Annotated in this window: 42 protein-coding genes (1 of these 42 running past the window's edge); 18 read left to right on the top strand and 24 right to left on the bottom strand. The window is 71.6% G+C overall.

The features are described from left to right. A protein-coding gene (locus ACWV17_RS08635; RefSeq protein ID WP_455359181.1) for a nucleobase:cation symporter-2 family protein crosses the window boundary here: on the top strand, positions 1-485 show its 3' portion. Its footprint begins 958 nt before the window's first position; 485 of the gene's 1,443 nt are visible here — the last part of the coding sequence; its start codon lies beyond the left edge, outside the window; the stop codon is at positions 483-485. A gap of 116 nt (positions 486-601) precedes the next feature. Here ACWV17_RS08635 and ACWV17_RS08640 read toward each other — a convergent pair whose 3' ends face one another. From ACWV17_RS08640 to ACWV17_RS08650, 3 genes are all read right to left on the bottom strand, one after another. Next, a complete protein-coding gene (locus ACWV17_RS08640; RefSeq protein ID WP_455359182.1) occupies positions 602-1,267 on the bottom strand; it encodes a transcriptional regulator in 666 nt (221 codons plus the stop codon). Between the two features lie 155 nt (positions 1,268-1,422). Beyond that, the gene (locus ACWV17_RS08645; RefSeq protein ID WP_455359183.1) at positions 1,423-2,505 is read right to left on the bottom strand and encodes an NADH:flavin oxidoreductase/NADH oxidase; all 1,083 of its coding nucleotides are present in this window, start codon (positions 2,503-2,505) and stop codon (positions 1,423-1,425) included. 163 nt (positions 2,506-2,668) lie between these two features. Continuing rightward, the gene (locus tag ACWV17_RS08650; protein ID WP_455359184.1) at positions 2,669-4,051 is read right to left on the bottom strand and encodes a wax ester/triacylglycerol synthase family O-acyltransferase; all 1,383 of its coding nucleotides are present in this window, start codon (positions 4,049-4,051) and stop codon (positions 2,669-2,671) included. Between the two features lie 204 nt (positions 4,052-4,255). Here ACWV17_RS08650 and ACWV17_RS08655 point away from each other — a divergent pair, with 204 nt between their 5' ends. The 4 genes from ACWV17_RS08655 (at position 4,256) to ACWV17_RS08670 (ending at position 8,058) form a co-directional block, all read left to right on the top strand. Beyond that, positions 4,256-5,344, top strand: coding sequence for a WD40/YVTN/BNR-like repeat-containing protein (locus ACWV17_RS08655; protein WP_455359185.1), 1,089 nt, complete (start codon positions 4,256-4,258; stop codon positions 5,342-5,344). A gap of 48 nt (positions 5,345-5,392) precedes the next feature. After that, entirely contained in the window at positions 5,393-6,070 is a 678-nt protein-coding gene (locus ACWV17_RS08660) for a uracil-DNA glycosylase (RefSeq protein WP_455353979.1), read from the top strand. After that, a complete protein-coding gene (locus tag ACWV17_RS08665; protein ID WP_455359186.1) occupies positions 6,067-7,038 on the top strand; it encodes an N-acetylglucosamine kinase in 972 nt (323 codons plus the stop codon). The genes ACWV17_RS08660 and ACWV17_RS08665 overlap by 4 nt, the downstream gene beginning before the upstream one ends. Before the next feature lie 96 nt (positions 7,039-7,134). Continuing rightward, entirely contained in the window at positions 7,135-8,058 is a 924-nt protein-coding gene (locus tag ACWV17_RS08670) for a sirohydrochlorin chelatase (protein WP_455359187.1), read from the top strand. Between the two features lie 43 nt (positions 8,059-8,101). On the opposite strand, the gene ACWV17_RS08675 is transcribed toward ACWV17_RS08670, so the two are convergent. The 3 genes from ACWV17_RS08675 to ACWV17_RS08685 all read right to left on the bottom strand — a co-directional run bounded on the left by ACWV17_RS08675 (position 8,102) and on the right by ACWV17_RS08685 (position 12,165). Beyond that, positions 8,102-9,178 (bottom strand): lactonase family protein, encoded by a 1,077-nt coding sequence (locus ACWV17_RS08675; protein ID WP_455359188.1) that lies wholly within the window; start codon positions 9,176-9,178, stop codon positions 8,102-8,104. A gap of 68 nt (positions 9,179-9,246) precedes the next feature. After that, positions 9,247-10,494 carry a nitric oxide synthase oxygenase gene (locus ACWV17_RS08680; protein WP_455353983.1) on the bottom strand — a complete coding sequence of 416 codons (1,248 nt, stop codon included), beginning with the start codon at positions 10,492-10,494 and terminating at the stop codon, positions 9,247-9,249. Between the two features lie 177 nt (positions 10,495-10,671). Further along, positions 10,672-12,165 carry an FUSC family protein gene (locus ACWV17_RS08685; RefSeq protein ID WP_455359216.1) on the bottom strand — a complete coding sequence of 498 codons (1,494 nt, stop codon included), beginning with the start codon at positions 12,163-12,165 and terminating at the stop codon, positions 10,672-10,674. A gap of 428 nt (positions 12,166-12,593) precedes the next feature. Here ACWV17_RS08685 and ACWV17_RS08690 point away from each other — a divergent pair, with 428 nt between their 5' ends. Continuing rightward, positions 12,594-13,022: a hypothetical protein gene (locus tag ACWV17_RS08690; RefSeq protein WP_455359189.1), complete on the top strand. Its 429-nt coding sequence runs from the start codon at positions 12,594-12,596 to the stop codon at positions 13,020-13,022. A 248-nt stretch (positions 13,023-13,270) separates the two neighbouring features. Then, a complete protein-coding gene (locus ACWV17_RS08695; RefSeq protein WP_455353985.1) occupies positions 13,271-13,750 on the top strand; it encodes an Lrp/AsnC family transcriptional regulator in 480 nt (159 codons plus the stop codon). 82 nt (positions 13,751-13,832) lie between these two features. Here the strand turns inward: ACWV17_RS08695 and ACWV17_RS08700 are convergent, their stop codons facing one another. From ACWV17_RS08700 to ACWV17_RS08770, 15 genes are all read right to left on the bottom strand, one after another. Further along, entirely contained in the window at positions 13,833-16,052 is a 2,220-nt protein-coding gene (locus ACWV17_RS08700; RefSeq protein ID WP_455359190.1) for an NADP-dependent isocitrate dehydrogenase, read from the bottom strand. A gap of 120 nt (positions 16,053-16,172) precedes the next feature. After that, complete coding sequence (locus ACWV17_RS08705; protein ID WP_455359191.1) at positions 16,173-17,783, bottom strand: serine hydrolase; 1,611 nt, start codon at positions 17,781-17,783, stop codon at positions 16,173-16,175. Between the two features lie 97 nt (positions 17,784-17,880). Then, positions 17,881-18,357: a DUF3574 domain-containing protein gene (locus tag ACWV17_RS08710; RefSeq protein WP_455359192.1), complete on the bottom strand. Its 477-nt coding sequence runs from the start codon at positions 18,355-18,357 to the stop codon at positions 17,881-17,883. A gap of 7 nt (positions 18,358-18,364) precedes the next feature. Further along, complete coding sequence (locus ACWV17_RS08715) at positions 18,365-19,282, bottom strand: DNA-binding protein (protein ID WP_455359193.1); 918 nt, start codon at positions 19,280-19,282, stop codon at positions 18,365-18,367. Continuing rightward, positions 19,276-20,472 carry an MAB_1171c family putative transporter gene (locus tag ACWV17_RS08720; RefSeq protein ID WP_455359194.1) on the bottom strand — a complete coding sequence of 399 codons (1,197 nt, stop codon included), beginning with the start codon at positions 20,470-20,472 and terminating at the stop codon, positions 19,276-19,278. The genes ACWV17_RS08715 and ACWV17_RS08720 overlap by 7 nt, the downstream gene beginning before the upstream one ends. Beyond that, a complete protein-coding gene (locus tag ACWV17_RS08725; RefSeq protein ID WP_455359195.1) occupies positions 20,469-20,939 on the bottom strand; it encodes a hypothetical protein in 471 nt (156 codons plus the stop codon). The genes ACWV17_RS08720 and ACWV17_RS08725 overlap by 4 nt, the downstream gene beginning before the upstream one ends. Positions 20,940-21,013: 74 nt before the next feature. Continuing rightward, positions 21,014-21,982, bottom strand: a complete 969-nt coding sequence (locus ACWV17_RS08730) for a polyprenyl synthetase family protein (RefSeq protein ID WP_455359196.1) — start codon at positions 21,980-21,982, stop codon at positions 21,014-21,016. A gap of 119 nt (positions 21,983-22,101) precedes the next feature. Then, on the bottom strand, positions 22,102-22,299 hold the full coding sequence (locus ACWV17_RS08735) for a Trm112 family protein (protein ID WP_455353992.1): 198 nt from the start codon (positions 22,297-22,299) through the stop codon (positions 22,102-22,104). Continuing rightward, a complete protein-coding gene (locus tag ACWV17_RS08740) occupies positions 22,296-23,201 on the bottom strand; it encodes a DMT family transporter (protein WP_455359197.1) in 906 nt (301 codons plus the stop codon). Before ACWV17_RS08740 ends, ACWV17_RS08735 begins: the two co-directional genes overlap by 4 nt. A 3-nt stretch (positions 23,202-23,204) precedes the next feature. Then, the gene (locus ACWV17_RS08745) at positions 23,205-23,999 is read right to left on the bottom strand and encodes a class I SAM-dependent methyltransferase (RefSeq protein ID WP_455359198.1); all 795 of its coding nucleotides are present in this window, start codon (positions 23,997-23,999) and stop codon (positions 23,205-23,207) included. Beyond that, positions 23,996-25,612: a condensation protein gene (locus ACWV17_RS08750; RefSeq protein ID WP_455359199.1), complete on the bottom strand. Its 1,617-nt coding sequence runs from the start codon at positions 25,610-25,612 to the stop codon at positions 23,996-23,998. Before ACWV17_RS08750 ends, ACWV17_RS08745 begins: the two co-directional genes overlap by 4 nt. Further along, positions 25,609-29,877 carry an alpha-(1->3)-arabinofuranosyltransferase domain-containing protein gene (locus ACWV17_RS08755; RefSeq protein ID WP_455359200.1) on the bottom strand — a complete coding sequence of 1,423 codons (4,269 nt, stop codon included), beginning with the start codon at positions 29,875-29,877 and terminating at the stop codon, positions 25,609-25,611. The genes ACWV17_RS08750 and ACWV17_RS08755 overlap by 4 nt, the downstream gene beginning before the upstream one ends. 22 nt (positions 29,878-29,899) lie before the next feature. Continuing rightward, positions 29,900-30,649 carry a class I SAM-dependent methyltransferase gene (locus tag ACWV17_RS08760; RefSeq protein WP_455359201.1) on the bottom strand — a complete coding sequence of 250 codons (750 nt, stop codon included), beginning with the start codon at positions 30,647-30,649 and terminating at the stop codon, positions 29,900-29,902. A 6-nt stretch (positions 30,650-30,655) separates the two neighbouring features. Further along, positions 30,656-31,861: a glycosyltransferase family 4 protein gene (locus ACWV17_RS08765; protein WP_455359202.1), complete on the bottom strand. Its 1,206-nt coding sequence runs from the start codon at positions 31,859-31,861 to the stop codon at positions 30,656-30,658. Positions 31,862-32,185: 324 nt separating this feature from the next. Next, positions 32,186-33,139 carry a DUF3068 domain-containing protein gene (locus tag ACWV17_RS08770; RefSeq protein WP_455359203.1) on the bottom strand — a complete coding sequence of 318 codons (954 nt, stop codon included), beginning with the start codon at positions 33,137-33,139 and terminating at the stop codon, positions 32,186-32,188. Between the two features lie 241 nt (positions 33,140-33,380). Between ACWV17_RS08770 and ACWV17_RS08775 the strand changes: the two genes are divergently transcribed. Both ACWV17_RS08775 and ACWV17_RS08780 read left to right on the top strand, forming a co-directional pair. Beyond that, the gene (locus tag ACWV17_RS08775; RefSeq protein ID WP_455359204.1) at positions 33,381-33,566 is read left to right on the top strand and encodes a hypothetical protein; all 186 of its coding nucleotides are present in this window, start codon (positions 33,381-33,383) and stop codon (positions 33,564-33,566) included. Positions 33,567-33,592: 26 nt separating this feature from the next. Then, positions 33,593-34,840, top strand: a complete 1,248-nt coding sequence (locus ACWV17_RS08780; protein WP_455354001.1) for a PucR family transcriptional regulator — start codon at positions 33,593-33,595, stop codon at positions 34,838-34,840. Positions 34,841-35,305: 465 nt separating this feature from the next. Here the strand turns inward: ACWV17_RS08780 and ACWV17_RS08785 are convergent, their stop codons facing one another. After that, positions 35,306-36,496 (bottom strand): Ig-like domain-containing protein, encoded by a 1,191-nt coding sequence (locus ACWV17_RS08785; RefSeq protein ID WP_455359205.1) that lies wholly within the window; start codon positions 36,494-36,496, stop codon positions 35,306-35,308. Between the two features lie 188 nt (positions 36,497-36,684). On the opposite strand from ACWV17_RS08785, the gene ACWV17_RS08790 reads away from it, so the two are divergent. The 5 genes from ACWV17_RS08790 to ACWV17_RS08810 are packed head-to-tail and all read left to right on the top strand — an operon-like array spanning position 36,685 to position 42,348. Further along, positions 36,685-37,869, top strand: coding sequence for a lipid II:glycine glycyltransferase FemX (locus ACWV17_RS08790; protein WP_455359206.1), 1,185 nt, complete (start codon positions 36,685-36,687; stop codon positions 37,867-37,869). Beyond that, positions 37,866-39,518, top strand: a complete 1,653-nt coding sequence (gene murJ / locus ACWV17_RS08795) for a murein biosynthesis integral membrane protein MurJ (RefSeq protein ID WP_455359207.1) — start codon at positions 37,866-37,868, stop codon at positions 39,516-39,518. Before ACWV17_RS08790 ends, murJ begins: the two co-directional genes overlap by 4 nt. Positions 39,519-39,548: 30 nt before the next feature. Beyond that, a complete protein-coding gene (locus ACWV17_RS08800; RefSeq protein ID WP_455359208.1) occupies positions 39,549-40,232 on the top strand; it encodes a response regulator in 684 nt (227 codons plus the stop codon). Positions 40,233-40,258: 26 nt separating this feature from the next. Continuing rightward, the gene (locus ACWV17_RS08805; protein ID WP_455359217.1) at positions 40,259-41,755 is read left to right on the top strand and encodes an ATP-binding protein; all 1,497 of its coding nucleotides are present in this window, start codon (positions 40,259-40,261) and stop codon (positions 41,753-41,755) included. Beyond that, complete coding sequence (locus ACWV17_RS08810) at positions 41,752-42,348, top strand: hypothetical protein (RefSeq protein WP_455354007.1); 597 nt, start codon at positions 41,752-41,754, stop codon at positions 42,346-42,348. Before ACWV17_RS08805 ends, ACWV17_RS08810 begins: the two co-directional genes overlap by 4 nt. A gap of 99 nt (positions 42,349-42,447) precedes the next feature. Here the strand turns inward: ACWV17_RS08810 and ACWV17_RS08815 are convergent, their stop codons facing one another. Next, entirely contained in the window at positions 42,448-42,873 is a 426-nt protein-coding gene (locus ACWV17_RS08815) for a YjbQ family protein (protein WP_455354008.1), read from the bottom strand. Between the two features lie 133 nt (positions 42,874-43,006). On the opposite strand from ACWV17_RS08815, the gene amaB reads away from it, so the two are divergent. Together amaB and ACWV17_RS08825 are read left to right on the top strand one after the other, a co-directional pair. Next, on the top strand, positions 43,007-44,554 hold the full coding sequence (gene amaB / locus ACWV17_RS08820; protein ID WP_455359209.1) for an L-piperidine-6-carboxylate dehydrogenase: 1,548 nt from the start codon (positions 43,007-43,009) through the stop codon (positions 44,552-44,554). A 65-nt stretch (positions 44,555-44,619) separates the two neighbouring features. Continuing rightward, positions 44,620-45,720, top strand: coding sequence for an NAD(P)-binding domain-containing protein (locus ACWV17_RS08825; protein WP_455359210.1), 1,101 nt, complete (start codon positions 44,620-44,622; stop codon positions 45,718-45,720). A gap of 37 nt (positions 45,721-45,757) precedes the next feature. Here the strand turns inward: ACWV17_RS08825 and ACWV17_RS08830 are convergent, their stop codons facing one another. Then, positions 45,758-47,593, bottom strand: coding sequence for an ABC transporter ATP-binding protein (locus tag ACWV17_RS08830; protein WP_455354011.1), 1,836 nt, complete (start codon positions 47,591-47,593; stop codon positions 45,758-45,760). Positions 47,594-47,702: 109 nt separating this feature from the next. Between ACWV17_RS08830 and ACWV17_RS08835 the strand changes: the two genes are divergently transcribed. After that, a complete protein-coding gene (locus ACWV17_RS08835; protein ID WP_455354012.1) occupies positions 47,703-48,146 on the top strand; it encodes a MarR family winged helix-turn-helix transcriptional regulator in 444 nt (147 codons plus the stop codon). A gap of 120 nt (positions 48,147-48,266) precedes the next feature. Next, on the top strand, positions 48,267-48,563 hold the full coding sequence (locus ACWV17_RS08840; protein ID WP_455354013.1) for a hypothetical protein: 297 nt from the start codon (positions 48,267-48,269) through the stop codon (positions 48,561-48,563). Positions 48,564-48,659: the final 96 nt, after the last annotated feature.

Raw genomic sequence — 48,659 nt, forward strand, 5'->3', positions numbered from 1 at the left:
CCTATGTGGCGTTCGCCGAGAACATCGGCCTGGTGCGGATGTCCAGAATCATGAGCCGGTACGTGGTGGTCGCGGCCGGCGTCCTGATGGTCGTGCTGGGGCTGCTGCCCAAGGCGGGCAGCCTGGTCGCCGCGATTCCGCACCCGGTGCTCGGCGGGGCGGCGATCTCGATGTTCGGCATGGTCGCCGCGGTCGGCATCCAGATCCTGGGCAAGGTCGATCTGCGCGCCGAGCGCAACGCGCTGATCCTGGCGGTCAGTCTGGGCGCCGCGCTGCTGCCCACCACGGTCGCGCCGTTCTTCGACCGGATGCCCGACGACCTACAGGCAGTCCTCGACAGCGGGATCACGCTGGGCGGCGTCACCGCCATCACGCTCAACCTGTTCTTCAACGTCTTCACCCGCCGCAAGGCGATGGAGATCGACTGGGACGACATCGAACAGGGCGGCCCGGCGGAGCCGTCCTTCGGCGCCGCCGCGCGCTGAGCCGCGCCACGCTCCGGATCGGCGTGGCGGGCCCGGGAACTGCCGGGAAGGGCGCCGGGAAAGGGCCAGGAAGGGCGTCCGGCCCTTCCGGGCCCGAAACCGGCTACCGCCTCGGATCAGCGGCCCACCGCGGGGAACGGCGGCGCCTCACCCGCCTCGCCGACCAGCTCCCAGAAGTGGTCGACCAGCCGGCGCAGATACGCGGAGCGCTCGGCCGCGACCTCCTTGAGCCGGGCGTCGTCGTTCCGGGCCACCAGGTGCCCCATGTAGCGCTCGGAGAACTCCGCGAACTCCGCGTGCATCGCGCGCAGCGCGTCGCCCACCCGGGTCTCGTTCACGGTGACGATCTCCGCCACGGGCGCGACATGTACCTTCCATCGCCCCTCGATCGCCGACCGCAGGTGCTCGGCCAGCTCATCGACCCGGCCCATGATTCCGATCAGCTTCCGCAGGGAGAGTCCGAGCGCCTCCACCAGAGCCCTGGTCTGCCAGGAGTCCCCGTCCCAGCGCTGTGCCGACTCCGCCGCCCGGTACTCGGCGGCGTCCATGCCGATCCGGTACGCCAGCCGCTCCACGCTCAGTTGCCGGGCCAGGCGGTGCTCGGCCAGCGTGCGTGGTTCGACCCCCATCAGGTCGACCGGCGAGCACCACAGGACATCGGCGAGCACGAAGAACTGCGGTTCCGACGGCACATGGGACCCCCGCTCCCATGCGTCGACCAGCTCGGGGCGGACCGGGGCACCGCACGCCGCCATCGCGTGCGCGACCTGAGCGGTGGTCATGCCTACCCGAGTCCGCGCGGAACTGGCCTCTGCGGGGGAGAACGGAGTGCTGTGCACGGGACGAGACACCTCGCTGAACATCCGGGAGCGGGCAGGTTAACAGATGTTCCGGTGGCGCCCAGGGCCAACTGCCCTTCGATCCGAAGGTTCCGGGGTCAGACCGCGCGGTGGTACTGGTCCGGCGCGTGCACCTGGCCGCCGAGTTCGCGCGCCGCGTGGCGGGCGAAGGAAGGGTTGCGCAGCAACTCCCGCCCGAGCAGTACGGCGTCCGCCTGGCCGTCGGCCAGAATCTTCTCGGCCTGCACCGGGTCGGTGATCAGACCGACCGCGGCGACGGGCAGCCCGGTCTCGGTGCGGACCCGCTCGGCGAACGGCACCTGGTAGCCGGGACCGGTGGGGATCCGCACGCGGGGCGCGAGCCCGCCCGTCGAGACGTCCAGCAAGTCCACTCCGTGGGCGAGCAGTTCGCGGGCGAAGCGGATGGTGTCGTCCGCCGTCCAGCCGCCCTCGTCGAGCCAGTCGGTGGCGGAGATGCGGAAGAACAGCGGCAGTTCCTCCGGCCACACCGCCCGTACGGCGTCGACGACTTCGAGCGCGAACCGGATCCGGTTCTCGAACGGGCCGCCGTACTCGTCGGTGCGGTGGTTGGAGTGCGGGGAGAGGAACTCGCCGATGAGATAGCCGTGCGCGCCATGGACCTCGGCGACCCGGAAGCCGGCCGCGAGGGCCCGCCGCGCGGCGTCCGCGAACTGTCCCACGATCTCCTTGATCCGACCGGTGGACAGCTCGGTGGGCACGGTGTGGCCGGCGTCGTACGCGACCGGGCTCGGCCCCACCGGCTCCCACCCCTCCGCGTCGTTGATGCCGAGCGGCCCACCGCCGAGCCACGGGCGGTCGGTGGACGCCTTCCGTCCGGCGTGCGCCAGCTGAATGCCCGGGACCGTTCCGTGCCGTTCGAGGAAGCCGGCGATCCGGCGCAGCGCCGCCACCTGCCGGTCGTTCCAGATGCCGAGGTCGGCCGGGCTGATCCGGCCCTCGGAGCTGACCGCCGTGGCCTCCAGCAGGATCAGGCCGGTGCCACCGGTCGCCCGGGCGGCGTAGTGGGCGAAGTGCCAGTCGTTCGCGACCCCGGCGTCCGGCCCGGACACCTCCGCGCTGTACTGGCACATGGGTGCCATCCAGAGGCGGTTGGGGACGGTCAGCGACCGCAGGGTGAAGGGCTCGAACAGGGCGCTCATGAATGCCTCCGCTACGGGGGATCGGTTCCTTAGTACGATACACGCCGTACTACGGCGTTCGTCAAATTACGATAACCCTCGTACTACTCACGAGACCGACTGCACGACAAGGGACGCGGGCATCCGGGCCCGCGCCCCTGGCGCTGTCACATCACACGACACGTCACGGCATAGCTTCCGCCGCCTCGATCAGGGCCGCGAGCTCCGCGGTGATCCCGGCCGCGAGGTCGTCCAGGTCCGGCACGGCCTCCCCGTCCGCGATCAGTCCGTAGTGGACCGTCCCCCGGTACGTCGAGACGGCCACCGCCAGCGACTGGCCGCGGGCCAGCGGCGCCAGCGGGTAGACCTCGCGCAGTGTGCTGCCTCCCAGCGACAGGTTGACGCCGGGCAGCGGCACGCTCGTGACCAGGATGTCGTAGAGCAGCCGGGCCGCCTGGGCGACGACCGGACCGCCCAGCCGGTGACCCAGCGACGGCACATGGTCGGCGAGCAGCGCCACCGCCCCGGCGCCCCGGGACGGGCCAGCGTCCTTGTTGCGGTCCATGGCCGCCCGTACGGTGGCCAGCCGGCTCAGCGGCTCGGGGTCGCCCACCGGCAGCCGGACCAGGTAGCCGGACAGCCGGTTGCCTGCCCCTGGCGCGCTGCCGGGCCTGCGGCGGGAGACCGGGATCAGTGCCCGCGGAGCCAGCGCCCGGCTGCTCTCGCCGCGGCCCTCCAGCCAGCGGCGCAGGGCGCCCGCCACGACGGCAATCAGGACGTCGTTCACGGTTCCGCCGCAGACCTTCCGTACCCGGTGCACGTCGTCGAGATCGAAGGCGACGGCGGCCATCCGGCGGGTGCCGCCGGCCGGGGCGGTCAGGGCGCCGGTGCCGCGCACCGGCCAGTTGGCCCGGGCGACGGCCGCGCCGATGTCGAGCGCCTGTCCGACGTCACCCACGACGCCACCCATGCGGTCGCGGATCATGCCCGGCAGCCGTCGCGGATCGAGCAGCGGGAGAGCGAATGCCGGAGCGGCGACGGCCGGCCGGGGCTGTGGCTGGGGCGGACGCGGCGCCCGCGGCCGTTCGGCCGGTGGCGCCCCGTCGAACAGCGCCGCCGCGAGGGCGAGCGCCCGCAGGCCGTCCGCGAGCGCGTGATGGAACTTGAAGAGCACGGCGAACGAGGTGGCGTCCGGCCCGGCGATGACATGGGCCTCCCATGGGGGCCGCGCCCGGTCCAGCGGACGCTGCATGAGCCGGCCGGCCACGGTGTGCGGGTCGGCGCCGGCCGCCTGTACGAGATGCACGTGGTGCTGCGGAGAGAAGCCCGGGTCGGGCTTCCACGCCGCGCCCCCCACCGGCAGCAGCACGTCCCGGATACGCCTGCGCAGCTGGGGCACCCCGGCCGACCGGGCTGCCAGCAGGTCCGCGGCCAGATCGGCGGCGGCCGGCGAGTGTGCGGTGAAGACACCCAGCGCACCGAGGTGCATCGGGTGTCCGTCGGACTCGATGTGCCAGAAGGCCAGGTCGAGCGGGGAAAGGAGATCGGTCGTCTCGGTCGTCGTCAACGAGGTGCCTCTCGCGTCGAGGGCAAGAAACTGCAGTCAAGCGCCCTTGGTCGATTACGGTCAAGTAAGTCCCGTATACGCACGGTTAACTATCGGTATCGATCACGCGGTTCTCGCGGTGCGGCGCGCTCCGCGAGACGTTGTCAGTGGGCGGGTGCAGACTGGCCCCAGTCTTCAGACAACGGCGTCCAGGAGGTCTCGGTCATGACCGACGTACTGCTCACCGTAGGCACCCGCAAGGGCCTCTTCACCGGCCGCAGGCGCGGCGGGGGACCGTGGGAATTCGACGGACCCCAGTTCAACGCCCAGGCCGTCTACTCGATCGCCATCGACAAGCGCGGGTCCGTGCCCCGGCTGCTGGTCGGAGGGGACAGCGCGCACTGGGGGCCGTCCGTGTTCCACTCGGACGACCTCGGAGCGACCTGGACCGAGCCGCAGAAGGCGGCGGTGAAGTTCCCCCAGGACACGGGAGCCTCCCTCGAGCGGGTCTGGCAGCTCCATCCGGCGGGCCCCGCCGCTCCGGACGTGGTCTACGCGGGCACCGAGCCGGCGGCCCTGTTCCGCTCGGAGGACGGCGGCGTCACCTTCGACATGGTCCGGCCGCTGTGGGAGCACCCGACCCGGTCGCAGTGGATGCCGGGCGGCGGCGGAGAGGCCGTGCACACGGTGATCACGGACCCGCGGGACGCCGATGCGGTGACGGTGGCGGTCTCCACCGCGGGCGTTTTCCGCTCCCGGGACGGCGGGGGGAGCTGGGCCCCGTCCAACAGCGGGGTCTCCGCGGTCTTCCTGCCAGACCCGAACCCGGAGTTCGGCCAGTGCGTGCACAAGATCGCGCAGGACGCCGGCGACCTGGACCGGCTGTACCTGCAGAATCACTGGGGCGTCTACCGCAGCGACGACGCGGGCGCCAAGTGGACCGACATCGGCGGCGGCCTCCCCTCGGACTTCGGCTTCGCGGTGGCCGCCCACCCCCACCGGGCGGACGTGGCCTACGTGTTCCCGATCAACGCCGACTCCGACCGGGTGCCCGCCGGACGCAGGTGCCGTGTGTACCGCACGAGCGACGCGGGAGGAAGCTGGGAGGCGTTGTCCGCCGGACTGCCCGACGGCGACCACTACGGCACGGTGCTGCGGGACGCCATGTGCACGGACGACGCCGACCCGGCGGGCGTGTACTTCGGCAACCGCAACGGCGAGGTGTACGCGAGCGCGGACGATGGGGACAGCTGGCAGCAGCTCGCCTCCCATCTGCCGGATGTGCTGTGCGTGAGGGCGGCCGTCATCGGTTGATACGGGTGACGCCCCCGTGCGGTGGCGGCACCAGTAGAGTGACGCCCCGTGGCAGCACGACCGTTGAACGAAATCGTCGAGCCGGGCTGGGCGCGTGCCCTCGCGCCGGTGGCTCAGCAGATCGCCGCGATGGGGGACTTCCTGCGCGCCGAGATCGCCGCGGGGCGTACCTACCTGCCGGCCGGTGCTCATGTGCTCCGGGCGTTCCAGCAGCCGTTCGACGAGGTGAGAGTCCTGATCGTTGGTCAGGACCCCTACCCCACCCCGGGGCACGCGGTCGGGCTCTCCTTCTCCGTCGCGCCCGAGGTGCGGCCGGTGCCGGGCAGCCTGGAGAACATCTTCCGGGAACTGCACACCGACCTCGGCCTGCCCCGGCCGTCCAGCGGTGATCTGACGCCATGGACCCGACAGGGGGTGCTGCTGCTCAACCGGGCCCTCACGACGGCCCCGCGCAAACCCGCGGCACACCGGGGCAAGGGCTGGGAGGAGGTCACCGAGCAGGCCATCCGGGCGCTCGCGGCGCGCGGCAAGCCGCTGGTGTCCGTGCTGTGGGGGCGCGACGCGCGCAATCTGCGGCCCCTGCTCGGCCGCCTGCCGGCCGTGGAGTCCGCCCACCCCTCCCCCATGTCGGCGGACCGGGGCTTCTTCGGCTCGCGTCCGTTCAGCAGGGCCAACGAGCTGCTGATCCAGCAGGGCGGGCAGCCGGTGGACTGGCGACTGCCGTGAGCTGGGTCCTCGGGGTCGACTCCGGCGGCTCCGGGCTGCGGATCGCGCTGGGCCGCACGGACGCGGACGGGCCGGCGGAGGTGGTGACCGCGCCCGGCCCGGTGCGCACCGGGGCCGGCGGGATCGACGCCGGCCATCTGCTGGAGCTGCTCCTGCCCGCCGCGGCCGGTCTGCTGGAGCGGGCCGGCGCCGAGGAGCTCGACGCGGTCGCCGTGGGGGCCGCCGGTCTGGCCACGCTCGGCGACGACCTGCGCGCCGCGCTGCCCGCGGCGCTGGAGCGTTCCCTCGGCGTACGGCGCCTGGCGCTGGCCGCCGACGCCGTGACGGCGTACGTCGGCGCGCTCGGCCGGCGGCCCGGCGTGGTGGTCGCCGCCGGTACCGGAATGATCGCGCTGGGCACGGACCTGACCGGCTGGCGCCGGGCGGACGGCTGGGGACATCTGCTCGGCGACTGCGGGGGCGGGGCGTGGATCGGCCGCGCCGGTCTGGAAGCGGCGATGCGTGCCCACGACGGCCGGCGCGGCGGTTCGGCCGCCCTGCTGGCCCGTACGGAAGCGGTGTTCGGGCCCGCGCCCCGACTGCCGGGGCTGCTCTATCCGCGTACCGACCGGCCCGCCGTGCTCGCCTCGTTCGCGCCCGAGGTGGCGCGGTGCGCGGATACCGATCCGGTGGCGGCCGGCATCCTGCGCGAGGCCGCCCGCCAGATCGCCGAGACCGCCGCCGCGGCCTGCCCGACGTGCGGGGACTGCGAAGTCGCCCTCACCGGAGGTCTGTTCAGGATGGGCGACCCACTCCTCGTGCCGCTCCGGGCCGAGTTGGGGCGACTGCTGCCGCACGCCCGGCAGGTGCCGGCCGCGGGCGATCCGCTGGACGGAGCGGTGCGTATCGCGTCGGCGCTCGCGACCGGGGACCTGGGACTGCCGTGTGACGGGCGGCTGCTCTCCGTCTCGGCGGACCCGGGCAGTTGACCGCGTTTGTCATTCATTGGATAAATATGGACAGATGCCGCCCGGCCGCCCCCTCGCCGAACAGCCGAGCACACAAAACCAGTAGCATGCGACGCCATGAGCTCCCCCACTGGGCCCGCATCCGGCCTGCCTGTACGAATGCCGCGACCTCGCCAGCCCGGACGGCACCGCCGCCCGGAACCCGTGGTGGCTCCTGAGGGCGCGCCCGCTCTGGTCCTCGCCGTCCCCGGCACGCCGGGCACCGCCACGCGCTGCCTGGCGGAGGAAGCCATCAGCATCGCGCGCTCCGAGCTGCCCGGCCTCGACGCCCGTATCGGTTACCTGGAGGGCGACGACACCGAGTACCCCACGCTCCAGACCGTCCTCGCGCACGCCGCCGCCGAGCGCGCCGCCCGCGTCGAGCGGGCCCGCGCCGCCGGCCAGGAGGTGGCCGACCCCGAGGGTCCGGTGGGCGTCGTGGTGCCGCTGCTCGCCGGCCCGGACAACGCGCTGATGCGCCGTATACGCCAGGCGGTCATGGACAGCCAGGCCCCGGTCGAGCTGTCCGACGTGCTCGGTCCGCACCCGCTGCTCGCCGAGGCTCTGCACGTCCGCCTCTCCGAGGCCGGTCTGGCCCGCGCCGACCGTGCCCGGCTGTTCACCGTCGCGACGGCGGCCGACGGCATCATCCTGGCCACGGTGGGCGGCGAGGAGGCCGTCCAGGCGGCCGGGATCACCGGGATGCTGCTGGCCGCGCGCCTGGCCGTGCCGGTCATGGCCGCGGCGCTGGACCAGGAGGGCTCGGTGGCGGCGATCGCCGATCAGCTGCGGGGCTCCGGTTCGGTGCAGCTCGCGCTCGCGCCGTATGTGATCGGTCCCGAGGTGACGGAGGGGCTGCTCGACAGCGCCGTCAAGGAGGCGGACTGCGCCTCGGCGGACGTGCTGGGCGCCTACCCGGCGATCGGCAAGCTCGCGCTCGCGCAGTACACGACGGTCCTGGGCATCGCCCCGCAGCCGTCGGGCGGCGCGCCGGTCCGCTGACGCCCGGACAGGACCTGCGCGGCGGGCCCGCCGCGCAGGTCCGTCAGGCAAGGACGATGCAGGACGCCGCGGGCGCCTCGATCGAGCCCGCGCGCCGGGGGATGCCCGTCCGCTCCTCGATGTCGAACCAGGTGACGTCTCCGGAGCGCTCGTTGGCCGCGTACAGCCGGCGTCCGGCGGGGTCGAGGGCGAGGTCGCGCGGCCACCGGCCGCCGCAGTCCACGGTGGTGACCAGGACCGGCTTGTCCACCCTGCCGCCGCCGGCGCTGCCGTCGAGCGCGAGGACGGCGATCGAGTCGTGTCCGCGGACGGCGGCCCACAGGAACCGGCCGTCGTGCGACGCGACCAGCGCCGAGGGATAGGGCCTGCCCCGGGCCCCCTCCGCCCCCCTGGCCCCTCCGGGCAGCACCGGTGTCTCGCCCAGCGGCTCCAGGACGCCGGCCTCCGCGTCCCAGCGGCAAGCCGTCAGCGTCGGCGCCAGCTCGCCACGGACGTACGCGTGGCGCCCGTCGGGGTGGAAGGCCAGATGGCGCGGCCCGGTGCCCGGCCGCAGGGCGGTCTCGCCGTGCCGCCGCAGCACGCCGGTGTCCGGGTCGAGTACGCAGATCCGTACCGAGTCGGTGCCGAGGTCCACCCCGAGCACCCAGCGTCCGGAGGGGTCGGACACCACCTGGTGCGCGTGCGGTCCGCGCTGTCGCTCCGGGTCGGGGCCGGAGCCCTGGTGCGGCAGGACGGAGCCGGCCTCGCCGAGGCCGCCGTCCGGATGGACCGGCAGCACGGAGACGCTTCCCGAACCGTAGTTGGCGGTCAGCAGGTGCCGTCCGATCCGTACCAGGTGGGCGGGGGCGGAGCCTCCCACCGGTACGGGCGGACCGAGCGGGTCGGCCCGGTCCCCGGCCACGCGGAAGGCGGCGGCCGCACCGTCGGCGGTCTCACTCACCGCGTAGAGCACCGCCCCGCCGGGCGCGAGCGCCAGGAACGACGGGTCCGCCACGGCATCGGTCGCCGTGAGCGGGGTCAGCGCTCCCGTCCGCGGGTCGACGGCGGCGGTGATGACGCCCCGCCCGCCCGCCGAGGTGTACGACCCGATGAATGCCCGCGTGGCGTCCTCGCTGCTCACCGCACTGCCCCTCTCCGCCGGCTGATGGCCTCCGGATCATGTCCGTCGGGCCGACGGTAGCAGGCGGTCTAGACCAACTCCCCGCCCTGGGCACGCAGGTGTGCCTCGGGATGGTGGACGTACGCGGGATGCCGCTCGACCGTGTCGTACGTCCGGTGGAAGACGGGTGTCGCCGAGCCCGATATCGGCGGCACGATCCACGACCAGTCGGCGCTCGCCTCCCGGCCGGCCCGCCGCTCCCGGTCCAGATGGGTGAGGAAGCGCTCCGACTCGGTGTGGTGGTCGGTGACGGTGACTCCGGCCCGGTCGAAGGAGTGCAGCACCGCCCGGTTCAGCTCGACCAGGGCCCGGTCCTTCCACAGCGAGCGGTCACTGGAGGTGTCGAGCCCCAGGTGCTCGGCGATCCGCGGCAGCAGGTTGTAACGGTCGGTGTCGGCCAGATTGCGGGCGCCTATCTCGGTGCCCATGTACCAGCCGTTGAACGGCGCGGCCGGGTAGCAGATGCCGCCGATCTCCAGGCACATGTTCGCGATCGCCGGGACGGCGTGCCAGCGAAGCCCCCACTCGGCGCACCAGCGGTCCTCCGGGTGGTCGAGGTCCACCTCCAGTACGGCGTCGGGCGGGAGCTCGAACCAGCGTGGCTTGTCGTTGCTGCCCTGCACGATGAGCGGCAGTACGTCGAAGGGAGTGCCGGGGCCGCCCGGCCAGCCGAGCCGCTGCGCGGCCGCCGTGATCCCGGCGTTGCGCGGGTCGCCGACGACGCTGCCCGTGCCGGTGTCGTAGCCGGCGTAGCGGACCAGTTGCTCGTTCCAGATGTACGGAGCCGGGCGGCCGGGGGTGGCCGGCGCGAACACGGTGATCAGCGGTCTGATCCGGCCGCCGTTGGTGGCCTCGCGCAGATGCGCCGCGCACTCCCGGGCGATGTCCTCCGCGTCGGTGAGGTCCCGGCAGTCGCGTACCCGCAGCGAGTGCCAGTACAGCCGGCCTATGCAGCGGTTGCTGTTTCGCCAGGCCACCCGGGCGCCGTGCGCCAGCTCCCCGGGCGTGTGCCGGTACGTACCGGTGGCCGCGATCTCGGCGCGGATCGCGGCGAGCCTGCGGGCGGGGTCGCCCGCGCCGGGCTCCTCGCGGTGGTACAGCGTGATGAACTCCTCTGCGGCCCGGATCATGTCCTTCGGGCCGCGGCCGCCGGCGGCCTCCTCGGCGCGTGGCTGTCCATGGCCCGCCGGGCAGTGCGCCGGGACCGGTGGCGGTACCGGTGCCGGGATCTCCGAGAGTCTGGGCACCCGGCCGGCTCGGCGCAGGAACTTCCGCATCGCACACCCCCAAATTGAGCGGGCCTTTCGACGACGCGCTGCCCGCTCCCCCACGGCCCGCGGGAAACACCCCTGTGTTTCCGCCGGGTTACCCCGTGTGCGCGCCCACTGAACCTGTAGTTGCCGGATGAAAGTGCCTCATTCAAGCACCTGCTGTCCATGCCGCAGGTCAGGAGCTCACAGTCGCGAGCGGGGAGACGTCCTCAGAGGCTCGTCCAATTCGGCGAGCAGCCTCTCCAGCCCGTGCACATGGACCAGCGCGGGCGCGCCGGCGGGCGGAACGGCGCTCGGCACGGCAGCCCCCTCTCGTGCCCTCATCCAGTCACCGCTGGGGGCAGTCAGGGCTTCGACCGCGGCCTCGACACGCCAGCACGCGGCCGCGAGCCGAGCGTCGTGGCCGGCCTCCGGGTCCGAAGCCACGGAGACGAGCCCGCGCACTTCCTGGGCGCACTCGTCGAGCAGGGCAAGCACCCGGCGGGCGCGTGCCTTACGTGCACGGTACGGGCTGAGCGGGTGGACCAGAGGCGTCAAGGACAGCTTCACGCGTCCGAGCAGCACCTCCAGTTCGACAGCGTGGGGCGTCGGGTCCGCGCCGGCCACGCCCGCCAGGCGGGCGGCAGCCTCGGACGTGCACGCGTGAACGCACCGGAGGGCTCGCTGGATCCATTCATGGTTGGTGGCATGGGTGGTCACCGGCAGGACAATGATCACGGCGAGCCCGGCGCACACCGCACCCACGGCCGTCTCGGCCAGACGGAGTACGAGCAGATTCGCGTCCAGTACGCCCAGCAGGCCGTAGAGCAGGCCCGCCATCACGGTCACCGCCAGCATCATCCAGCTGTACGACACGGCGGCGGTGTAGAAGATGCCGAAGACGCAGAGGGCGACCAGTACGGCTGTCGGCACCGTCGCCCCCTGAAGTGGCACGGCGACCAGCAGGCCCACGACGATCCCGATGACCGTCCCAAGTACCCGCCGGAAGCCTCTGACCAGGGTTTCGCCTCGCGATGTCGTGTTGACGAAGATCCACCAGGCGGTGCCGACGGCCCAGTACCAGCGGTCGTGCGAGATGAACTGACCGACGGCGAGCGCAACCGCGCACGCGGCAGCGGCCTGGAACGCCTGCCGGGTGGTGGGCCGGGCCAGTCCCGTCCCGGGCAGCCCCGCCGGCGCGGCAGGGGGAGGCGTGTGGCGCTCGATGGGCCACAGTACGAAGCGCACCAGGCCGGCAGCGGCCAGAGCGAGGCCGACGGCTCCGTACAACTCCGGCAGTTGTCCCGGCACGGCGTGCAGGAACTGCGTGACGAAGAAGTTCATGAACGCGAAGATCCCGAGCGCGTGTCCGCGCGGACCCCAGCGGCGTGCGTAGACCCCGCAGAAGACGACGGCGATGAAGGCCGCGTCACGGGCGAGGTTGAGGCCGTGGAGGGTGGTCGCGAGGGCAAGAACCGGGAATCCGGCCATCGGCAGCAGGGCAGTGGTCACGCGCTGGGCGCGCACGCCCCCGTCCGTGACGGTGAAGAGGGCGAGCAGGGCCGCCAGGCCGCCCGTGATCGAGGCGGTGAGCGAGAGTCCGCACAGCTCGGCCACCGCAACGGCGAGCCCGACGCCGATGACGGCGCGCAGCGAGTTCCTGAGCCTCAGGTACCCCGGATCAGGAGCCACGAGCATCCTCTTCACGGCGGTGTGCCGCCCCCCTCGCAGTGGTGCGTGCGCCGGCCGCTCACCGCCCCGGGTGGGGGACGGGATTTGCAGGCACGGCGAAGGCGCCGCCGTCCGGATCCGGCTTCGTTGCCGTCCGGCGCTGCGCGGCGCCGTTTGTACATGGATACAGCCAGGGAAGCATCAAGTGACACTGTGGTTCAACTCGGCGCCTCATAGGTGAGCCATTGGTCCAGCAATAACGGCTATGGATCAACCAGGACGATGCCAACGGACCATCAGCACGACGTCGCCGGGCTGCCTGATGGTCGCGCCCTCGCGCGTCGACAAGACTGAGACGTATGCAAACGCCCTGGTATGCCCGACAGGTTCCACCAGGCCGACTCCGCCGCTTCGCAGCCTGGGGCCCTCGCAGCGTCGCCGGTCAGGTGTTCCTGTTGCAGGCGGCCGCAGCGCTGGTTCTGGCGGCGGCGACACTCGCGGTACTGGTGGTCCAGGCACAGCGCCGGTCTACGGAGGAGGCGCTGGACCGGTCGCTGTCGGTCGCTGTCGCCTTCAGGGACGCCCCGGGCACCGCCGCGGCCATGCGGTCCGCCGATCCCAGCGCGGTGCTGCAGCCCAGCGCGGAGCGGATGCGCAAGGACGCGGACGTCGGCTACGTCGTCGCGTTCGATCCGAAGGGCATCCGCTGGTCCCATCCGGACCCGAGCCGTATCGGCGGCCATGTCACCGGGGCCTTCGCTCCCGCCCTTACGGGTGAGCCGTTCCAGGAGACCTTCGACAGCGCGCTCGGGCGCGCCGTCGACACGACGGTGGCCGTCTTCGACGAACAGAGGACCAGCAGGAGCGTCCGCCTGCGGACGTGACCCGAACCCCCCGGGGAGAGGCCGGGGCGGGGGTCCTCCTCGCCGCTCCGTTGGTCTGCCATGCGCCCAACCTCCGTGCAGCCGCTCCCGCGCGCGGGCAGGGGTGGGCCGAAGGAGATGTTCACGCACCCGTCTGCAGTATCCGCGAGATCCCCTGTCGCAGCGAGACGGCGATCGTCACGATGGCCCGTCACCATGGCCGACGATGGTGGCTCCACCTCACCACGACCAGAAGGGGCCGGCGGATCATGGCGGTCGATGAGCTCGACACCCGGATTCTGCGGCTGCTCATCGAGCGGCCGCGCACCAGCGTGCGGGAGTACGCGCGGTTGCTCGGCATCGCCCGCGGCACTCTGCAGGCCCGCCTCGACCGGCTGGAACGGGACGGTGTGATCACCGGCACCGGCCCGGCTCTGTCGCCGGCCGCGCTCGGCCATCCGGTGCTGGCGTTCGTCCATATCGAGGTCACCCAGGGGCACCTGGACGAGGTGGGTGATGCCCTCGCGGAGGTTCCGGAGATCATCGAGGCGTTCTCGATCACCGGCGGCGGGGACCTGCTGACGCGGGTGGCGGCGCGCGACAACGGCCATCTCGAGGACGTCATCCAGCGGCTGATCCAGCTCCCGGGGGTGGTCCGGACCCGTACCGAGGTGGCCCTGCGTGAGCGGGTGCCGCACCGGTTGCTGCCGCTGGTGGAGGCGGTCGGCCGGGCGGCACGCAAGCAGTGACGGTCGGCCGAAGACCGGGGACGGGACCGCCCCGGCCGGCGTGGGTGCCGGTCGGGGCGGAACGGGGGCGGACGGACTTCGGTCAGCCGAGGGTCGCGATGGCCTGGTTGAAGGTCTTCGACGGACGCATGACGGCCGAGGCCTTGGCAGCGTCGGGCTGGTAGTAGCCGCCGATGTCGGCCGGCGAGCCCTGCACCGCGATCAGCTCGTCGAGGATTGTCTGCTCCTGCTCGGACAGCGTCTTGGCGAGAGCGGCGAACGCCTCCGCGAGCTGCGTGTCCTGCGTCTGCTTCGCCAGCTCCTGGGCCCAGAAGAGCGCCAGGTGGAAGTGGCTGCCGCGGTTGTCGATGCCACCCAGCCGTCGGCTCGGCGACTTGTCCTCGTTGAGGAACGTGCCGGTCGCGCGGTCGAGCGTGTCGGCGAGCACCTGGGCGCGCGCGTTGCCCGTGGTCTGAGCGAGGTGCTCGAAGCTGACCGCGAGGGCGAGGAACTCGCCCAGGCTGTCCCAGCGCAGGTAGTTCTCCTTGACCAGCTGCTGGACGTGCTTCGGCGCGGAGCCGCCGGCGCCGGTCTCGAACAGTCCGCCGCCGTTCATCAGCGGGACGACGGAGAGCATCTTCGCGCTGGTACCGAGCTCGAGGATCGGGAACAGGTCGGTCAGGTAGTCGCGCAGCACGTTGCCGGTGACCGAGATGGTGTTCTCGCCGCGGCGGATACGGTCGAGGGAGAACGCGATCGCGTCGACCGGCGACTTGATCTCGATCTGCAGCCCGTCGGTGTCGTGCTCGGCCAGGTACGTCCTGACCTTGGCGATCAGGTTCGCGTCGTGCGCGCGGCCCTCGTCGAGCCAGAACACGGCCGGGTCGCCGGTCGCGCGGGCGCGGGTGACGGCGAGCTTGACCCAGTCCTTGATCGGCAGGTCCTTGGTCTGGCACATGCGCCAGATGTCACCGGCGCTCACCGCGTGCTCGAGTACGACGTTGCCGCCGCCGTCGACGACCCGCACCGTGCCGGTGGTGGGGATCTCGAAGGTCTTGTCGTGGCTGCCGTACTCCTCGGCCTTCTGCGCCATCAGGCCGACGTTGGGCACCGAGCCCATTGTCGCCGGGTCGAAGGCGCCGTTCGCGCGGCAGTCGTCGATGACGACCTGGTAGATGCCGGCGTAGCTGCTGTCCGGGATGACCGCGAGGGTGTCGGCCTCCTGGCCGTCCGGGCCCCACATGTGACCGGAGGTGCGGATCATCGCCGGCATGGAGGCGTCGACGATGACATCGCTCGGTACGTGCAGGTTGGTGATGCCGCGGTCGGAGTCGACCATGGCCAGCGCGGGACCCTCGGCGAGCTCGGCGTCGAAGGACTCCTTGATCTTCGCGCCCTCGGGCAGCGACTCCAGGCCCTTGAGGATGCCGCCGAGTCCGTCGTTCGGGCTCAGGCCGGCCGCGGCGAGCGCCTCGCCGTGCTCGGCGAACGTCTTGGGGAAGAACGCGCGCACGACGTGACCGAAGACGATCGGGTCGGAGACCTTCATCATCGTGGCCTTCAGGTGCACCGAGAACAGCACGCCCTCGGCCTTGGCGCGGGCGACCTGCTCGCCGAGGAACTCACGCAGGACCGCGACGCGCATGACGGACGCGTCCACGACCTCGCCCGCGAGCACCGGAACGGACTCGCGCAGGACGGTGGTGCTGCCGTCGTCCCCGGCGAGCTCGATGCGCAGGGAGCCGGCGTCCGCGATGACGGCGGACTTCTCGGTGGAGCGGAAGTCGTCGGCGTCCATGTGCGCGACGTTCGTCTTCGACTCGGACGTCCACGCGCCCATGCGGTGCGGGTGGGCCTTGGCGTAGTTCTTCACGGACGCGGGCGCGCGGCGGTCGGAGTTGCCCTCGCGCAGCACCGGGTTGACGGCACTGCCCTTGACCTTGTCGTACCGCGCGCGGACGTCCTTGTCCTCGTCGGTCTTCGGGTCGTCCGGGTAGTCCGGCAGGTCGTAGCCCTGCTGCTGCAGTTCGGCGATCGCCGCCTTCAGCTGCGGGATCGAGGCCGAGATGTTCGGCAGCTTGATGATGTTCGCGCCGGGGGTCTTGGCCAGCTCACCCAGCTCGGCGAGCGCGTCGTCGACGCGCAGGCTCTCCTCGAGGCGCTCGGGGAAGCCGGCGATGATCCGCCCCGCCAGAGAGATGTCACGGGTCTCCACGCTGACGCCGGCCGTCGAGGCGTACGCCTGGACCACCGGCAAGAACGAATGGGTCGCCAGGGCCGGGGCCTCGTCAGTGTGCGTATAGATGATGGTCGAGTCAGTCACCGGGTGCTCCGCTCCACGTCTGCAACATTGCTCGACATCAAGATATCTCGTGACCGCCCCCCTCTCGACAGGGCCCGGTCTTTCCGCCTGCGCGAGCACGACCGGGTACGGGGCGGCGGCCTACCCGCGGGTGAAGGTGCCCAGGCCGTCCTGGTCGAGGTACTCGATACGGACCTTCTCGGCGAGCGCCCCACGCTCACCGGGAGTGAACGTGACGCCGGTGCGGCCGACCGCGTTCTCCCCCGTGGTCGCGAAGCTGAAGGTGTCGCCGTCGTAGTGGGTGAGCCGGAAGCTCATGGGTGCGGGCCCGAGCCGGAGGGTGAGCCCGTCCTTGTCCGCCGTGACCACGAGCTTGCCGTAGTAGGTGTTGTGGTACGTCCCGGTGTACACGCGGTCGGCGCGGGCGGGCCGCGGACTCGCCGGTGGATCGGCGTAGTTGGTGGGGGACTTCGCGGCCTGCTCCTCCTGCGCGTATGCCGCGCCGGCCAGGGACAGCCAGTCGGCGGTGGGCTTTCCGTTCTGGGCGGTGTCGAAGAAGTCGAGGGCGACGGCGTCGGCCACCCCGACCGGTTCGCCGTTGGTGAGGACGACGATGCCCAGCTGCTCACCGGGCAGCATCGTCACATTGGTGTTGGCGCCGAGCGCGAACGCGCCGGAGTGGCTGAGGCGGAGCCTGCCCTGGTCGTCGTAGCCGACGTTCCAGCCCAGCCCGTAGAAGCCGGTGCGGCCGGCCGGGGCCGCCGGCGGCTGGGAGACCGTCTCGGGCAGGTGGGTGTGCTCCAGACTCTCGGCATCGATGATCTGCTGGTCGCCGAGCTTGCCGTTGGCCAGCTGGAGCCGTAGCCACCGGGTCATGTCGCGGGCCGTGGAACTGACGCCGCCGGCCGGTGCCTGGGCGTCCGCGTCCCGTACGAACTTCGCCTGCCAGCCCCCGTCATCGGTCTTCACATGGGTAACGGCCTTGTCCGACGCCTTCTCGTAGTCGGCGAAGCGGGAGCTGGTGGAGTCCATCCCGGCCGGCTTGTACAGGGTGTCGTCGGAGAGCTTCTCCCAGCTGACGCCCTTGGCGCGGGCGACGGCCTCCGCGGCCGCGGTGACACCGTAGTTGGTGTAGGCGTAGCTCGCGCGGAACGGGGCCAGCGGCTCGTACTTCAGGTGGCTGAGGATGTACGTACGGTCGTAGCCGAGGTCCTCCAGCAGATCACCGGCATGGTCGGGCAGGCCGCTGCGGTGCGAGAACAGATCCGCGACGGTGACATGACCGGTCACCCAGGGGTCTTTGAGGGCGAAGCCGGGAAGGTGCTCGGCCACCCGTTCGTCCCAGCTGACCACCTTGTCCCCGACGGCGCCCGCGACGACGGTGGAGGCGAGCGGCTTGGAGAGGGACGCCAGCTGGAACACGGTGTCCGGGCCGACCTCGGCTGCCTGGCCGACCCGTCGTTCGCCGAAGCCCTTGAGGTAGACCACCCGGTCCTTGTATACGACACCCACCGCCGCCCCGGGCACGCCGGTTCGTTTCATCAGGCTCTCGACGACCCCGTCCAGCTTGCCGACGGCCCCGTCCACGTCGGCCTTGGTGAGCTGCGGCGGCGGCTGGGGCGGGGGTGCCTGCGGGGCGGAGGGCGCGGTTGCCGGGCCCGGCGCGACGGCGGCCGAACTCGGGGCCGTCGCCCCGGTCAGCAGCGCGGCCAGGCCTGTTACGGCGAGCGCGCGGCTCCGGCGGAGTCGCATGCCCTTCGCAGTATGCACAGCTTCCATTCAACGCCCGCGGCGGAACGTTGTCCTCCGCAGGAGCCCCCACGACTACGGGCCACACGCCACGGGCCGGTCAGAAGTCGGCCCGGGCCCGGACATCGGCGCGGCCCACCGACTCCAGGTCGTAGATCTCGCAGTACAGGCGGCGGATGTGCTCGATGTCGGCGTCCCGGGCCTGAGCCTCTGTCACCGGATAGAGCACGGTCAGCTCGTACGATCGCTCGCGGTTGATGTCACCGTCCTTGTCGCGCCATTGGCCGCGGCCCTCCTGAAGGGTCAGTCCGGCCGGGAAACGGGGCGTGACCACGTCGGCGACGAACTTCATGAACTCCTCGTCGGAGATGGGCGGGCTGCCGTGGTGACGGCCGGTGCCGAAATAGAGATGTGTCGACACATACGGGCTGCCCTGCTCGGCGGCGGTCTGCCGGGTCGCCACCGAGGCGGCAGGTGTGTCGAAGGCGACGTCGGACACCGGCCCGCCGGAAGCGAAGAGGAGCAGGACCGCAGCGAAGACGGCGGCCGCGGGCGTCGAGATCCGAATGTGGCGCATGGGGTCCCTATCTGTTGTTCCTGGTGGGGAGATCGGTCCGGGCCGCCGAGCTGGGCAGGGACTCCAGCAGGAAGGCTGCCGCGTCCCGCAGAGACGCCGGTGCGGCATCGGACCGGCGCAGGCCTGCCGCCGTCCTGCCGAGTGTCGCGGTCGTCCGTACGGACCCGATGCGGGCGGCGCGGGGAGCGACGTCCGCGATGAGTTCCTCCGCTTCTCTCCAGGCGCCGGCCCGTGCCAGGGCCGAGAGGAGCTCCGCGGTGAACAGGTGCCGGTAGGAAGGTCCGGGGGCGGTGGCCGCGTGGTGCAGGAGCGGGACGGCCCGGTCCCATTGGCGCAGTCTGGCCAGCACCCAGCCCTGGTGGCCGAGCAGCTCGGTCTGGTCGATCCACCAGGCCCAGTGCGGATCGTGACGCGAGATGCCGTCCAGGAACCGGCTCTGGGCGCGGGAGATCAGTTCCAGCGGCTCGCCGCGGTCGCCCAGCATGGCGATCGCGTGCGCCTGGCGGATCAGGACGAGGCTGGCGACCCTGGCGGGGAGGGCGCGCGGTCCGGTCGCGCGAAGGGCGGCCTCCAGTGCGGCCCGCGGGTGTCCGGTATGGGCCATGAGCATGCTGTGGTTCAGCAGCACCAGCCGCGCCGTCCAGCGGTCGCCGCAGAGTTCCGCCAGGGCCAGCGCCCGCGCGTTCATACGGTGGGCCCCGCGGTGGAAGCCCGCGTCGAAGAGGATCCAGCCGATGACCTCGCACAGCTCGGCCAGGACCGCGAGCAGGTCGCTGTCCTGGCCGCGCAGGCTCCTGGGATCGGCGACGAGTTCCGGGATGCGCTGTACGGCCTCGCGTACGGCGGGCACGGCGGCCGTCGCGCCGTGCGCGGCATCGAGGGCCACGAGGCGCTGGATGGTGCGCAGGGCCAGGGGGATCAGCATGCCGGCCTGCGGCCCTGGCCCAGGGCCGTGAACGAGGACGCCACCTCGGTCAGCCACTCCACCTCCTCGCGGAAGTCCTCGTACGGCGGTCGCGCGGGAATGTCCGACGCGTCGGCCTGTTCGGCTCTCTCCTCGGCCGGACGGCTTAGCACGGCACGCATCTGCAGCGCTTCACCCAGAGGTGAGGTGGGGTCCTCCGGGAGTTCCAGGGCGCGGGCCACTCGGGAGAAGTCCGCGAGGGAGAGCGAGGTGCGGAGCATCAACTGCCCGTCGCGTATCTCGATGACACGCCGGTAGAGGCGGTAGTGCGGGTCCCGGGGCGGGACGAGGTCACGCGGCCAGGACCGGGGCGGGTCCAGCGCGATGTCCGGGGAGGCCTCGTACAGCGCCCACCACAGGGGCCGCAGCCGGAGATAGGAACGGTAGCTGCGGATCCAGCCCCGCGCGCGGGTGATGTGGATTCCCCAGGACGGAATGGTCCAGCCGGTGATCTGGAGCAGGGCCCCGATGCTGCCGCTCGTCCACTGGATGGGGTCGAGGCCCGATCCGTCGAAGTGCAGCCTGGTGCCGGCGATCTGAATGCCCCGGGTGACGCAGTAGACCAGGATGAGCCCGGCGCCGACGGTCACGGTGCGCATCCCGACCGCGAGCCATTGGCGGTTGGCCATCTTGGTGAAACGCAGCGACAACCGCACGGTCTCGAACTGCCCCACGGCGCAGATCAGGAGGTAGAAGGACATGTACAGCGCGTACTCGCCGTCCTGAATGCTGAGCAGGATCGTCGACGTCGCCGTTTCGGACTTGGCCACCGGCCCGGCACGGAAGGACGCGATCACCAATACGCAGAGGGCGGCGCCGAAGAACAGCACGCGGCGGCGCGCCATGCGCCGGGCCTCGGCGGGCGGGGACGACCAGTAGACGAGGACGACCTGCTGCGCCGCGGTGAGCACGACCACCGCGACCTGGGTGATCAGTGAGGTGATGTTCGCAAGCCCGAAGAAGCCGGAGATGTGCAGCCGGAGAAGGTCCAGGTCGACCAGGAAGCTGATGCCGGAACAGAGGAAGTACGTGCACAGGGCCCATAGAGCGATGTCATGTCTTCTGCGCACCAGATCCGGAAGCCGGTAACCGAACGCCGCGAGACCGACGACGGCGCAGATCCACGCGAGGACTCCGTAGATCAGACTCACGCCTGCTCCGGTCTGCCGAGACCGTTCTCGATACGAGCGACGATTTCGGCGGCCTCTTCCGGGACTCCCCAGGCCGGTTCGGTCCATCGCTTCGTGGCCCGCGCCAGAATCAGCGAGGCCATCGTCTCGGCCTCCTGCTCCTCGTCGTCGCTGTAGCGGGAGCGCATCAGCATGCCCCGTACGGCCGCGGGGTCGACGTCCGACAGCAGCCGGCCCGAGTCACCCTGATCCAGTTGCACGGACCCGCGGTGCTCGAAGGCGATGTGGGCCAGTTCGTGGGCGATGATGTGTTCCTTGTGCGCGGGTGAGGCCGCCTTCTCGAACACGATGACGTCGTAGTCGTCCATCTTCAGCCAGATGCCGAACAGATGGGGCTCGGGGAAGGGCGTCGAAATCAGGTGGATGGGGCGCCGGCGCTGCTCGCTCAGGTAGCGGTGGAGTTCGTCGATGCCGCAACCGTGTTCCATGCCCCACTCCGCGAGCAGCGCCTCACAGGTGTGGCGAACCGCTCTGAGGCGGCGCCTCAGCCGCCTGTCCTCCCTCACGCGCCCGGCAGGAGCATCTGGGCCGACAGGTCCACGAGCTGCCGCAGCACGGGCAAGTAGTCCTCGTCACCACCCAGTTCATCCAGCACGCGGCACGCCTCGTCGCGAAAGGCGTCGACGTCTTCATGGAACTGCTGAAGGACGGCGGGCGCGAGCAGGAGTGCGGTGAGTTCCGATCTCGCGTCACCAGAATTCCTCGCGTCGGCGCACAGGCCCAGGATGCGCTCCCGGGACTGGGGTGACGCCTCCTCAATGGCGCACGCGAGCAGGTAGGTCACGGTGCCGTTCATCAGGTCTTCATTGCGGCCGGACAGGATGTCTTCCTGATCGTTGAACATCTGCCACAGGACGCCGAAGAGGTAGCCGAACTCACGCCAGAGTTCTCTTCGCTCACTCGTCGCGCCCGATAATGTCGCGGCCATTGCCGTGATCATACCGAAGGGGCCGCCGGATTTACCGCGGTATGCCGTGATCACCGATTTCCGCGTAGCGCTGCCGACGTCTCCCTGTATGTCGCTCAGTTGCCCTTCGGCGGCGGCGGTCCAGCCGTTCACGAGCTCGGCCGTCAGAGCGGCGCGCACCGGCTCCGGAACCCGTGGCGACTGAATGATATGAAAGGGCAGCATATTTCCGCTGACGACGGAGGCGAGCAGCGCCTCGTTCGCACCGAGGCCGTCAGCCCGGGGCGCACCCTGCCCGTCGGCCAGGTCGTCCAGATAACAGGCCGAAGTCCACCACAGCACGTGCACGGCGGACACCGGGACGGCCGGTCCGGGAGTGCCCGTCTCCATGGCGTGGACGAGCAGCGGCAGCACCGACAGTGGATGTTTCAATTTTTGATGCTTCAAGAGTTTGCCGACCGCGCTCCTGACCGCGTCCACCGAGGGACCGAGCCGTTCGAGAGCGGCTTCTATCTCCGCCTCGACCTCAGCGGAGACTTGCCGATGCAGGTCCAGGTACGACATGGAATTCACGTAGCAACCTCCGCCCGAGAATGAGTTCGCAATCCTTTGCGCCGACGTACGGCACAGATTCGATCATTTGGGAGGGAGCGGAGCTAGAGCGATTTTCCGCCACGGCCGGATCAGCCGAGGAAGACAGCAGGTTCCTGCTCGACAGCAGGCTCACCGGAAGTGGGCAGCAGTTGCGGGATGCCGTCGACGATCGGATAGCGGCGGCGCAGGCGCGGATTGTAGAGAGCGCCCCTGACCTCGTCGAGGATCAGCGGACCCTTGTCGAGTGGGCAGGCGAGGATCTTCAGCAGCGGGTTGTCAGGCTTCATGGCCGGGTTCCTTCGGAGGTGGGGGTGTCCGCGTCGTGTCGCGGCAGGGTGAGCAGGACCGTCAGGGCCAGCAAGGTGCCGCCGAGACGCAGTATCAGCCGCAACGGGTCGTCCGGCAGCGGCTCGTCGAACGCGATCGTGCCGCTCACGATGGTGAACACGCAGGTCACCGTCGAGCACACCGGGACGATCAGTGAGGCCCGGCAGCGCTGCAGGGCGGTCTGCGACAGCACCAGTCCGCTGACCCCGGTGAACAGCAGAAGGTACGGATAGGGGGAGGCGAACAGGGCGCGCACGGAGCCTTGGAGGTCCGAGGTGTCCAGATGCCCGGAGATGCCCTTGATGGCGAGCGAGCTGACCCCGTAGAGCAGACCGACCGCCACCGCGTAGGCCACTCCGGTGGTCGGCTGCCGGTGGCGCCGACGGGCGCGCCGTTCCGCGGCCGCGTACAGCAGCAGCCCGGCCGCGAGTGTCGGCACGCACAGTCCCAGCAGGATGCCCGCGGGCGCGCTGCGGCTGATCTCCTCGCTGGTCTCGTACAGCGAGGCCACCACCATCACCAGCGCCAGACCGATGACAGCCACCGCACGCCGCTCACGACCGGAGGGGCGCTCACCGAGTACCACCGACGAGAGCACCAGCAGGAGGACCAGCCCGGACAGAAACAGGCCCTGGGCAGCGGCGATCGGCAGTGTGCGGTAGACAGCTAGTTGGGCGGCGAACCCCAGGGCCAGCGCCATTGCCCCGCAGATCCACAAGGGCCTGCCGGCCAGCAGGAGCAGGGCTCGGCCCGGCTGTGCGGCGCTCAGCGGCGGCATGCCGGCCAGCGCCCGCTTCTCCAGAACGAAGCCGGTGCTGTACAGGACGTTCGCCACCAGTGCGGCGGCCACACCCCACACCACGGGCTACACCCTTCTCGCATGCACAAGGAGGATGGAGGCGAGGGACGGCAGTCGGCAGGCCAAGCGGTCCAGCGGACGGAGCGGGCGCGGCACTCCGTGGAACGGCGCACCGGCGACCGTCACCACGTCGAACCCGGACGCCGCCACGAACTCCCGCAGCGCGCGCGCCGTGTACAGCCGCAGATGGCCCACCACCTGGCTGCCCGGCCTGCCGTGGATGCGGCGCAGACTCACCTCGGAGAAGACCGGCTGGACTCCGGCGAGCAGCAGCCCCCGGTTGTACCAGGCGGCGAGGTTCGGCGTGGAGAGCATCAGATGCCCCCCGGGGCGCAGTACCCGGTGCAGTTCGTCCAGCGCGCTGTCGGGGTCGACGAGGTGCTCGACGACCTCGCTGAACAGCACGGCGTCGGCGCTGCCGGAGGCGAACGGCAGCCCACCACCGGTCAGCTCGCCGCGGACGACCTGGCTCAGGCGCGGCGCCGCCCGGCGCAGCGCGTCCTGCGACCAGTCGACTCCCACGATGCGGTGCCCGTTCAGTACGCGGGCGGCGGTCGCGGCCGCCGAGCCGTCACCGCAGCCCACGTCGAGCACGGTCGCGGCCGGGCGGCCGGGCCCTACGGGCCCAAGCGCATCGGCCAGCATCCGGGCCTGACGCAGACTACGGGCGTCGCCGGAGGCGACGGGGACGGTGGGGTCCTCGTAGAAATCCCGCAGCCCGGGGACGCGCCGGTTCGGCGAAGGCACCGGTGCCTCGGGCGACTTTCCGGTCGCCGCGGAGCCGTTGGGTGAGGGGGTCATGACGGCCTCCCATGGTTCTCCCGGGCAGAACGGGATCCACCCGGTGTCGGGTCCGGACGCGATGCGTCGCGGTTGTACGGCCCGCCCGGGCGGCATGCGTGATCCCGGGCTGCGGACGCCTCGGCGTCGGCAGCGGCGGTGTCCGCCTCCGGAATTCCGGCTCCCGGCCCCATCCCCAGTGCGGTCGACCCGGCCCGGGCGACCTGTGACGTCGTCGAAAGCGACTCCTCGAACAAACCCACCAGGTCCGCGCCCGCCGCGTCACCGAGCAGCGCCCGCGACCAGCGCAGCGTCACATGCAGTCGCCCGTCGGTGGAAGCCGCCGCCACGCTCAACCCGCGCGGCATCCGCGCCGGTGCGGAGAACCACACGGCTGTCGCCCGACCGGCGTCACCGAAGTCCAGCGTGTACGGCACGCGTCCGATGTTGGTGACCAGCACCGTCGACGTCCAGGGCGCCGCCGCCCGCCGCGCGCCACGGGTGAGCGCGCCCCGGATGCCGACCGGCAGCAGCGGCGCGGTCAACAGGCTCGCCCCGCGACCCAGGGGCGCGCCGTGCGCCGATTTCAGCGCGCGAGTGCGCCGAGCGGTGGTGCCCAGCAACCGGGCCACGGTCGCCAGGTCCGGCCGCTCACCGAGCAGCAGGTCCAGGTCGCGCGGGTCCTCGGGGGTCATGGCCACCTCGACGAGCCGGGTTCCGTTCCCCATCGGCATCTCCGTGCCGCGCGGACGGTCGTCGACGGGCATGGTGATCCGCACCGGACCGGCCGGACGCCCCTGCGAGACGTTCCAACGGCCCACCATCAGTGAAGCGGCGACCAGCAGTTGGTCGTTGACGGTCCAGGGCAGACGCCCGCCGGTCCGCGCCGCACGCCTCGGAACGGGCAGTTCCGCCTGCAGTATGCCGTTGCCCACGGCGCGGGCGCGCACCGGCTCGGGGCGGGAGTCCGGCGCGACCCGCACGGGCCGCGCGCATACCGCGCGGCCGGTGCCGCCGGTCGCGCTGGGGGCCGGACCCGAGCGGCCCGGCCGAACCGGCCCGGGGACCGGGAGAGCGGCCAAGCCGCTGTACCGTTCCGCGGTCGTGGCGAGCAGCCGCAGTCCAGAGGGCGCGTCGAGGGCCGTGTGATGCATCGTCAGCAGCAGCACGGTCCGGGTCGCCGACGGCACGCCCGCCGCCGACGGCCCTCCGGCGGCCGTTCCCCCGTCCACCTCGATGACTTCGAGGCGCATCGGCGGCGACAGGGTGAGCGACGGACATTCCGTGAGGGCCCGGGATCGGGCCCGCGCCAACGCGTCGGGTCCCGGCCCCGCGAAGCTCACCGGGTCGCTGTCCGGTTCGCCGGTCAGCTCCCACGCGAAGAACTGCCGGTGCCTGCGGCCGGGCACTTCCCGCATCAGCACCCGGGGGTGCGTCAGCAGCGCCCGCCGGAACGCGGTCCGCAGCCGTGCCGGGTCCAGCCGTCCGGGCAGATGGACCTCGACGTGCACGGTCTCCGGCTCGTCGTCACTGAGGCAGTGCCGCGACACCTCATCGATGGTCGGAAAGGGGATCCGGACCCCGCCGGGAGGGGTTGCGGTCCCCCACCCGGCGGCGGTCCACGACGAGGTCATGCGGGGCCACCGCCTCCCGGCTGCCGAGGGGTCGGCTCGGGCCAGTCCCCGGTGCCCGTGCTTCCCTGCCGGGCCGTGACCACCGGTCCGGCTTCCGGCGCTTCGGCACCGTCGTCGTCTTCGCGGTCGGCGGCCGCGGACGCCGGGCTTGCCGCCGTCACCAAGGCGGCAGACAGGGCCACCAGGGCCAGTACCTGCGCGAAGCCACTGAACGCGCCTTGCCCGGCGTCGACCGGCTCCCCGGCGCCGACAGCGGCGAGAATGCCCGCTCCGGCCATCGCCACCGCCGCGGTCGGCACCAGGACGGCCGGCCGGAACCGGGCCGCCACGGCGAGTACGGGCACCACCAGGGCCAGCGGACCCGCCACCACCGCGACGACGGCGGTCAGCGCCAGCGTCCCGAGCAGCATCCCAGGGGCCGCCGGTTCGGGCAGCGGCTCGTCAGTTCCACTGGCGCTGCGCCTGCGGCCCAGGAAGGCCAGGGCGACCAGTGCGACGAGCGCGATCGCACCGCCGATCAAGGCTGCCCGGTACGGCCCGGAGGGCTCGAACTCCAGGTTCACCGTGCCGGACGCCCCGGCCGGGATCAGCCAGGCCTGCTGCCAGCCGTCGAGACGCACCGACTCCAGCTCCGTGCCGTCCAGAGTGGCCTTCCAGCCGTCGTTGGCGTTCTCGTAGGTCTGCAGGTACGTGGCCTCGCCGGCGCCGGCCGACACCGAGACGGTCCGACTGTCGTCGGTCCACTTGGTGACGGTGGCCTCGCGACCCGCCGCTCCCGCCATCTCCTGCGGAGTGCCCAGGGTCAGCGTGACGTCGGTGATCGCCAGCGGGCCCGCGTCGCCCGCCTCCACCTCGTGATCGCCGGGCGGAAGTTCCAGGGTGCCGTCCTTTTCCTCCCCTGCGCAGAGTGCGACGGTGACGGGTCGCCGCTCGGTGAGGTCCCGGACGAATCCGGAGGCCTTCGTCTTGTGCAGGACACCGCCCACAGCAAGGTCCGGGCCCTCACCGCACGGCAGCGAGAAGCGCGCGGACGGCTTCGGACGCGGCACCCGCAGATCGGCCAGTGCGGGAACATGCACCTCACTCAGCCCGACCGGCAGCTGCAACTGCGCGTCCGCCACCGGATTGTGGACGGTGAGCGGGGCGACCCGGCTGATGGCGATGTCAAGCCGGTTCGTCTCGATCTCCGGGAAACGGACCCGCCCGTTCTCGTCCACGTCGGCCGTCGCGGCGCCGTGCGGGGAGCTGATCATCACCTGCTCGGGCCGGGTGGACACCCCGCCCGCCGGCGCGAGGATGATCTCGTCGATCTTCTCCTTCTTGGGCCAGCTCAGGTGGACGACCGGCCGGTCGCCCGCGATCCAGGCGGTCGTCAGATCACCGTCCACCAGGTTGCGGGCGCTCAGCGACATGCCGTTGCGGCTGGTGGAGTCCACGGAGGCCGTCACCCGGTTCTTCGATCCGGGAGCCGAACGGTCGAGCAGTTCGTCCAACGGGCCGCCGGGCACGGTGACGGCCTGCGCCGACACCTTGTACTCGCCCGCTTCCCGGGTGCTGAACTGCCGGTGCAGTCCCACCTCGGCCGATACGGGCGACAAGCCGCCCGCGTCGGTGCCGCGGTGCATGGAGTACACGGTCGCCGCCGCGTCGGTGCGCTCCGCATCGGCAGGCAGCGCCAGCATGCGCGTCACCTGCACATCCGGGATCGACACCTCGGAGAAGCCGGCCCCGGACAGGCCCGGGCGCGCCTGTTGCGCGGCAACGATGGTGATCTTCATCCAGGAGGCCTCACCGAAGGGCGCCCTGACGGTCTGCGGCAGGCCGTTCGTCTGCAGCGGGCTTTCGGCCGAACCGCGGTCGGTCTCGATCCGCACTCGCGTGGGCGCGGCGCGCATGCTGTCGCTCGGCAGGGGGGTCAGCTGGATGGAGGCCGGGATGTCGGTGGGCCCGGAGAAGTCCACCTTGAGCCACTGACCGGCCGGCCGGCCGGGGCTTCCCTCGGCCCACGCGGTGTCGGGGTTGCCGTCGAAGGCGTTCACCGGGTCGTACTGCGGCAGGTGGAACAGCCAGTTGCCACTGCTGGAAGCCGTCACGGACTCAGCGCCGCGCAGCACCGCCGTCGTCTGGTGATGGGTGCCCTTCGACGGCAGGATCTGCTTGGGCTTCTCGCCCGCGTTCTGCAGGCTGTCGGCGTGATTGCGCTCGTCCGCGGTGTACGTGTACGAGGTGTTGTTGTTGACCAGGCCGAACCGGGTGTCGGCTCGGCGCAGGCCGTCCGCCACTGCCTTCACCGGTGCGACGACGCCGTTGGGAAGACTGTCCCCGGCCAGTACGGCCGGCCGGCCGGCCATCGAGGGATCGGCCGAGAGCTGGAGCAGCGCCTCGGGTCCGCCACTGACCACGGCCGTGTCGGCCGCGGCCGACACACCGACCCGGTCGGGACGCGCGGTGCGGTCCTGCGGCTGGTAGATCTCCACGGACTGAAGCCGCGGAAACAGCCCCTGCACCTGCAGCGGGGTGGCTTCGCCGATGCGCCCGCCGGTCACGAGCGGTCCGAACCCGGCGACCTTGCGGTAGCCAGACGATTCCAGTGTCCGCTTCACCGTCTGCGGCGGGACGTAACCGATCTGGTCGGGGTCGAGGTCGTTACGTACGACCACCTCGTGCATGCCGGCCCGTGCCAGGTATGCCTGAAGGCCCGGAACCTCGGTGCCGGACAGCAGCGCCTGTTCGACGGCGTCCGTCACACGGCGTGCGCCGGGTGTACCGAAGGGGACGAAGTCACGCTGCGCCCAGGGCGTTTCGGCCAGCACGTCGAACGGCTGGTCAATGGGGGAACCCCAGGTGTAGATGCCGTGCGCCGTCGCCGGTACGACCATGGTCCGGCTGTTCGGGGCGTTGTCCTTGAGCCAGCCGGCGGCCTTCTCCCAGTGGGTGGGCAGCTTGGTAAAGGCGCCGGGCTGCAGGATCGAGCCGTTGACGTACGGCAGGGCCAGACCGGGCAGCACCAGCACCGCCACGGCCGCGGGCGCCCAGCGGCGACCGGGAAGGGGCCGAGGACTTCTGCTCACGGAGAGCACGGCCGTCAGGTGGGCCAGGCCGAGGGCGAGCGCGAGGGCCAGTCCCGGCTGGAACTTGTAGATGTTGCGGAAGGGCTTCAGCGACCCGTTGAACCAGTCCTGCACGACACCGTGGAACGGACCGCCGAAGGCGCCGCCGTACCCGGCCAGCGCGATCAGGACCACGGCCAGGACGGTCAGCAGCAGCCAGCGGCGCTCCGGCAGGTCCCGGCGCGCCAGGCCCGCCAGCCCCAGGGCCGCGGCGAACGCCGAAGCCAGGACGGTGATGACGGCGGTCGCGACGGTCCAGCCCGCCGGCAGCCATGCCTCACCGAAGTTCAGATAGGCCACCCAGTTGCCGGCGCCGCGCAGCAGCTCGGTCGCGGACATGGTGGCAGTGGTGGTGTCGGCCTGCTCGACGTACGGCATGAAGTTCTCGCCGTGGATGCCGAGCAGGAGCAGCGGCACCACCCACCACACGGTGGCCAGCACGACGCCCGGTATCCACCAGCCCAGCAGCGCGCGCCGACGCCGGCCGGCGGGGCGGCTCAGCAGGTAGAGACCCACGGGCAGCAGCGCGGCTAGCGTCGAGGCGGCGTTCACGCCACCCATGAAGGGGATCAGCAGGGCCGAACGTGCGGCGGCCATCCGGGGGCTCAGCGCCGCGGAGGTCAGCGGCAGCAGTACCCAGGGCAGCAGGGCACCGGGCAGCGCGGCGGCGGAGGTCGATCCGATGACGATCGTGAAGGTGGGCCACAGCGCGTACACCATGGCACCGAGGACCCGGGTCGCGGGCGTACCCACGCGCAGCCGTTCGGCGAGCCTCAGCGCACCCCAGAAGGCGGCGGTCACGATGATCGACAGCCAGAGCCGCTCGGCCAGCCACACCGGCACCTGCAGCAGGTCCATGAACGCGTAGTAAGGGAGCGCCGGGAAGGCGTAGCCGATGTACTGGTTGGCTATGCCGCCGAGGCCCACGTTGCCGTTCCACAGCGAACCGAGGTCGCCGAGGAAGCGCTGGGGGTCGAGGGCGACGCCGAGTTTGGTTTCGAACGTCATCTTCCCCGGTGACACCGCGAGGAAGGACACCAGCACGACGGCCCAGAAGCCGAACAGCAGGCGTCGTCCGTGCGGCGCCCCGGACGCCTCGGACGGCGTCGGGCCGGGCTGCGGCGCCCGGGTGGGCGCCTGGACCGTAGTGGTCATGACCGTTCCTCGCTTCGCTTGCTCATGGGCTTCGCCTGAGAATCAGCAGCAGATTCCAGGTGGCGATCTCGCGGAGTCCCGGCACCCGGGTGATCGTGCTCGCGAAGAATGGCCAGTAACGGGACCGCGCGGTGACGACTTGCACGTCGTCGCGGCCGCGGACGTGCCGCAGGGTGGGACCGATGTGGACGGGGAACAGGTTCTCGCCGACGGTGTGCTTGGCCTCGCGGCCGGTGCGCCGTTCGTAGCGTGCGCGGGCCCGGTCGGCCCCGAGGTAGTGCCACGGGGCTGTCTCGTGACCTCCCCAGGGGGAGAGCCAGTTGGTGAACGACAGGTAGATCAGTCCGCCGGGACGGGTGACCCGCACCATCTCGCTGATGAACGTCTGTGGGTCCGACACGTGCTCCAGCACATTGGACGAGAAGCACACGTCCGCCGCGCCGTCGGCGAGCGGCAGCAGATATCCGTCGGCGAGCACCGCGTCCTCGGTGACCCGGCCGCGGGCGCTCAGCTCCCGCAGGTCGGGCTCGAAGAGGTAGCTCTGCGCGCCACGGCGGCGGAACTCCTCGGTGAAGTGGCCGCTGCCACCGCCGATATCGACGACGATCTTGCCGGGCAGGTCGATGTGACGCGCCACTTGTGCGACCGAGTCACGGGCCAGCAGGGTGTAGCACCGCTCGGGATCGCTCTGTTCGCGCATGAACGCCCGGAAGAGGGCGGCCGATCGCTTCAGCGACGGATCCTTGAAGGCGCGTTCGGTGATCTCAGACATGGCCGCTCATCTGCCGCGTCTCGGGGCGGCGAGCGCCGCGGCCTCGGCGGCGACCGCCTGGAACTGACGGACCGTCGCGCTCCAGCGGAAGCGCTTGGCGCGATGCGCGGCGGCACGTCCCATGGCTGCGCGCCGGTCGGCACTGAGAGACAGAGCGCACCACGCGGCGGCGAACGAACTCTCGCCCCGGGCCAGCACCCCGGTCTCTCCGTCCTCGATGGAGTCGCACAGGCCCGGTATGTCGAAACCGACCGCGGGGGTGGCCCGCGCGGCGGCCTCGGTGACGACCAGCCCCCAGCCCTCGACCAGGGAGGGGTGCAACAACAGCCACGCCTCGCACATCAGCCGGTGCTTCTCGGCCTCCGACACCCGGCCGGCGAACGTCACAGCGGGGCCGGCCATGGCTTCCAGCCGCTCCCGTTCGGGGCCGTCGCCCACGATGACGAGCCGGCCGCCGGTGACGGGGCGGACCCGCTCCCACAGCCGTAGGAGCAGGTCGATGCGCTTGTACTCCACCAGCCGGCCGACGGCCAGGAACAGCGGTTCCCTCGCCTCGGGCAGCAGCGGGCCGGGGTCTTCGACGCCATTGTTGACGATCCGGATCCGGTCCGCGGCCACGCCGATGCCGCGCAGCTCGGAGGCAGTCGACTCGGAGACGGCCACCATCAGGTTGTCGCGGTGGGTGCCTGCCAGCGCCCAGTGCTCCAGTCTGCGGCCGAGCCGGGCCGCAGGGCCCGGGTAACGCATCTGCCAAAGATCAGTGTGCACATGGTTGACCAGGCACAACGTTGGTCCGCGGTGCCACAGCGGCGCCAGGTACGGCATGCCGTTGCATACCTCGACCAGCAGGTCGCAGTCGCCGACCTCGCGGGCGAAGATCTTCCTGGCGCGGAGGAAGTGACCTGCGTCACCGCCCGCGGAGACCACCCGGTAGTCGCGTTCGGCGGCCGGGCCGCCGCACACGAGCGTGACCTCGTGGCCGCCGGCGGTCAGACCGCCGGCTATCCGGTCGATGAGCAGTTCCGAGCCGCCGGCTGCCTGGTTGCCCAGGTCACGGCGGGCGAGGAAGGTGATCCGGCGCGGCAGGGCTTCCACGACGGGTGCGATGTGCGGGTCAATGGCGAGCGAGTCGGTGACTCGGCTACCGGTGCGGGCTTGAGCGGGGACGAAGCCCACTTGGCCGGAAGCCAGAGCGGACGCGTGCAGGGGCATAGAGAGGTGCTCCAACTCGGCAGCTGCGAGGGCAGGCGGGTGAGGGATTGCCGGGCTTCCGGGGGTGAAGCGCTGGGCTGGCTCGGTGTGCGGATACTGCGGGTACTTGGGGGTGGTGCGGGGTCCTGAGGTACTGCGGGGACGGCGCCTGGCGGGATGTGCGGTCGATGTGCGGCACCGGGCCGGTGGCGGACTCCTGGGAGTGGGAGCCGGCTCAAACCGGAAACGTTTCTTATCTGCGGGGTAACGCAAGTGTTAGTTCGACTGATCCGTTCCACTACGCACGAAGGTGACAAGTTCGGGATGGTCGGCATCGCGCTTTCATCACTGGGCTGAGTGTTCCGACTGCCGACGGCCACGGATCACCATCACCACGCCGGCCAAGGTGAGCAGACCGCCGGTGATTCCGCCCACGACGGGCACGGTCTCGCCGAGCATCTTCAGCCGGCTGGCGTCGTCGGAGGCCAGCTTCACCTGCTCACGCCGGGTCGCCTCGGTGAACTCCAGCCGCTTGCTGGACAGCAGGACGACGGCGTCCTTCTTCGAACCCGGGGCCCGCAGCGTCTTCGTCGGCGCGATCACCGCGTTCATGATCCGGCCCGTGCGCTGGTCGACCGTCAGCTCGATCCCCGCGTTGGAGTACCACTCCTCGGCAAGCACTTGGCCCTGCGGGCGGTCCACCAGCACTCCGGGCACCTGACGGGTGCCGGTGGCGGTGGGCGCGACGGTGCCTCCGAAGACGTAACCCCGGTGGCCGCGGATCTTGGTGGTGCCCTTGAACTCCAGGGGCACGGTGGCCCCCAGAGTGCTGTCCCACCAGGTGTAGACGCGCTTCTCGACATCGAACGGGAACTTCAGGTAGGCCTCGCCCTCGAATCTGGGATTCTCCTCGCAGCAGCGCACCGGCAGGTTCGTCCGGCGGTCGGTGACCCAGCGTTCCGTGGCCCACTGCAGGGATTTCCGCGGGTCGGCCAGCGGCAGCGTCTTCGGCGTGTCGATCTGTGTCGACACGTCCCAGATCGCGTTTCCGCTGCGCTCGCTGCCGGCGACGTCCCCCAGCACCCGGCGGGTGATCGTTATCGTCTGGCCGGCCACCGTGGTGACGGATCCGGTGTCGAAATAGCTGCCCTCACCGCTGAAGACCGTCGTGGAGTTCACGTCGGTCGGTGTGCGCTTGGCACGCGGCTCCACGTACCAGGCGAGCAGCTGAGTGAGGACCAGCAGAAAAACGCCGATACCCAGCAGAATCAGGGACATACCTGACGTTGAACGGCGCATGCGGGTACTCCAATACGGGCGGGGTGTGCGGGGCGTGCGTGGACTGTGCGTTGGTGGGGTCGCACGCACGGATTCCAGCCTGTCCCGGCCGAGGGGTGACGTACCCGGGAGTAACAGTGCTGTGACCGGCGAAATTAGGCGGAGCTTGACCACCTGTCAATGCGACTCGCATACTGACCGCGCCGGACCGGGCCGGCGCGCTGGGTGACAAACCTCATCGACAGAGAGGCCGATCACCCCCATGCCCAGACTGCTTGCCGCCGTCCTGACCTGCGTCGCCTCCGCCACCCTGGCCACAGGCGCCGCCTTCGGAATCGTCGCCGCCCTCAATGCCACACCCGAGCGGCAGAATGTGCCGCTCGTCACGTTTCCCGACCCTCCCGTCGGCGGGACGTCCAGCACACCCAGCCCGAGCGGGCTAGGTTGAAGATCCAGGCCAGCTGATCGAGCGGCATGCGCACCGGACGTCCGGGAGAAGGTGCTGTGGCAGGGTCGTCAGCGTGGCACGACGTGCCACGCCAACGGATTGAGCGGTTCGCCGACCGCGCCCTGGAGCAGGTCCCCGAGCTTGCCCAGGACATCCTCGCCGCGATCCGACGGGAGTATCCGGGTCTGACGTTCATCGCCGACGCGTCCGGCGAGCCGAAGGCCCTGGTGGCAATCCGGCACGCGCTGGAGGTCTTCGTGGAGCAGATGACCACGGGGTCGGACCGGCCGCGCGCCCTTCCCGAGATGTTCCAGGACTTCGGGCGCGGCGAGGTCACACACGGGCGCAGCCTGGACTCCTTGCAGGGGATCTACCGGCTGGGCGTACGCCTTGCCTGGCGGCGCATGGCGGAGATCGGCCAGCAGGTCGACATCCCGCCCGCGGCCATGTACGAACTCGCCGAGTCCGCATTCGAGTACCTCGACGTCATGGTGGCCCAGTCGGTGCGCGGCTACGCCGAGGCCGTCGCCCGCCAGGCCGGGGAGCGGCTGCGCCTGCAACGACTGCTCGTCGAGCTGCTGCTCGCCGAGCACCGCACGGATCCGTCCGCCTTCCTCGCCGACCGCGCGGCCGACGTGGGCTGGCAACTGCCCGAAAAGGTGGCGGTGGCCGTGCTGCTCCGCCCCGCCCAGGAGGCCGTCGCCCCCGCCGTGGGCGACGAGGTGCTGCTCGACATGGAGGGCGAGCAGCCGCGCATGGTGGTGCCGGAGCCGGACGCCCCCGGACGTGCGGAGTTGTTGCACCGGGCGATGGCCAACTGGTCCGGCGCGATCGGCCCGTCGGTTCCGCTGGCGGAGGCCGTCACGTCGCTGCGCTGGGCGGAGGCTGCCGTCGGCATGATCGAGCAGGGCCTGCTGCCGCAAGGGCGGCTCCTGCACTGCGGCGAGCACGTGGAAGCCCTGGTGCTGCTGCCCGCAGGGGAGTTGATCGATGATCTGGCGCGGCGGCGGCGGCTGTCCCAGCTGGACGAGTGCGGCGGCCCGGCGCACGCCCACCGTCTCGCCGAGACCCTGCTGGCCTGGCTGGAAACGCGGGGTGGCGCGCCGGAGGTGGCCGCCCGGCTCGGAGTCCACCCGCAGACCGTGCGCTACCGGCTGAGACAGCTCCGTGAGTTGTGGGGCGAGGACCTGGACGACCCGGACCGCCGCTTCGAACTGGAGCTGGTGCTTCGCGCTCGGCGGCTGCGCGGTGATCTCGTCCCACCGCCTGACTGACCCTGGGGCAACGCTGACGGACTGCCCGACGCCTTGCGCCTGGGCAGCGTCAGGGCGCCGCAGCGTAAGGCGAAAGGACGGCCGACTCCAGGACGATCTTGATCAGCCCAGGAAACTCAACCGGACCTGACGGTCCGGGTTGTCCTTGTCCGGTCCCGTTCCCGCACCGCCGCCTCCCCCCGCCTCCCCCGCCGGCTCCGCAGAGTTACGGCGGTCCGCCCTCGGCGCTCCCGGTGCCGGGCGCCGCGTACGGCGCGCTCCCCCGGAGGCCTTCGGCGGCGGGATACCCGACCTCGCGCGACCGGCGGCCCGGTCGGCCGGCTTGGTTCGAGCGGCACTGGCCGCACCCGCGCAGAGACCCTCCCACCACCGCGCCCGATACGCCTTGGTCCGAGGCCACACCCTGCCCCTGCACTACATCCTCGGTCATGGCACCGGTGAGCAGCTGTGCATGCTGCGAACCGGTCACCGCAGCGCGCTCTTCGCCCGCCACTCCTCCCAGCCGACGTTCCACGCGCCGAAGCCGTTGCCGGGGGCCGGGACCCCCTTGGTGTCCTTGCCCTTGATCTCGAACGGGTCGCCCGGGCGCACCTCGCCGTAGAACCAGGCGGCATTCGCCGTGCTCATGCCGATGCAGCCCGAGCTCATGTTGGCCCTGCCCATCCACTTGTCGTTCCAGGGCGCCGCGTGTGCGTACATGCCCGACCACGTCAGCCGCATCGAGTAGTCGACCATCTTGTTGTAGGGGTCAGAGATGCCGACCGTCTCGGAGTTCATGTTGATCGTGCCCTCCTTCGACATCAGGACCGCCGTGCCGCGCCACGACCTCTTCTCGCCGCCTGGGGTGCCGCCCGAGACGGGGATCTTTCGCACTGCCCTGCCGTCGCGTTCCAGCGTGAGTTGGCGGCTGTCGAGGTCGACCTTGACGATCCGGCGCGCGCCGACCGTGAACGAGGTCGTGTAGTCGCGGACGAACCAGCCGCCGGCGCTGCCGGAGTCGGTCCCGTTCAGTTCGGCCTTCAAGGTGACCTTGGTGCCCGGCTTCCAGTACTCCTTCGGCCGCCAGTCGACCCTGTCACGGCCCGACCAGTCCGTCATCCACCCCCACGAGCCCTCGGTGGCGTTCGACGTGGTGATCCTCAGGTGCTTCTCCACCTCCGCCTTGTTCGCCACCGGGTTGTCGAAGACCAGTGAGACCGGCTGGGCGACGCCCACGCTGGTGGCCGGACCGGGCCGCCAGTCCACCTTGTTGACCTTGTCGGCAGCGGCGGTTGTGAAGGACGACTCGGCCGTTCGCTCCGTGCCGTCGCCGGTACGCGTCACCGCCGTCACCGTGTACGCCGTGCCCGGCACGGACTTGCGGTCCGACAGCCAGACGCCGCCGTTCGCCGACACCGTGCCGGTCAGGGAACGGCCCTCGGTGTCGGTGACCGTCACCGACGTGAGCCGGCCGCCGGTGGCGGTGATCTTCACCGGCTCCCCGGCGCGGACCCGGCCGCCGCTCGGCGTGACCGTCACCGTCGCGGGCCGCTTGTCGGCGGCTGTCGTGCCGGGCTTGGCGTCGTCGGCCGCCTGGGTCCCTGAGCCGGGTGAACAGGCGGCGAGCGGGGTCAGCAGCACAGCGGCCGCCGCGATGCGCACACGTATGTGACTCAACGGATCCTCCGTCACGGGAAATCGAGTGGATGCGGTGAGCGTAGGACGGCGAAAACGCAGGTGAGTGGCTATGGGCCGATGTGACGTCGACTGGGAAGAAACGGTCATCGTCCGGTCACATTCGCCGCGCGGAGCCGTCAAGGGCGGCTGTGAGCATCCTCGACATCACCGACAGAGAGGCTCACACCGTGTCAGCGCTGCTCGTGACGGCCGACCGCGGCCGGGAAACACCTCTGGGCCCCATCACCGGCGCGAGGTACCGCGCCTTCCTCGCGTCCCCGGCCGGCTTGGCGCTCGGCCCCGGCTTCCTGCAGTGCCCGTCCTGGGCGCAGGTCAAGGAGGGCTGGCGTCCGCTGCTGCTGGGCTGGGGGCCGCGGCCGGAGGCCGGGGAACTGTCCGGCGTCGCGCTGACACTGCTCCGCCAACTCCCCGGTACCCGCAAATACTTCGCCTATCTGCCCGAAGGGCCCGTCGCCGACTGGGCGGACCCGGACCTCGACGGCTGGCTCGACCCGCTGCTGAGACAGCTCCGGACCGCGGGAGTCTTCGCCGTACGGATAGGCCCCGCGCCCGCGTACCGGCGCTGGTCCGCCGCGCGGCTCAAGTCCCAGGCGGGGCCCGGGCGTCGGCTCACCGACGTACTCGCAAGTGAGGTGGACCCGCTGGGCACGGCGGTCGCCGACCGGCTGCGGGCCCGCGGCTGGCACCGGTGCGGCGACGGGGCCTCCGGCGCGGGCGAGGGCGACGCCCAGCCGCGTCATGTCTTCCATGTCCCGCTCGCCGGGCGCACCGTCGACGACCTGTGGGCCGGTCTCAGCCAGGAGTGGCGCCGCAATGTGCGCCGGGCGCGGAAGTCGGGCGTGCAGATCGTGGTGGGCGGCGCGGCGGAGCTCCCCGAGTTCTACCGGCTGCTGCGGATCACCGAGGAGCGGGACGGATTCCGGCTCGGCCGCACGCTGTCGTACTACGAGCGCCAGTACGCCGCGCTCAACGCCGAGGAGCCGGGCCGGATGACGCTGTACCTGGCCCGCCACGAAGGGGAGACGCTGGCGGCCCACACGATGATCCGCGTCGGTCGCCGGGTCTGGTACCAGACGGGAGCATCCGCGGACCACCGCCGGGAGGTCCGCCCCTCCAACCTCCTGCAGTGGCGCATGCTGCAGGACGCCCATGCCCTGGGGGCCGACGTGTACGACATGCGCGGGGTACCCTCCACCCTCGACCCCGACGACCGCGGGTACGGGCTGCTGCGCTGGAAGCTCGGCACCGGAGGAGAGGTCGTCGAGACGCTGGGGGAATGGGAGAAACCGATGGACGGCACGACCAACCACGCTCTGTACCGGGCGTTCCAGGCATACCTGGCCCGTCGGTGAGCGCACCGTCGCAGGCACCCCCGGCCAGGGAGGGTGCTGCCGGAGGCAAGGGCGCGTCCGTCCTGCGCAGCGGGCTCGTCATGGCCGCCGGGTCCGTCGTGTCGCGGGCCACCGGCTTCGTGCGGTCCGCGGTCGTCGCCGCGGGGCTCGGCGTCGGGGCCGTCGCCGACGGGTACGCCGTCGGCAACTCCGTACCCACCATCGTCTACATGCTCCTCATCGGCGGCGCGCTCAACGCCGTCTTCGTGCCCGAACTCGTCAAGGCCGCCAAGGAGCACGCCGACGGCGGCGCCGCCTACACCGACCGGCTGCTCACCGCCTGCGTCCTCGCACTCCTCGTGCTCACCGCCGCCGCCGTATGCGCCGCGCCCACCATCGTCGGCGCGTACACCGACTACCGCGGCGAACAGGCCACGATGACGGTCGCGTTCGCCCGTTACTGCCTGCCGCAGATCTTCTTTCTCGGTCTCTTCACCCTGCTCGGACAGGTCCTCAACGCGCGGGGCCGCTTCGGCGCCATGATGTGGACGCCCGTCCTCAACAACGTCGTCGTCATCGCCGTCTTCGGGCTGTACCTCGCGACCGGCACCGGTGGCGGACTCACCGCCGCCGAGACCTCCCTGCTCGGCTGGGGCACCACCGCGGGCATCGCCGTCCAGGCGCTCGCCCTGCTGCCCGTGCTGCGCGCCGCCCGCTTCCGGTACCGGCCCCGCTTCGACTGGCGCGGCAGCGGGCTCACCCGGCCACTGCGGTCGGCCGGCTGGCTGGTGCTGCTCGTGCTCACCAACCAGGCCGCGTACTGGGTCACGACCAAACTCGCCACCGCCGCCGGCACCAGCGCCGTCGCACAGGGCGTCGACGGCGCCGGCTTCAGCGCCTACAACAACGCGTACGCCCTGTGGGCCGTGCCGCACGGCATCGTCACCGTCTCCCTCGTGACAGCGCTCATGCCGAGGATGAGCGGCGCCGCCGTCGAGGGCGACACCGCCGCGTTGCGCCGGGACGTGTCGTACGCCCTGCGCAACAGCGCCGCCGTCATCCTGCCCGCCGCCTGCGCGCTGTTCGCCCTCGCGCAGCCGATGATGGCGCTCATCTACGGATACGGCGCGGTCGGCGCGGACGACACCGCGGTCATGGCGGGCATCCTGATGGCGTTCGCGCCCGGACTCGTCGCGTTCTCCGGCCAGTACGTCCTCTCCCGCGCCTTCTACGCGATGTCCGACACCCGCACCCCCTTCCTCCTCAACCTGGTGATCACCGGACTCAACGCGGGCCTCTCGCTGGGGGCGTACGCCCTGCTGCCCGCCCGCTGGGCCGTCACCGGCATCGCCGGGGCGTACTCGCTCGCGCTGTTCACCGGCTGGGCCGTCACCGCGTATGTCCTGCGGCACAGGCTCGACGGCGGGACGGGCGCGCTGTGGCGTTCGGCGACGGTCCGCGCACAGCTGCGGCTGCTCGTCGCCGCGGTGCTCGCCACCGCCCTCGGCCACCTCGCCGTCCGCTGGTCCGCCCCCGCCGGCGCTCTCGCGGCGACCGCCGCGGGAGCCCTCACCATCGCCGCCGCCTTCGCGGCCCTCGCCCGCCCCCTGCGGCTCACCGAGACGCGCGCCCTGCTGACGGGTGCGACGAGCCGGCTGCGCCGCCGCTGACCTGCCACCCCCACCTGGAGATGCCCGCCCATGCCACGCGTCCTTCTCATCGAAGACGACCCCTCCGTACGCGAAGGGGTGGAACTGGGGCTGCGCCGTCGTGGCCACGAGGTCCGCACCGCCGCCACCGGCGAGGCCGGGCTCGACGCGCTGCGCGAATTCCGGCCCGATCTGCTGCTGCTCGACCTGATGCTGCCCGGTATGAACGGCGTGCAGGTCTGCCGCCGCGTACGGGAGAACAGCCAGCTGCCGATCATCATGCTCACCGCCCGCGGTGACGACTTCGACGTCGTCATCGGCCTGGAGGCCGGTGCCGACGACTACATCGTCAAACCCGCCCGCACCGAGGTCATCGAGGCCCGTATCCGCGCCGTGCTGCGCCGTATCGAGCAGCCGGGCGGGGACAGGCCCGGCATCGAGCACCACGGCGAACTCGCCATCGACCGCGCCGGGCTGACCGTCGCCAAGTCCGGCGTACGCCTCGCGCTCGCACCCTCGGAGCTCAAGCTGCTGCTCCATCTGTCCGCCGCGCCCGAGCAGGTCTTCAGCCGGCAGCAACTGCTGGAGCACGTCTGGGAGCACAGCTACCACGGGGACGCACGGCTCGTCGACGCCTGCGTAAGGCGGCTGCGCACCAAGATCGAGGACGCGGCGGGCACGCCCCGCTACATCCAGACCCTGCGGGGCTTCGGCTACCGCTTCGGACCCCTGTGAACGGCGGCCCGGCGAGCGGCGCGGCCGTGGGCGGCGCGGCGAGCGGCGCGGCCGTGAAGGGCGTGGCGAGCCGCCGCCGCATCGCCGCGTTCGGACTGCGCACCCGCCTCGTCCTCGCCTTCCTCCTCGTCTCCGTCGTCAGCGCCGGGACGACCGCGGCCCTGACCTACCGCGAGGCCCGCAACGCCGTCCTCGCCACCGCCACGGACACCGCCGTCGCCTCATTTCGCGAACAGGTCCAGACACTCGGCGTCGAACTGCCCGTCCAGCGCGAAGGACTGGAGGAGGTGCTGCGCGACATCGCCCGCAAGGGCAAGCCGCATCCGTGGCACGTCTTCGCCGAGTACGGGTCCATCACGGCGTCCTCGGGGACCAGCCCCACCTCGACCGTGATCACCCCCGAGCTGCGCCGCACCGCCCGGGCCAACCCGCACGGCAGCTTCCAACGGGTCGTCAAGGACGGCGTGCCGTACCTGACCATCGGCATGCCCGCCGTCTTCAAGGTCGGTGTCGAAGGAGTGCTGCCCACCGGACTCGTCCTCTACGCGGTGATGCGGATGAACGGTGAACAGGCCGCCGTCGACGCCCTGTTCACGGCCGCCCGCGACGGCGCACTGCCCGGCCTCGCGATCGCCCTCGTACCCGCACTGCTCGCCGCCCGCAGTGTGCTGCGGCCCGTACGCGAACTGCGCGGCGCCGCCCGTTCCATGGGAAGCGGCCGGCTCGACACCCGCATCCCGGTCCGCGGCGGCGACGAACTCGCTGATCTGGCCCGGACGTTCAACGAGTCCGCGGCCGATCTGGAGCGGTCCGTCGACGAACTCCAGCAGGCCGAGGCGCGTGCCCGCCGCTTCGCCTCCGACGTGTCCCACGAACTGCGCACCCCGCTCGCCGGAATGCTCGCCGTCACCGAGGTCCTCGACGAGGACGCGGACTGCCTCGACCCCGACACCGCGCGCGCCGTGCGGCTGATCAGCGCCGAGACCGGCAAGCTCGCCGTACTCGTCGAGGACCTGATGGAGATCTCCCGCTTCGACGCGCGCGCCGCCGAGCTCCACACCGACGAGGTCGACGCCGCCGAGACGATCCGCAAGACCCTGCAGGGGCGGCACTGGACCGGCCGGGTCGACGCCGACCTTCCGGAGGGCATCCGGGCCCGCGTCGATCCCCGCCGCTTCGACGTCGTCGTCGCCAACCTCGTCGGCAACGCGCTGCGGCACGGCGCCGAGCCCGTGACCGTGCGGCTGCGCACGGACACCCGCGAGGACGGGACACCGCTGCTCGTCACAGAGGTCACCGACAGCGGGCCGGGTATCCGGCCCGAGGTCCTGCCGCACATCTTCGACCGCTTCTACAAGGCGGACGCGGCGCGCACCCGCTCGGCGGGCAGCGGCCTCGGACTGGCCATCACCCAGGAGAACGTACGGCTCCACGGCGGGACCGTCGGCGCGCGGAACGCGCCGGCGGGCGGCGCCGTGTTCACCGTGGAGATACCCCTGACCGGGGTGGAGGCGACCTCATGAGACGACGACCGGCGGCTGCCTCTTCCGCCTTTCTGGCCGGGCTCCTGCTGACCGGGTGCGGCATCCAGGACACCGACGTCATCGAGGCGGGCGGACCCGCGACCATCCAGGTCTTCCCGCACAGCCCGAGCGGAATGGTGCTCTTCTTCCGCTCGCCGTCGGGGGAGCTGATGCCGGTGATCCGTTTCCTGGAAGGGGAGGCGGAGTCCCCCGAATCGCCGGGGGCGTCGACCCCCAAGACGGTCGCGGCGCTGTTCGGCGGCCCGGTCGGCAACGAGCGCAAGGCCGGACTGACCGCCGGCCTGCCCCCCTTGCCGGAGGGCGGCCGGATCGACGAGGCCCCGCACCCGCAGGGCGGCGTGGAGGTCACGCTCCCGATCGCCCTCGCCGACCTCGACGACACGGCGGTGCGGCAGCTGGTCTGCACGATCGCGTTCACCCACGACGCGGAGGGCACGACCGGGGTGGGTCTGCGCGGCACGGACGGGACACTGGGCCACACGAACTGCGACGCGGACGCCGACATGGGCCGCCTTCCGCGCCCGACGACGCAGGCGCGCCAGGCGTACCACGTCGGGTCCTCGCGTACCTGATGAACGGCGGGAACGCAGGCTTCTCGCACCCACCCGGCAACCGCGCAAGCTCTCACCTGGTGCGGCCGGACTCCCCCGCTGCAGTCCCGCCGAAACGACTCACGAGCCGACGAAGCTCAGACGGACCTGGCGGTCCGGGTTGTCCTTGTTGGTGTCGACCAGGCACACCGACTGCCAGGTGCCCAGTTCGAGCCTGCCGCCGAGCACCGGCAAGGTGGCATGAGGCGGGACGAACGCGGGGAGTACGTGGTCTCTGCCGTGTCCCGGGCTGCCGTGCCGGTGCTGCCAGCGGTCGTCGGCGGGCAGCAGGGAGTGCAGCGCGGCCAGCAGGTCACTGTCGCTCCCGGCGCCGGTCTCGATCACCGCGATGCCGGCGGTGGCGTGCGGCACGAAGACATGGAGCAGGCCGTCGCGGCCGGACGCGATCTCGGCCAGGAACTGCTCGCAGTCGTGGGTCAGGTCGGTCACCGTCTCGGCGCTGCCGGTGGCGAGGCGCAGGACGCGTGTCGTGAAGACGTCGGGCATGCGTCCATGGTGGCCCATGATCCGGTTCCCCAGGGGTATTCATGCCACGGGAGGCCTCCCCATGGCTTCCGTTCCCCTCGCGGACCCCGTTCATCGATGTCGGCTTCTGACCGACCGGAAAGGCAGGGACGCCGTGACCAGCACCGCTCGCCAACTCCCCCAGCTTCCCGACACCGCATCGCTGCGCGCCCGGGCGGAGCGGAGTCTGCGCCGCTGCGGTGTCGAGCCCGCCCGGGACGGCGGTGAGCTGGTCGCCCGGACACCGCTCACCGGCGGGACCCTGTTCCGTCTGCCGGCAGCCTCGGCCGAGGAGACGGAGGCGGCCGTCGACGCCGCCGGGCGGGCGTTCCGGCAGTGGCGGACCGTGCCCGCGCCCCAGCGCGGCGCGCTGGTCCAGCGGCTCGGCGAGCTGCTGTCCACACACCGGGAGGACCTCGCCGACCTGGTCACCCTCGAAGCGGGCAAGATCCGCTCCGAGGCCCTGGGCGAGGTGCAGGAAATGATCGACATCTGCGCGTTCGCGGTCGGCCTCTCGCGACAGCTGTACGGACGCACGATGGCCTCCGAACGCCCCGGCCACCGCCTCTCCGAGAGCTGGCACCCGCTGGGCGTCGTCGGCGTGATCTCCGCCTTCAACTTCCCCGTCGCGGTGTGGTCCTGGAACACCGCCCTCGCGCTGGTCTGCGGCGACACCGTCGTCTGGAAGCCATCGGAGCTGACCCCGCTCACCGCGCTCGCCTGCGACGCCCTGCTCGCCCGCGCGGCCGCCGACACCGGCGCCCCGGCCGACGTGCACCGGCTCCTCCTCGGTCACCGCGAGACCGGCGAGCGGCTGGCCGGCGACCCGCGGGTCGCCCTGGTCAGCGCCACCGGCTCGGTCCGGATGGGCCGGGAGGTCGGACCCCGGGTGGCCGCCCGGTTCGGCCGCTGTCTGCTGGAGCTGGGAGGCAACAACGCCGCGATCGTCACACCGTCCGCCGACCTCGAACTCGCGGTCCGCGGCATCGTCTTCTCGGCCGCGGGCACCGCCGGCCAGCGCTGCACCTCGCTGCGCCGGCTGATCGTGCACGAGGACGTCGCGGACGAGTTGGTGGAACGGATCGTCCACGCCTACGGCCGGCTGCCGGTCGGTGACCCGTTCGACGCGGCGACGCTGGTCGGCCCGCTGATCTCCACGGCGGCACACGAGAGGATGGCGGCGGCCCTCGAAGCGGCCCGGGCCGACGGCGGAAAGCTGCTCGCGGGCGGCGACCGGGTGCTGGCCGAGCAGGCGCCGGAGGCCGCGTACGCCCGGCCCGCCGTCGTCCGTATGCCCGAGCAGACCGAGATCGTGCGGACCGAGACCCTCGCCCCAATTCTCTACGTGCTCACCTGCCGCACCCTGGAAGAGGCCGTCGCCCTGCAGAACGGCGTCCCGCAGGGCCTGTCGTCCAGCATCTTCACCCGGGACCAGCGGGAGGCCGAGAGGTTCCTGGCCACCGACGGCTCGGACTGCGGGATCGCCAACGTCAACATCGGTACGTCGGGGGCGGAGATCGGCGGGGCGTTCGGCGGTGAGAAGGAGACCGGTGGCGGCCGGGAGTCCGGGTCGGACGCGTGGAAGGCGTACATGCGGCGCGCGACGAACACGGTGAACTACTCCGACGACCTGCCGCTCGCGCAGGGCGTCAGCTTCCTCTGAGCGACGGGCGGCGGGCGGGGTCCTGCGGCGGGAAGATCCGGGCACCTCTCCCCGTTGGTAGAACCGTGAACAACTTTGGGGTCCACCAGGTGGACGTGGTCGTGATCGGCGCCGGGCAGGCGGGCCTGGCCGCCGCGTACCACCTGCGCCGCTCGGGTCTCGCACCAGAGCGGGACTTCGTGGTCCTCGACCACGCACCCCGGCCCGGCGGCGCCTGGCAGTACCGGTGGCCCTCCCTCACGTACGGCAAGGTCCACGGGATGCACGCGCTGCCGGGCATGGAGCTGACCGGCGCCGACGACACCCGGCCTTCCGCCGAGGTCATCGGTGCGTACTTCGAGACGTACGAGCGCACTTTCGGGCTGCGCGTACGGCGCCCCGTCGGCGTGCACGCCGTACGGGAGGGCGAGGGCGGCCGGCTGCTGGTCGAGACCTCGGTCGGCACCTGGTCGGCGCGGGCCCTGATCAACGCCACCGGGACGTGGGACCGTCCCTTCTGGCCGCGCGTTCCGGGACAGGAGACCTTCCGGGGGCGGCAGTTGCACACCGCGGACTATCCCGGGCCGCAGGAGTTCGCCGGGCTGCGGGTGGTCGTCGTCGGCGGCGGGACTTCCGGCGTGCAGCACCTGATGGAGATCGCCGAGGTCGCGGCGGGGACGGCCTGGGTGACCCGGCGGCCGCCGGTGTTCCGGGAGGGACCGTTCGGCGAGGAGCAGGGGCGGGCGGCCGTCGCCCTGGTCGATGAGCGGGTGCGCCGCGGACTGCCGCCGCAGAGCGTGGTGTCGGTGACGGGACTGCCGGTCACCGAGGCGGTCCGCGGGGCCCGCGAGTCGGGCGTTCTGACGCGGCTGCCGATGTTCGACAGGATCACCGAGCACGGGGTGGCCTGGGACGACGGGCGCACGATCGCGGCCGACGTGATCCTCTGGGCCACGGGTTTCCGGCCCGCCATCGGCCATCTGTCACCGCTGAAGCTGCGGGAGCCGGGCGGCGGCATCCGGGTCGACGGCACCCGGGCGGTCCGCGACCCCAGGGTCCACCTGGTCGGTTACGGCCCTTCGGCGAGCACCATCGGCGCCAACCGGGCGGGCCGGGCGGCCGTACGCGAGATCCGGCAGCTGCTGCGACGCGCACACGAGCCCGCGGTCGCCGTCGCGGTGGGCTGACGGCCCGTCGGCCCGTCCCTCCGGGCTCGCGTGACGATCACGGAAGTACCGGTGTTCCCGGCACGGCCGGTGTCAGCTCGGCGTCCCTGCGGACCAGCGCGGCGTACCGCCCGTCCCGTTCCAGCAGTTCGTCGTGGGCGCCGCGTTCGGCGATGCGGCCGGCGTCGAGCACGACGATCTCGTCGGCGTCCCGGACGGTGGAGAGACGGTGCGCGATGGTGAGGGTGGTACGGCCCGCGGACAGCGCGTCGATGGCCCGCTGTACGGCGTGCTCGGTACGGGTGTCCAGCGCGCTGGTCGCCTCGTCGAGGATGAGGACGGGCGGGTCGCGCAGGATGGTGCGGGCGATGGCCAGACGCTGCTTCTCGCCGCCGGAGAAGCGGTAGCCGCGTTCGCCGACCAGGGTGTCGTAGCCGTCGGGCAGGGACGCGATGTGGTCGTGGATCTGGGCGGCACGGGCGGCCTCCTCGATCTCCTCGTCCGTCGCGTCCGGTTTGGCGAAGCGCAGGTTGTCGGCGACCGAGGCGTGAAAGAGGTAGGTCTCCTGCGACACCACGCCGACGGAACGGGCGAGGGTGTCGAAGTCCAGGTCGCGTACGTCGATTCCGTCGAGGGTGACACGGCCGCCGGTCACGTCGTACAGCCGGGGCACCAGATAGCTCAGCGTGCTCTTGCCGGAACCGGTCGGTCCGACGACGGCCAGGCTGCCGCCCGCCGGGACCGTGAGGTCGATGCCGTGCAGGGTGGTCCCGTGCTTCGGGTCGTAGCCGAAGTCCACGTTCTCGAAGCGCACTTCGCCCTTGGCCCGCTCGATCCGCACCGGGTTCTCGCGCTCGGTGATGTCCACCGGCAGGTCGAGGTACTCGAAGATCCGCTGGAACAGGGCGAGCGAGGTCTGCATCTGCACGCCGGTGGAGAGCAGGCTCACCGCGGGCCGGAAGAGGCCCTGCTGGAGCGAGACGAAGGCGACGAGCGTGCCGATGGAGATGGCGGGGCCGCCCGACCGGAGGGCGAGGCCGGCGGCCCAGTAGATGAGTGCGGGCATGGCGGCCATGACGATCCCTATGGTCGACATGCGCCACCGCCCGGCCATGCTGGAGCGGACTTCGAGGTCGACGAGGCGCTCGGACTCGTCGGCGAATCCCTTGGTGAGCGAGTCGGCGCGGCCCATCGTGCGGCCGAGCAGGATGCCGCTGACGGACAGCGATTCGGTGACCGTGGCGGCCATCGCGGCCATCTGCTTCTGCCGCTGGGTGGTGATCTTCTTGCGCTCGCGGCCGACCCGGCGGCTGATCCACACGAACAGCGGCAGCAGGAGCAGCGAGACGACGGTGAGCCGCCAGTCGAGCGCGAGCATCGCGACGACAGTGGCGACGACGGCCGTCAGGTTCGAGACGAGGGAGGTCGCGGTGGAGGTGACGGTGGCCTGCATACCGCCGATGTCGTTGGCGATACGGGACTGGACCTCGCCGGTGCGCGTCCGGGTGAAGAAGGCGAGCGGCATGCGCTGCAGCTGGGCGTAGACGGCGGTGCGCAGATCGTGCATGACGCGCTGGCCGACCGTCGTGGAGATGAAGGTCTGCAGGACGCCGAAGACGCTGGTCACCACGGCGGTGAGGATCATACCGAGGGCGAGCAGGCTGAGCAGTCCGGTGCGGCCCTGCGGGATCGCGGTGTCCAGGATCTCGCGGAGCATGAAGGGCGAGGCGACCGCCACCAGCGAGGAGGCGCCGACCAGGAGCCCGACCACGGCCAGCCGGGCGCGGTAGGGGCGGAACAGCCGGAGGATGCGCCGCAGCTGCGCCGGCGGCTCGGGCTGCGTCGGATCGAGACGGCGGGCGGGGGGTGTCCAGGTGGGTTCGTCGGGGTGCATGGGCTCCTTCAGTGGGCTGAGACGACCGGTTCCACCGGCCGGATTTTCTGGAGCATAGCTCACTGTTACCTATACTCACAATGAACGAGGTCCTGATATTGTTCCCGTTATGAGCACCGCCTCCGACACCGACGGCATGCTGGCCGAGCAGCTGCTCCGGCTGACCCGCCGCCTGCACCGGATCCACAAGCGCCAGCTGGAGCCGCTCGGCATCACCCCGGCGCAGTCCCGGCTGCTGCGCACGGTCGCGCACTACGACCGGCCGCCGCGGATGGCCGATCTGGCGGAGCGGCTGGAGGTCGTCCCGCGTGCCGTGACCAGTCTGGTCGACGCGCTGGAGGCGAGCGACTGCGTGCGCCGGGTGCCCGACCCGGACAACCGCAGGGTGACAAGGATCGAGCTCACCGACACCGGCCTGGCCACGCTGGGCCGGCTGCGCAGCGCGCGCCGGGCCGCGGCGGAGGACATCCTTGCCCCGCTGACGGCGGCTCAGCGCGAGGTGCTCGGCGGACTGCTGTCCACGCTGGTCGACGGGCCGGGCGGGCGCTGCTGACCTTCTGCCGTCCGCTGCCTGAACGGGCAGAACCGGTTCCGTGAGCCTACGGTGGTCCGAGAACACCCTCGGGTGGTCCAGAGCACCATCGAGCAGAGCCGGGGCCTGAAGGAGGCCGTGATGGAGGAGCAATTCGTCTGGATGACGACGCGCCGCATCGCACCGGGCGTGCTGGAGGACTTCGAACGGGCATGGCGCCCGGACTCCCATCCACCGGGTATGACCCGCGCCTTCGCGTACTGGTCGCAGGACGGCCTGGAGGTCATCGGGGTCTCGTTCTGGGAGTCGCGGGACGCGTGCGACGCCTGGCGTGGCTCCGAGGCGGAGTCGCGGCGCCGTGAGGCGATGGCTCCGTACATCGCCGAGGAGCGGGAGGCGTTCTACCGGGGCCGCGAGCTCGTCGTTCCGGCGGGATAGCCGGGACGGACGCGACAGACCAGCGGGGGGGGGGGGGGGGGGGGGGGGGGGGGGGGGGGGGGGGGGGGGGGGGGGGGGGGGGGGGGGGGGGGGGGG

It is taken from the genome of Streptomyces mabaensis, assembly GCF_053763515.1.

Bases quoted from the DNA above. Each gene is read 5' to 3' on its own strand.
- ACWV17_RS08640 (WP_455359182.1), bottom strand. From the start codon at position 1,267: ATGACCACCGCTCAGGTCGCGCACGCGATGGCGGCGTGCGGTGCCCCG.
- ACWV17_RS08645 (WP_455359183.1), bottom strand. From the start codon at position 2,505: ATGAGCGCCCTGTTCGAGCCCTTCACCCTGCGGTCGCTGACCGTCCCC.
- ACWV17_RS08655 (WP_455359185.1), top strand. From the start codon at position 4,256: ATGACCGACGTACTGCTCACCGTAGGCACCCGCAAGGGCCTCTTCACC.
- ACWV17_RS08670 (WP_455359187.1), top strand. From the start codon at position 7,135: ATGAGCTCCCCCACTGGGCCCGCATCCGGCCTGCCTGTACGAATGCCG.
- ACWV17_RS08680 (WP_455353983.1), bottom strand. From the start codon at position 10,494: ATGCGGAAGTTCCTGCGCCGAGCCGGCCGGGTGCCCAGACTCTCGGAG.
- ACWV17_RS08685 (WP_455359216.1), bottom strand. From the start codon at position 12,165: ATGCTCGTGGCTCCTGATCCGGGGTACCTGAGGCTCAGGAACTCGCTG.
- ACWV17_RS08695 (WP_455353985.1), top strand. From the start codon at position 13,271: ATGGCGGTCGATGAGCTCGACACCCGGATTCTGCGGCTGCTCATCGAG.
- ACWV17_RS08705 (WP_455359191.1), bottom strand. From the start codon at position 17,783: ATGCGACTCCGCCGGAGCCGCGCGCTCGCCGTAACAGGCCTGGCCGCG.
- ACWV17_RS08710 (WP_455359192.1), bottom strand. From the start codon at position 18,357: ATGCGCCACATTCGGATCTCGACGCCCGCGGCCGCCGTCTTCGCTGCG.
- ACWV17_RS08715 (WP_455359193.1), bottom strand. From the start codon at position 19,282: ATGCTGATCCCCCTGGCCCTGCGCACCATCCAGCGCCTCGTGGCCCTC.
- ACWV17_RS08725 (WP_455359195.1), bottom strand. From the start codon at position 20,939: ATGGAACACGGTTGCGGCATCGACGAACTCCACCGCTACCTGAGCGAG.
- ACWV17_RS08730 (WP_455359196.1), bottom strand. From the start codon at position 21,982: ATGTCGTACCTGGACCTGCATCGGCAAGTCTCCGCTGAGGTCGAGGCG.
- ACWV17_RS08735 (WP_455353992.1), bottom strand. From the start codon at position 22,299: ATGAAGCCTGACAACCCGCTGCTGAAGATCCTCGCCTGCCCACTCGAC.
- ACWV17_RS08745 (WP_455359198.1), bottom strand. From the start codon at position 23,999: ATGACCCCCTCACCCAACGGCTCCGCGGCGACCGGAAAGTCGCCCGAG.
- ACWV17_RS08750 (WP_455359199.1), bottom strand. From the start codon at position 25,612: ATGACCTCGTCGTGGACCGCCGCCGGGTGGGGGACCGCAACCCCTCCC.
- ACWV17_RS08755 (WP_455359200.1), bottom strand. From the start codon at position 29,877: ATGACCACTACGGTCCAGGCGCCCACCCGGGCGCCGCAGCCCGGCCCG.
- ACWV17_RS08760 (WP_455359201.1), bottom strand. From the start codon at position 30,649: ATGTCTGAGATCACCGAACGCGCCTTCAAGGATCCGTCGCTGAAGCGA.
- ACWV17_RS08765 (WP_455359202.1), bottom strand. From the start codon at position 31,861: ATGCCCCTGCACGCGTCCGCTCTGGCTTCCGGCCAAGTGGGCTTCGTC.
- ACWV17_RS08770 (WP_455359203.1), bottom strand. From the start codon at position 33,139: ATGCGCCGTTCAACGTCAGGTATGTCCCTGATTCTGCTGGGTATCGGC.
- ACWV17_RS08775 (WP_455359204.1), top strand. From the start codon at position 33,381: ATGCCCAGACTGCTTGCCGCCGTCCTGACCTGCGTCGCCTCCGCCACC.
- ACWV17_RS08780 (WP_455354001.1), top strand. From the start codon at position 33,593: ATGCGCACCGGACGTCCGGGAGAAGGTGCTGTGGCAGGGTCGTCAGCG.
- ACWV17_RS08800 (WP_455359208.1), top strand. From the start codon at position 39,549: ATGCCACGCGTCCTTCTCATCGAAGACGACCCCTCCGTACGCGAAGGG.
- ACWV17_RS08810 (WP_455354007.1), top strand. From the start codon at position 41,752: ATGAGACGACGACCGGCGGCTGCCTCTTCCGCCTTTCTGGCCGGGCTC.
- ACWV17_RS08815 (WP_455354008.1), bottom strand. From the start codon at position 42,873: ATGCCCGACGTCTTCACGACACGCGTCCTGCGCCTCGCCACCGGCAGC.
- ACWV17_RS08830 (WP_455354011.1), bottom strand. From the start codon at position 47,593: ATGCACCCCGACGAACCCACCTGGACACCCCCCGCCCGCCGTCTCGAT.
- ACWV17_RS08835 (WP_455354012.1), top strand. From the start codon at position 47,703: ATGAGCACCGCCTCCGACACCGACGGCATGCTGGCCGAGCAGCTGCTC.
- ACWV17_RS08840 (WP_455354013.1), top strand. From the start codon at position 48,267: ATGGAGGAGCAATTCGTCTGGATGACGACGCGCCGCATCGCACCGGGC.